This is a genomic window from Ruegeria sp. AM1, assembly GCF_056540745.1.
Genome location: NZ_JBQFXH010000005.1, coordinates 1 through 57671 on the forward strand (window position 1 = coordinate 1; position 57671 = coordinate 57671).

53 protein-coding genes, 1 tRNA gene and 1 riboswitch (1 of these 55 running past the window's edge) are annotated in these 57671 nt (G+C 59.1%); of the genes, 30 read left to right on the forward strand and 24 right to left on the reverse strand.

The window, feature by feature from the left end:
- Positions 1-523 precede the first annotated feature (523 nt).
- The 4 genes from ACR0I7_RS12545 to ACR0I7_RS12560 all read left to right on the forward strand — a co-directional run bounded on the left by ACR0I7_RS12545 (position 524) and on the right by ACR0I7_RS12560 (position 4449).
- Complete coding sequence (locus ACR0I7_RS12545; protein ID WP_480511504.1) at positions 524-1273, forward strand: 5-oxoprolinase subunit B family protein; 750 nt, start codon at positions 524-526, stop codon at positions 1271-1273.
- Positions 1270-2268 carry a 5-oxoprolinase subunit C family protein gene (locus ACR0I7_RS12550; protein ID WP_480511506.1) on the forward strand — a complete coding sequence of 333 codons (999 nt, stop codon included), beginning with the start codon at positions 1270-1272 and terminating at the stop codon, positions 2266-2268. The genes ACR0I7_RS12545 and ACR0I7_RS12550 overlap by 4 nt, the downstream gene beginning before the upstream one ends.
- Before the next feature lie 12 nt (positions 2269-2280).
- Complete coding sequence (locus ACR0I7_RS12555) at positions 2281-3042, forward strand: LamB/YcsF family protein (RefSeq protein WP_480511507.1); 762 nt, start codon at positions 2281-2283, stop codon at positions 3040-3042.
- Positions 3043-3201: 159 nt separating this feature from the next.
- A complete protein-coding gene (locus tag ACR0I7_RS12560) occupies positions 3202-4449 on the forward strand; it encodes a hypothetical protein (protein ID WP_480511509.1) in 1248 nt (415 codons plus the stop codon).
- 64 nt (positions 4450-4513) lie between these two features.
- Here ACR0I7_RS12560 and ACR0I7_RS12565 read toward each other — a convergent pair whose 3' ends face one another.
- Together ACR0I7_RS12565 and ACR0I7_RS12570 are read right to left on the reverse strand one after the other, a co-directional pair.
- Positions 4514-5914, reverse strand: coding sequence for a D-alanyl-D-alanine carboxypeptidase family protein (locus ACR0I7_RS12565; protein ID WP_480511511.1), 1401 nt, complete (start codon positions 5912-5914; stop codon positions 4514-4516).
- Positions 5915-6195: 281 nt separating this feature from the next.
- Entirely contained in the window at positions 6196-6897 is a 702-nt protein-coding gene (locus tag ACR0I7_RS12570; RefSeq protein ID WP_480511513.1) for an HAD family hydrolase, read from the reverse strand.
- Between the two features lie 92 nt (positions 6898-6989).
- Here ACR0I7_RS12570 and clpS point away from each other — a divergent pair, with 92 nt between their 5' ends.
- Genes clpS through hemF form a run of 4 tightly spaced genes read left to right on the forward strand, consistent with a single transcriptional unit; the run spans position 6990 to position 10057 of the window.
- Positions 6990-7331, forward strand: coding sequence for an ATP-dependent Clp protease adapter ClpS (gene clpS, locus ACR0I7_RS12575; RefSeq protein WP_480511515.1), 342 nt, complete (start codon positions 6990-6992; stop codon positions 7329-7331).
- Positions 7332-7363: 32 nt separating this feature from the next.
- The gene (locus tag ACR0I7_RS12580) at positions 7364-8329 is read left to right on the forward strand and encodes a class I SAM-dependent methyltransferase (protein ID WP_480511517.1); all 966 of its coding nucleotides are present in this window, start codon (positions 7364-7366) and stop codon (positions 8327-8329) included.
- 37 nt (positions 8330-8366) lie between these two features.
- Positions 8367-9167, forward strand: a complete 801-nt coding sequence (locus ACR0I7_RS12585; protein WP_480511519.1) for an SDR family NAD(P)-dependent oxidoreductase — start codon at positions 8367-8369, stop codon at positions 9165-9167.
- A gap of 5 nt (positions 9168-9172) precedes the next feature.
- Positions 9173-10057, forward strand: coding sequence for an oxygen-dependent coproporphyrinogen oxidase (gene hemF / locus ACR0I7_RS12590; protein WP_480511521.1), 885 nt, complete (start codon positions 9173-9175; stop codon positions 10055-10057).
- Here hemF and ACR0I7_RS12595 read toward each other — a convergent pair whose 3' ends face one another.
- The 4 genes from ACR0I7_RS12595 to modA all read right to left on the reverse strand — a co-directional run bounded on the left by ACR0I7_RS12595 (position 10058) and on the right by modA (position 13131).
- Positions 10058-10468, reverse strand: a complete 411-nt coding sequence (locus ACR0I7_RS12595) for a hypothetical protein (protein ID WP_480511523.1) — start codon at positions 10466-10468, stop codon at positions 10058-10060.
- 84 nt (positions 10469-10552) lie between these two features.
- Complete coding sequence (gene modC, locus ACR0I7_RS12600; protein WP_480511525.1) at positions 10553-11662, reverse strand: molybdenum ABC transporter ATP-binding protein; 1110 nt, start codon at positions 11660-11662, stop codon at positions 10553-10555.
- A complete protein-coding gene (gene modB / locus ACR0I7_RS12605) occupies positions 11659-12351 on the reverse strand; it encodes a molybdate ABC transporter permease subunit (RefSeq protein WP_480511527.1) in 693 nt (230 codons plus the stop codon). Before modB ends, modC begins: the two co-directional genes overlap by 4 nt.
- Before the next feature lie 3 nt (positions 12352-12354).
- Entirely contained in the window at positions 12355-13131 is a 777-nt protein-coding gene (modA, locus tag ACR0I7_RS12610; RefSeq protein WP_480511529.1) for a molybdate ABC transporter substrate-binding protein, read from the reverse strand.
- 210 nt (positions 13132-13341) lie between these two features.
- On the opposite strand from modA, the gene ACR0I7_RS12615 reads away from it, so the two are divergent.
- Positions 13342-14595, forward strand: coding sequence for an aminotransferase class V-fold PLP-dependent enzyme (locus ACR0I7_RS12615; protein WP_480511531.1), 1254 nt, complete (start codon positions 13342-13344; stop codon positions 14593-14595).
- A gap of 83 nt (positions 14596-14678) precedes the next feature.
- Positions 14679-14754: transfer RNA gene (locus tag ACR0I7_RS12620), tRNA-Val, on the forward strand.
- 251 nt (positions 14755-15005) lie between these two features.
- Here the strand turns inward: ACR0I7_RS12620 and ACR0I7_RS12625 are convergent.
- Positions 15006-16130 (reverse strand): zinc ABC transporter substrate-binding protein, encoded by a 1125-nt coding sequence (locus ACR0I7_RS12625; RefSeq protein ID WP_480511533.1) that lies wholly within the window; start codon positions 16128-16130, stop codon positions 15006-15008.
- Between the two features lie 56 nt (positions 16131-16186).
- Between ACR0I7_RS12625 and ACR0I7_RS12630 the strand changes: the two genes are divergently transcribed.
- The 8 genes from ACR0I7_RS12630 to ACR0I7_RS12665 all read left to right on the forward strand — a co-directional run bounded on the left by ACR0I7_RS12630 (position 16187) and on the right by ACR0I7_RS12665 (position 26591).
- Positions 16187-16705, forward strand: coding sequence for a Fur family transcriptional regulator (locus ACR0I7_RS12630; protein ID WP_480511535.1), 519 nt, complete (start codon positions 16187-16189; stop codon positions 16703-16705).
- Positions 16702-17442, forward strand: a complete 741-nt coding sequence (locus ACR0I7_RS12635) for a metal ABC transporter ATP-binding protein (protein WP_480511537.1) — start codon at positions 16702-16704, stop codon at positions 17440-17442. The genes ACR0I7_RS12630 and ACR0I7_RS12635 overlap by 4 nt, the downstream gene beginning before the upstream one ends.
- Positions 17442-18239, forward strand: a complete 798-nt coding sequence (locus ACR0I7_RS12640; RefSeq protein ID WP_480511539.1) for a metal ABC transporter permease — start codon at positions 17442-17444, stop codon at positions 18237-18239. Before ACR0I7_RS12635 ends, ACR0I7_RS12640 begins: the two co-directional genes overlap by 1 nt.
- A 117-nt stretch (positions 18240-18356) precedes the next feature.
- On the forward strand, positions 18357-19835 hold the full coding sequence (locus tag ACR0I7_RS12645; RefSeq protein ID WP_480511541.1) for a Y-family DNA polymerase: 1479 nt from the start codon (positions 18357-18359) through the stop codon (positions 19833-19835).
- Positions 19832-23209, forward strand: a complete 3378-nt coding sequence (locus ACR0I7_RS12650) for an error-prone DNA polymerase (RefSeq protein WP_480511543.1) — start codon at positions 19832-19834, stop codon at positions 23207-23209. The genes ACR0I7_RS12645 and ACR0I7_RS12650 overlap by 4 nt, the downstream gene beginning before the upstream one ends.
- Before the next feature lie 62 nt (positions 23210-23271).
- Positions 23272-23376: riboswitch (TPP riboswitch) on the forward strand.
- 32 nt (positions 23377-23408) lie between these two features.
- The gene (gene thiB / locus ACR0I7_RS12655) at positions 23409-24389 is read left to right on the forward strand and encodes a thiamine ABC transporter substrate binding subunit (protein ID WP_480511545.1); all 981 of its coding nucleotides are present in this window, start codon (positions 23409-23411) and stop codon (positions 24387-24389) included.
- Complete coding sequence (locus ACR0I7_RS12660) at positions 24365-25912, forward strand: ABC transporter permease family protein (RefSeq protein WP_480511547.1); 1548 nt, start codon at positions 24365-24367, stop codon at positions 25910-25912. Before thiB ends, ACR0I7_RS12660 begins: the two co-directional genes overlap by 25 nt.
- Positions 25899-26591, forward strand: coding sequence for a thiamine ABC transporter ATP-binding protein (locus tag ACR0I7_RS12665; protein WP_480511548.1), 693 nt, complete (start codon positions 25899-25901; stop codon positions 26589-26591). The genes ACR0I7_RS12660 and ACR0I7_RS12665 overlap by 14 nt, the downstream gene beginning before the upstream one ends.
- A 29-nt stretch (positions 26592-26620) precedes the next feature.
- On the opposite strand, the gene ACR0I7_RS12670 is transcribed toward ACR0I7_RS12665, so the two are convergent.
- The 3 genes from ACR0I7_RS12670 to ACR0I7_RS12680 are packed head-to-tail and all read right to left on the reverse strand — an operon-like array spanning position 26621 to position 29180.
- Positions 26621-27136 carry a flavin reductase family protein gene (locus ACR0I7_RS12670; RefSeq protein ID WP_480511549.1) on the reverse strand — a complete coding sequence of 172 codons (516 nt, stop codon included), beginning with the start codon at positions 27134-27136 and terminating at the stop codon, positions 26621-26623.
- Positions 27136-28026, reverse strand: coding sequence for an aldo/keto reductase (locus ACR0I7_RS12675; RefSeq protein WP_480511551.1), 891 nt, complete (start codon positions 28024-28026; stop codon positions 27136-27138). Before ACR0I7_RS12675 ends, ACR0I7_RS12670 begins: the two co-directional genes overlap by 1 nt.
- Positions 28026-29180 (reverse strand): LLM class flavin-dependent oxidoreductase, encoded by a 1155-nt coding sequence (locus ACR0I7_RS12680; RefSeq protein WP_480511553.1) that lies wholly within the window; start codon positions 29178-29180, stop codon positions 28026-28028. Before ACR0I7_RS12680 ends, ACR0I7_RS12675 begins: the two co-directional genes overlap by 1 nt.
- Before the next feature lie 103 nt (positions 29181-29283).
- On the opposite strand from ACR0I7_RS12680, the gene ACR0I7_RS12685 reads away from it, so the two are divergent.
- Both ACR0I7_RS12685 and ACR0I7_RS12690 read left to right on the forward strand, forming a co-directional pair.
- Positions 29284-29994 (forward strand): GntR family transcriptional regulator, encoded by a 711-nt coding sequence (locus ACR0I7_RS12685; protein ID WP_480511555.1) that lies wholly within the window; start codon positions 29284-29286, stop codon positions 29992-29994.
- A gap of 16 nt (positions 29995-30010) precedes the next feature.
- Positions 30011-31111, forward strand: coding sequence for a Gfo/Idh/MocA family protein (locus ACR0I7_RS12690; RefSeq protein ID WP_480511557.1), 1101 nt, complete (start codon positions 30011-30013; stop codon positions 31109-31111).
- A gap of 37 nt (positions 31112-31148) precedes the next feature.
- On the opposite strand, the gene ACR0I7_RS12695 is transcribed toward ACR0I7_RS12690, so the two are convergent.
- The gene (locus ACR0I7_RS12695) at positions 31149-31967 is read right to left on the reverse strand and encodes a helix-turn-helix domain-containing protein (protein WP_480511559.1); all 819 of its coding nucleotides are present in this window, start codon (positions 31965-31967) and stop codon (positions 31149-31151) included.
- A 114-nt stretch (positions 31968-32081) separates the two neighbouring features.
- Between ACR0I7_RS12695 and ACR0I7_RS12700 the strand changes: the two genes are divergently transcribed.
- Entirely contained in the window at positions 32082-32972 is an 891-nt protein-coding gene (locus ACR0I7_RS12700) for an SRPBCC family protein (RefSeq protein WP_480511561.1), read from the forward strand.
- A 187-nt stretch (positions 32973-33159) separates the two neighbouring features.
- On the opposite strand, the gene ACR0I7_RS12705 is transcribed toward ACR0I7_RS12700, so the two are convergent.
- The 9 genes from ACR0I7_RS12705 to ACR0I7_RS12745 all read right to left on the reverse strand — a co-directional run bounded on the left by ACR0I7_RS12705 (position 33160) and on the right by ACR0I7_RS12745 (position 42466).
- Positions 33160-34125 carry an AraC family transcriptional regulator gene (locus ACR0I7_RS12705; RefSeq protein ID WP_480511563.1) on the reverse strand — a complete coding sequence of 322 codons (966 nt, stop codon included), beginning with the start codon at positions 34123-34125 and terminating at the stop codon, positions 33160-33162.
- A gap of 57 nt (positions 34126-34182) precedes the next feature.
- The gene (locus ACR0I7_RS12710) at positions 34183-34776 is read right to left on the reverse strand and encodes a YceI family protein (RefSeq protein ID WP_480511564.1); all 594 of its coding nucleotides are present in this window, start codon (positions 34774-34776) and stop codon (positions 34183-34185) included.
- Between the two features lie 157 nt (positions 34777-34933).
- Positions 34934-36442: a mannitol dehydrogenase family protein gene (locus ACR0I7_RS12715; RefSeq protein WP_480511566.1), complete on the reverse strand. Its 1509-nt coding sequence runs from the start codon at positions 36440-36442 to the stop codon at positions 34934-34936.
- Entirely contained in the window at positions 36442-37215 is a 774-nt protein-coding gene (locus ACR0I7_RS12720; RefSeq protein WP_480511568.1) for an L-iditol 2-dehydrogenase, read from the reverse strand. Before ACR0I7_RS12720 ends, ACR0I7_RS12715 begins: the two co-directional genes overlap by 1 nt.
- On the reverse strand, positions 37212-38216 hold the full coding sequence (locus tag ACR0I7_RS12725; RefSeq protein WP_480511570.1) for an ABC transporter ATP-binding protein: 1005 nt from the start codon (positions 38214-38216) through the stop codon (positions 37212-37214). The genes ACR0I7_RS12720 and ACR0I7_RS12725 overlap by 4 nt, the downstream gene beginning before the upstream one ends.
- A 12-nt stretch (positions 38217-38228) precedes the next feature.
- Positions 38229-39059: a carbohydrate ABC transporter permease gene (locus ACR0I7_RS12730; protein WP_480511572.1), complete on the reverse strand. Its 831-nt coding sequence runs from the start codon at positions 39057-39059 to the stop codon at positions 38229-38231.
- A gap of 12 nt (positions 39060-39071) precedes the next feature.
- On the reverse strand, positions 39072-39938 hold the full coding sequence (locus tag ACR0I7_RS12735) for a carbohydrate ABC transporter permease (RefSeq protein ID WP_480511573.1): 867 nt from the start codon (positions 39936-39938) through the stop codon (positions 39072-39074).
- Between the two features lie 107 nt (positions 39939-40045).
- Positions 40046-41347, reverse strand: a complete 1302-nt coding sequence (locus ACR0I7_RS12740) for an ABC transporter substrate-binding protein (protein ID WP_480511575.1) — start codon at positions 41345-41347, stop codon at positions 40046-40048.
- A gap of 93 nt (positions 41348-41440) precedes the next feature.
- The gene (locus tag ACR0I7_RS12745) at positions 41441-42466 is read right to left on the reverse strand and encodes a LacI family DNA-binding transcriptional regulator (protein ID WP_480511577.1); all 1026 of its coding nucleotides are present in this window, start codon (positions 42464-42466) and stop codon (positions 41441-41443) included.
- Between the two features lie 285 nt (positions 42467-42751).
- Here ACR0I7_RS12745 and ACR0I7_RS12750 point away from each other — a divergent pair, with 285 nt between their 5' ends.
- Entirely contained in the window at positions 42752-42943 is a 192-nt protein-coding gene (locus tag ACR0I7_RS12750) for a hypothetical protein (protein WP_480511579.1), read from the forward strand.
- Positions 42944-43169: 226 nt separating this feature from the next.
- Here the strand turns inward: ACR0I7_RS12750 and ACR0I7_RS12755 are convergent, their stop codons facing one another.
- From ACR0I7_RS12755 to ACR0I7_RS12765, 3 genes are all read right to left on the reverse strand, one after another.
- Positions 43170-43331 carry a hypothetical protein gene (locus tag ACR0I7_RS12755; RefSeq protein ID WP_480511580.1) on the reverse strand — a complete coding sequence of 54 codons (162 nt, stop codon included), beginning with the start codon at positions 43329-43331 and terminating at the stop codon, positions 43170-43172.
- A 267-nt stretch (positions 43332-43598) separates the two neighbouring features.
- A complete protein-coding gene (locus tag ACR0I7_RS12760; RefSeq protein ID WP_480511582.1) occupies positions 43599-43772 on the reverse strand; it encodes a hypothetical protein in 174 nt (57 codons plus the stop codon).
- A gap of 461 nt (positions 43773-44233) precedes the next feature.
- Positions 44234-44539: a hypothetical protein gene (locus ACR0I7_RS12765; RefSeq protein ID WP_480511584.1), complete on the reverse strand. Its 306-nt coding sequence runs from the start codon at positions 44537-44539 to the stop codon at positions 44234-44236.
- Between the two features lie 1027 nt (positions 44540-45566).
- Between ACR0I7_RS12765 and ACR0I7_RS12770 the strand changes: the two genes are divergently transcribed.
- The 7 genes from ACR0I7_RS12770 to ACR0I7_RS12800 all read left to right on the forward strand — a co-directional run bounded on the left by ACR0I7_RS12770 (position 45567) and on the right by ACR0I7_RS12800 (position 56351).
- Positions 45567-47099 (forward strand): ABC-F family ATP-binding cassette domain-containing protein, encoded by a 1533-nt coding sequence (locus tag ACR0I7_RS12770; RefSeq protein WP_480511586.1) that lies wholly within the window; start codon positions 45567-45569, stop codon positions 47097-47099.
- A gap of 201 nt (positions 47100-47300) precedes the next feature.
- Positions 47301-48818: an ABC transporter substrate-binding protein gene (locus tag ACR0I7_RS12775; RefSeq protein WP_480511588.1), complete on the forward strand. Its 1518-nt coding sequence runs from the start codon at positions 47301-47303 to the stop codon at positions 48816-48818.
- A gap of 4 nt (positions 48819-48822) precedes the next feature.
- Positions 48823-49779, forward strand: coding sequence for an ABC transporter permease (locus ACR0I7_RS12780; protein ID WP_480511590.1), 957 nt, complete (start codon positions 48823-48825; stop codon positions 49777-49779).
- A complete protein-coding gene (locus ACR0I7_RS12785; RefSeq protein WP_480511592.1) occupies positions 49776-50615 on the forward strand; it encodes an ABC transporter permease in 840 nt (279 codons plus the stop codon). The genes ACR0I7_RS12780 and ACR0I7_RS12785 overlap by 4 nt, the downstream gene beginning before the upstream one ends.
- Positions 50612-52003, forward strand: coding sequence for an ABC transporter ATP-binding protein (locus tag ACR0I7_RS12790; protein WP_480511594.1), 1392 nt, complete (start codon positions 50612-50614; stop codon positions 52001-52003). The genes ACR0I7_RS12785 and ACR0I7_RS12790 overlap by 4 nt, the downstream gene beginning before the upstream one ends.
- A 271-nt stretch (positions 52004-52274) precedes the next feature.
- Positions 52275-53312, forward strand: a complete 1038-nt coding sequence (locus ACR0I7_RS12795; RefSeq protein ID WP_480511596.1) for a helix-turn-helix transcriptional regulator — start codon at positions 52275-52277, stop codon at positions 53310-53312.
- A gap of 123 nt (positions 53313-53435) precedes the next feature.
- The gene (locus tag ACR0I7_RS12800; RefSeq protein WP_480511598.1) at positions 53436-56351 is read left to right on the forward strand and encodes a hypothetical protein; all 2916 of its coding nucleotides are present in this window, start codon (positions 53436-53438) and stop codon (positions 56349-56351) included.
- Between the two features lie 61 nt (positions 56352-56412).
- Here the strand turns inward: ACR0I7_RS12800 and ACR0I7_RS12805 are convergent, their stop codons facing one another.
- Positions 56413-57366 carry a LysR family transcriptional regulator gene (locus tag ACR0I7_RS12805; RefSeq protein WP_480511600.1) on the reverse strand — a complete coding sequence of 318 codons (954 nt, stop codon included), beginning with the start codon at positions 57364-57366 and terminating at the stop codon, positions 56413-56415.
- A 118-nt stretch (positions 57367-57484) separates the two neighbouring features.
- On the opposite strand from ACR0I7_RS12805, the gene ACR0I7_RS12810 reads away from it, so the two are divergent.
- On the forward strand, positions 57485-57671 hold the start of the coding sequence (locus ACR0I7_RS12810) for an MBL fold metallo-hydrolase (RefSeq protein ID WP_480511602.1). Its footprint extends 785 nt past the window's final position; only the first 187 of its 972 coding nucleotides appear in the window; it begins with the start codon at positions 57485-57487; its stop codon lies off the right edge, out of view.

Genomic DNA, 57671 nt, shown 5'->3' on the forward strand with positions numbered 1-57671 from the left:
AATCCCTCAGCGCCACCGCCCAATCTCAATCCTCAGATGCCCACCGTCTCTCCAGTGCGTCTCCGCCGTCTCCAGCGTCCCAACAACAACCTCAGTAGCGCCGGTGAAGGGCGTTCTAAGTAATACTACAAATACACGCAAGTGGAAAATTGCATTCCGCCCAACTTTTTTGCTGCCTTATATTTTATATCATTATATCAAATATTTAACACACAATCACCCCACCAACCTGACCGATACCCCGCAACGGGCACCCGGCAGAAACGACCGCCTTGGCTCAGCTGCAAAAGGTTTCACGCTATATATAGCGTTCAATAGCGAGAACCACACAAGCGGCTTCGAGTCGGAGGCCGCGAGTCGCGCCCACCGGAGATGACAAACACCCCGCCCCGACAGCCCCAAGCGCTGCCAGAAACTGGAACCAGACACAGTGTTGACCTTAACCCGGTGACAGGGTCTTGCACACGGGCACATGATGCGCTCAGGTTCGACAGGCCACACTCTAACGGACACCCGGGACCATATGACATCTGCTGCTTCCTTCCCCTTCGTGCGCACCGTTGGTTTTGACGGAATGCTGGTGACCTATGCCGATAGGCTGACCGAACCTGCAAACCGCGCTGCGCTGGCGTTTCGCGCCGAGGTATCGGGGCGGGCATGGCCCGGTGTGATCGAGACCTCAGCATCTTTGGCTTCGACCTATATCCGCTTCGACCCCGACACCCTGCCTCATGCTGAACTCGAACATCGCCTCCGGGCATTGCTAAGCCAGCGCGACTGGTACAGTGCGCCGATGCCCTCCGGTCGCAAGCTTTGGCGCGTTCCGACGGTTTATGGAACCGATCTGGCCCCGCAATTGGACGAAGCTGCTGCCGCCGCTGGTCTCTCATCTGCCGAAGCCATCCGCCGACTGGGGCAAGCCCGTGTACGCGTGCTGACAATAGGCTTCGCACCCGGCCAACCTTATCTTGGCCCGCTACCGCCTGAGTTCAACATACCGCGCCTGAAAGAGCTGACGCCGATGGTTCCCGAAGGGGCGCTGGTTCTGGCGATATCTCAATTCGTCCTCTTTTCCGGCCCCACGCCAACCGGATGGCGTCATGTCGGGCAAACCGCCTTTCGCTGCTTTCAACCCGATAGCGCGCGCAGTTTTACCCTGAACCCCGGAGACGAAATGGTGTTTGGGCCGGTTTCGCGCGACGTGCTGGAACATATCAAAGCAAACAATACGGATGGCATCGGCGGTGCAACCTGTCAGGAGATCGTGGAATGAGTCTGATCGTTCACCGCATCGGCCCCGCATGCACCATTCAGGATCAGGGCCGCACCGGATATCTTGCGCAGGGCCTGTCGCGCTCAGGGGCTGCGGATATTCTGGCCCTGTATGAGGGGGCGGCCCTGCTGGACCAGAACCCGAACTGCGCGGCCCTTGAAATGGCCGGAATGGGGGGAGAGTTCGAAGCGACGCAGCCGGTGCGGATTGCCCTGACCGGGGCACCGATACAGGTCAGCCTGGATGGCAGCCCGATCGCCTGGAACGCCTCACATTCCATGGCACCGGGACAGCGCCTGATGATCGGGGCAGCGTTGCAGGGCAATTATGGATACCTGCACCTTGGCGGCGGGATTGATACTGACCTTTTTCTGGGATCACGATCCACGCATCTGACAGCCAAAGTGGGCCGCGCGGTAGCGGTTGGCGATAGCCTGCCCGCCGGTACGGCCGGAGGGGACACGGGCAAGAAACTGCAGCCGTCAGAACGGTTTTCGGGCGGAACGCTGCGCATCGTGCGCAGCTTTCAAAGCGCGCTGTTTGACGATACCACCCTGACCCGTTTTGCCAATACGGACTTCTCGCGCGGTGCGCGGGCCAACCGCATGGGCATGCAACTGGACAGCGAAGGTGCTGGCTTTGCCGCCAAGGACCAGCTCAATATTCTGTCCGAGGTGATCACCCCCGGCGACATACAGATGACCGGGACCGGGAACCCCTTCATTCTGCTGCCCGAATGCCAGACGACCGGGGGATATCCCCGAATTGCAACGGTCCTACCCTGCGATATGCCGCGCGCAGTTCAAACGCCCGCCGGCGGAACGTTGCGGTTCGAATTTGTCACACTGGCTGAGGCGGTGAAACTGCACGCGGCATTTCAGGCAGAGCTGAAACGCCTGCCCGGTCAGGTCCAAGCGCTGGTCCGCGACCCGCATGACATCCCGGACCTGTTATCCTATCAATTGATCGGCGGAGTGGTCTCTGCCACCGACTGAGGAGAGTTTCCGATGCCCCGAGTTGATCTGAACGCCGACATGGGTGAAAGCTTTGGCCCCTGGGAAATGGGGGATGATGACAATCTGCTCAAGGTCATCACATCGGCCAATATCGCCTGCGGCTTTCATGCCGGCGACCCGGATGTGATGGCGCAAACCATGCTGACAGCGGCAGAGAACGATGTGGGCATCGGGGCGCATCCCGGTTTTCCTGACCTTCAGGGCTTTGGCCGGCGCAATATGAACGTGCCGCATGACAGTCTGCGCAATCTGGTTCGCTATCAGTTGGGGGCCGCGATAGGAATGGCGGCAGCGGTCGGCACCAGGGTGCGCCACCTCAAGCTGCACGGTGCGCTGGCCAACATGTGCTCGGCCGATCTGGATATGGCGCGCGCGTGCTATCGTGGCGCGCTGGATGTGGACCCGGACATTATCATCATGGTTCTGGCGGTCACCAAACAGGAAGAAGCCGTGCGTGAGCTGGGCTGTAAATGGGTCGGCGAGATCTTTGCGGACCGCGCCTATAACGACGACGGTACGCTGGTTGATCGCAGCCTGCCCGGCGCGGTCATCCATGACCCCGACCATGCCGGCGCGCGTGTTGTCGAGATGGTGCAGGCAGGCGCCATCATCACCGCAAGCGGCAAGCGGCTGGACACCTCGATCGATACGATCTGCCTGCACGGAGACGGCATAACCGCGCTGCAAATCGCACGGTCAGTGCGCGAGAACCTGATCAACAACGGGATCGAAGTGACCAAGTTCGACAGATAGGTCCCCGGCCCGCTCGCCTTCTACGGTTGCCCAGACAGGTTTTCACCCCTAGCATGCCTGCAAGTGCATGTTCTCAATACCGTAATTACAGCAACCTGTTCTACGGCCCCGGGGTGGTGTGACCTTATCCCAGCCGATCTTGCGCAAGGAGACGAACATATGTCTTTCGATTTGATGTCCTACACCCCGCGCGGCGACAAAAAGAATTCGGATTTCTTTGCCGAGTATCTGCCGATGATCTATGAGCGGCGCACCAGTACCGGCATCGCCGATCAGGTTGGGCCGATGAAGGCCATCGTGCTGCAGGTCGAAAGCACAACGCTGTTTGATACGCTGATCGAGCTGTATGTCATGACACCCTATCGCCATGCGGCCAGTTTTCTGGGCAGAACCCATAAATTCTCGGTGCTGCATTCTCACCCGGAGTATCCGGCGCTGATCGTTATGGCTCCGCTCAGCGATACGTTCGAGGACTTTATTCCGCGCATCAACCGGATGTATCCTCTGGCCCGCAAAACTCCGCAGACCCGGTATGTCGGCGAGGTGTTCGGCGCATCAGACCTGACGATGCTGAGCAAGACACTTGAGGATCAGAACATCCGCTTTGAATACAGCGGCGACACCGAGAACCCGTTCTATACCCTCGACGGGTTCCGCTTTACCACACCATCGGATTTCACCTGCAACCGGGTCGGCTATTCCACGCATGATTTCAACGACCCCGACAGTCTGGGGCTTGGCGACCGCGTGCTGCTGAGCGACACAGAAAAACAGCGTCTGGACGCTGCGGCTGCCTTTGCTGAGGACAGCAAGATCGGCCCGCTGATGCTGGGCATCGATCACCTTGCCACGCGGGTTCTGGCGGGCGAGCGCGAGGATGCGATCCTCGAATTTCTGACCATGGTACCTTATTATTTCTGGGGGGCTTACAACATCTTCGACATGAACTCGTCGACCAATGTGAACCGCAACCCCAGCGTCGATGACGACAAGAAATCCCCTGCCAAGGTCTTTACCGCGAACAACACGCCCTCTTTCGTGAATTCCTTTGCCAAGCTGCCGATGCCAACCGAGGATTTCGTGCGCAACTTTGGTCGCCGCCTGCACCATATGGCTGTGGAGATTCTGGATGGCGATCACGCGGGCGGAGAGAAGAATGTCGATTTCGTAGTCAACACGCTCAAGGACAAAGGCGTGCCTTTCCTGGCCCATGTGGTGGGCGAGTGCAAAGACGATCCAAACCTCAAACAGATCTTCTCAAAACACTCGAAAAACACGCTGCTGATCACAGAATATATCGAGCGCTGCCACAAGTATGATGGCTTTTTTACCAAGGATAACGTGGCGGCCCTGACGGCTGCTGCCGGTCAGGACGAACAATACGAACACGGCCATGTCTTCGACTGACGTCAAAAAAATGGCTGCGGTCTCTCATCCGCAGCCAGTTGTCGTTAGGAGAGAATGTCGGGCCTTATGATGGCCCGATCATGAAACAGGTGACGTTTCGCGCGGTCAGGCGACGGCAAGCTAGATCGGCCTGTTCCCGGGTCATGCCTTGAAATGTCGCATCGAATCCGCGCGAGCTTTGGTTGACCTTGCGCAGGGTGCCTTCAAGCGTTGTCATTTCTGACAAAGCGGTTTTTAGCAAAACCTTCTCGGCCTCGTAGCGGGAGGTATAGCGGCCCACATTAACGCCCCACAGGTGCCCGCCGGACGTGGACAAGCGCGTGACAACCTCTTGCTCAGGCTCAGGTTGTGCCGCAGGTTCAGCCGATGCCAACACCAGATTTTCAGGCCGCAGGGCAGGCCGGGTATCGGCGTTTTCAACCGGCGGCGCAGTGGGTGCGATATCCGCGGCAGCGATGGCAGCAGCAATACCGTTTTGAATCCGCGCGCCGTTCTTGGCGGCGTTTTCTGCAACCGAACCGGCAACCTGAACCGCAGCACCTACGCCCGGCCGCAACACAGGCCGCAGGCTTTTTTGAGGCGCCCCAACCACGCGTACGATCTTGGTGACTTCACCCAGTCCGGTATTCCCGGCATAGGCCGGGCGCGCAGGCTTACGGATCGGCGCGCGGGACGGCGCCCGACGAAACCCCATATCCAACAGCTCGGCCACTTTGGCGTTGCGCGATGCGCCGGACTGACCGCCAAAGACGGTTGCAATAATGCGTTCATCCTTACGCTTGGCCGAGGCCACAAGGTTAAACCCCGCTGCGCGGGTGTAACCGGTCTTGATCCCATCGGCACCCTTATAGGCAGCCAGCAGGCGGCGGTTTGTGTTGGGAACTGTCTTGATACCGGCATGGGTAGATTGCCGCGAGAACAGATTATAATACTGTGGATAGTCATACAGTAGATGACGCCCCAGCGTGGTCATGTCCCGCGCAGTTGACAGGTGGCCCGATTCTGTCAGGCCATGGGCGTTCTTGAAGGTCGTCCGGCTCATCCCCATCGACTTGGCGGTGCGGGTCATACGCCGTGCAAAGGCTGCCTCGGACCCGCTGATGGCGATGCCGATAGCGGTGGCCGCGTCATTGGCCGACTTCACCGCAGCCGCGCGGATGAGGTATCGAAACGCGATGGTCTGCCCGCTGCGCAGGCCCAGTTTGGATGGCGGCTCGGACGCCGCTTTCTTGGTGATGCGCACCGGAGTGTCCAATGTGATCTCGCCGTTCCGCACCGCCTCAAACGCGATATAGAGCGTCATCATCTTGGTCAACGATGCCGGATGCAGCCGGGTGTCAGCGTTGCGTGCGTGCAAAACCTCGCCGGTTCGCGCGTCGATCACCATCGCTGCATAAGGTGCTGCCATGGCCTGCATGGGCACTGCAACAAGCAGCCACAGCATAGCCATAAGGAATAAGCCCATTCGGGCCGGAACTGTCCGCCGAATCTGCACGATCTTTGCCTCTGTCTGCCTCGAGCCGCCGGATTTTTCCGGTCGGCAAATTTTGTTTTATTGTTGCTCAGGCTAACACAGAGGGTGTTCAAAAGAAACCGAAAGGTGGATTTTTCAGATCACGAATTCTTTGAGTCGCAGCTCTATATATAGGGTCGACACCACCACCACCTACCAAACCGGCGATCTGGACAAAAACGCGGCAAGGCGGCAGGGCGATTTTTCTGTAACTGGTACCAATCCGCAACAGGTCACGCTATCCGGGCGACAAGCCCAGCCAAATCACCCAGATCAGACAGCTCGTGGTATCTTGGATTATCTGCTGGCGTCTCGGCCTGCTCGACCTCCCAGACCAGCCCGTGGGGTACGTATACGCCCCAACACCCGGCCCCAATAGGCGCCACCACATCCGACCGCATCGAATTGCCCACCATCATCGACGCACCCGGCCCGTCGCCATGCTGTTCAAAGATCGCACGGTAAGTGTCCGGGGTCTTCTCGGACACGATCTCGACCCCGTCGAAAAGATCACCCAACCCCGATTGCGCCAGCTTGCGTTCCTGATCGATTAGATCACCTTTGGTAATCAGCAACACGCGATGGGTTTCGGCAACCGCTTCGATCGCCTCTTGCGCATGAGGCAGCAGTTCGATCGGATGCGCCAGCATCTCTTGCCCGGCTTCGATCAGTTGCCGGATAACCGCCGCCGGAACCCGATCCCCGGTGACTTCGATGGCCGTTTCGATCATCGACAGGGTGAAGCCTTTGATGCCATAGCCATAGTGCCGGATATTGCGCTTTTCTGCGGCCAGCAGCCTGTCCATCAGGTGATCGCGTTCTGCGTGGTCGGCAAGCAGATCCACGAAATGCACCTGGGTGAGCTGAAAGAAGCGCTCGTTGTGCCACAGCGTGTCATCCGCGTCGAATCCGATTGTCGTCAGCCTGCCCTGCATCGCGATTACGTCCGGCCCCTCTTTCCTCTGGTCGCTCTGACGTTATATAAGCCATCAGACAAACCGAAGCCTGAATCGGAAACCTGCACGAAATGCTCGAAACCCAGTGGATGATGTCTGACAAGTCGGACGAGGACGGCGATACGTCGATCCTGGTTGAGACCAAGCCCAAGACCAAACGTCCGCCGTTGTACAAAGTACTTCTGCTGAACGACGATTACACACCGATGGAATTCGTGGTCCACGTGTTGGAACGGTTCTTTTCCATGACCCATGCCCAGGCGTTCGAGATCATGTTGACCGTGCACAAAAAAGGCGTCGCAGTTGTCGGAGTGTTCAGCCACGAGATTGCCGAAACCAAGGTGGGTCAGGTGATGGATTTTGCCCGCAGGCATCAGCACCCCCTGCAATGCACGATGGAACGCGAAGAGTAAGGCGCGCGCCGACCCTCTTGGTGGATTTGCCCATGTCCCTTCGCCTGAGCCTTGCATTGGAAAGCGGCCTGTCGCTGTCCCAACCCCTGTCGGTGATCGGCCCGACCCCGGCGCATGACCTGTCTGCACTGGCGCGAGAGACACAGGTGGTGCAGCCCTTTAAACCGTTTCATGACCAGTTTGCCGCGCAAGGATTTGCAGCGGCACCTGAAGCGGATCAGCCCTGTCAGGATGTGATCGTGTTTCTGCCACGCGCCAAGGCTTTGGCACGGGCGATGATCCATCAGGCCTGCCAGCGCGCCCAAGGCACGGTGGTTGTGGATGGCGCAAAGACCGACGGGATTGACAGCCTGCTGAAAGACATCCGCAAGCGGGTCGATATTGATGGGCCCATTGCCAAGGCCCATGGCAAGATTTTCTGGTTTCGGGCCGACGCGCCGGCATTCGCCAACTGGGCCGCGCCAGCGATGCAACAAGCCGATGGCTTCCAAACTGCACCGGGCATATTTTCCGCAGATGGGATCGACCCGGCCTCGGCCCTCCTGCTCGGGGCACTGCCGCCAAAGCTTGGCAGCCGGGTGGCTGATCTGGGCGCAGGCTGGGGATACCTGTCGGATGGGGTGCTGAAAAAGGATGGCCTGCAAACCCTGCATCTGGTCGAGGCGGATCACACAGCGCTGACATGCGCCCGCGCCAATATAACCGACCCACGCGCCCGGTTTCACTGGCAAGACGCCGTGACATGGCGGGAGTCCGATCCGCTGGCTACCGTGGTCATGAACCCACCCTTTCACACATCACGAAGCGCTGATCCCGCCTTGGGGCAGGGCTTTATCGCAGCCGCCGCGCGCAATCTGGTCAGGTCGGGCACTCTGTGGATGGTCGCCAACCGCCACCTGCCTTACGAGGCCACCCTTGATGATCATTTCGCACAGGTCAAAGAAGTAGCAGGCGACAATCGGTTCAAGGTATTTCATGCCTCTCGCCCTCGGCGATAAGGCCCGTTAACCTGCGCCACAAATCAGGAGGATTCGGATGTCCTTTTCCGTAGCTGGCAAAACAGCAATCGTGACCGGCGGCGCAAATGGCATCGGTCTGGCCATCGGGCGTCACTTTGCCGATGCTGGGGCCAATGTCATGTTCGCAGACATGGACGAAAAGCGCCTGCTCGACGAGCTGGGCGAACAGACCGATGACAGCAATATCCGCTATTTCGCAGGCGATCTGCGCGAAAAGCTGACCATCGCCAATCTGCTGTCGGCCACGCTGGATGCCTTTGATCAGGTCGATATCCTGATCAACGGCGCGCGACAGGTCATTCAATCCGACCCGCTGGATATGGATGATGACTCGGTCCGTACCCTGCTGAACCAGAACCTGATGCCAGCCCTGCGGCTCAGCCAGATCGTGTCGAAACGCATGATCAAACAGGCTGGTGACAACACGGAGAACCCGGCGGGGTCCATCATTAACCTGTCCTCTATCGCCGCACGGCGAACACATCCCGACCTGATGGCCTATTCAGTCTCAACCGCAGCGCTGGATCAGATGACCCGCTCACTTGCCGTAGCACTGGCACCCAACCGAATTCGCGTGAACTCGATTGCGCTGGGATCGGTGATGAGCGCCTCACTGCAATCAACGCTCAAGGAAAACCGGGATTTCCGCGACGATATCGAGAAGCACACGCCCCTTGCCCGCATTGCGGCCCCCAACGAGCTAGTTGAAACCGCACAGTTTCTCGCCTCGGACGCGGCAGGCTTCATGACGGGACAAATCCTGACAATCGATGGCGGCCGGACCCTGCTGGACCCCGTTGCCGCCCCTGCGCATTGAGCCCCATGTTCGATACAGAAAAATCCACCGCCTCCGCATGGTTCCGTGAGTTGCGCGACGATATCGTAGCCGCGTTCGAGGGCCTGGAAGACAGCCATGACACAGGCCCGTTCTCAGACGTCCCGCCCGGTCGGTTCGAAATCAAGGAAACCAAACGGCACTCTGATGACGGATCAGACGCCGGAGGCGGGCTGATGTCTGTCATGCGCGGCGGGCGTGTGTTTGAAAAGGTCGGCGTCAATGTCTCGACCGTTTACGGCACGCTGGGCGCGCGCGCGCAAAACGCCATGGCCGCGCGCAAGGGCATTCCCGGCATGAAAGATGACCCGCGCTTCTGGGCCTCAGGCATCAGCCTTGTGGCCCATATGCGCAATCCGCATGTGCCTGCGGTCCATATGAACACGCGCATGTTCTGGACACCACATGCCTGGTGGTTCGGCGGTGGCTCGGACCTGAACCCCTGCATCGAATATGACGACGACACTGCTCATTTTCACGCCACGCAAAAGGCGCATCTGGATCCGCATGGTCCGGGCCATTATCCGCGCCTCAAAGACTGGGCGGATGAGTATTTCTATATCCCCCACCGCAAACGCGCGCGCGGCGTGGGTGGCATCTTTATGGATGACTACTGCACTGGCGACTGGCAGGCCGATTTTGCGCTGACGCAGGATATCGGACGCGCCTTCCTGCCCGCCTTTGTTCCGCTGGTCGAACAGCGCCGGGTACAGCCGTTTGATGACGCTGACAAAGAAGCTCAGCTGGTGCATCGCGGCCTCTATGCCGAGTACAATCTGGTCTATGACCGGGGCACCAAGTTCGGTCTGGAAACCGGCCACGACCCCGACGCGGTCCTTATGAGCCTTCCGCCGCTGGCCAAATGGGTCTGATCAGAAGTCGAAGTCTATAACGTCATCATAGCATTCAGCTTGGGCCGATAATGCACTCATATTCGCGCCGACCCTATTCACCGTTATTGAATATCCGGGCGTGGTGTCAGCGCCCGGTGGAGGTGTCAGCGAAAACTGTACCGTACGTACGCCGGGTTCATAGGCGCGCCATACATAAATCCGCTGGTTCCCCTTTATCCGCAATGTGCGGATCGCAAAATCTCCGATCCCGCACCAATAGGTGATGGCTGCTGAGCTACCTTTGGCGGCGACCTCATAGATACCTCCGTCCAATGGCGTCACCGTGGTCTGAAACGTTGGTCGGATGCCAACACCAAACCCAACCGCCGAAACAGTTCCCGGTGCCAATACCGACGCAGCCAAAGCTGTTATCCTCACCAGACGGTTCATTTCAGATCCAATCTAAAATACGCTAATTGCCACCAATAATAGATAGCCCGCGGCCTGAGTAAAGCCACAGACAATGCGCGGACCTCAGCGCGTGTCGACCGGGGATGTCACCCACCCGCCAACATCCTGCGGTGCAAGGGCAACCGTCTTGACCACAGCATAGCATTTGCAACCGACTTCAAGCTGCAACCCAGCAACCGAGCGGCGTGTCACTCGCGCCAGAACGGTTCCGGCTGTGGTTCGGACGGATACGATTGCGCCCGGGCCGTCCCCTGAACGAATTGCATCAACCTCACCTTTGAGGACATTCAGCGCCGACAGACCCGCGGGTTTGCGCTTGGATAGGATCACCTCTTGCGCCGGGATGCGGATACGGAGTTTCTCATCCACGCGATGCGGGATGCGAGGAAGAAACAGGCGGCTCCCACCGGCCTCCAGCTCGGTTAAGCCGTCGGCATGGTGTGTCAACACTTTGGCTTGCAGCACCGCACCAACCGCCCGGACGCCTGCTGGCGCCACCGTTGGGTCCGCCAAAACCTCAGAGGCTGGACCGTGGCGAAATACCTTGCCATCCTGCAAGGCCACCACCGAAGTGGCCAGCCGCGCCACCTCGGCCGCCGAGTGGGTGACATAGAGGATCGGAACCGAGACCTCATCCCTGAGCCGTTCGAAATAGGGCAGGATTTCTGCCTTGCGCGCATCATCCAGCGCAGCCAGCGGCTCATCGGCCAGGATAAGGCGCGGACTGGCCAGCAGGGCGCGGCCTATGGCAACACGTTGCTTTTCTCCACCAGACAGCCGCGCCGGTCGGCGATCCAACAGATGGCCGATCCCCAACATCTCGATCACTTTGTCAGGATCTTCTCGTACAGCGTTCCGTGGCGCAAACCAGCGCCCATAGGCCAGATTCTGGCGGACGGTTAGATGCGGAAACAGCCGTCCTTCCTGAAAGATGTACCCCAGGCGTCGGCGGTGCGGCGGCAACCACAGACCCTGCTCGGTGTCGAACAGCACCCAATCATCCACCGCAACACGGCCTGCATCTGATCGCAGCAACCCGGCCACCGCATCGACAATTGTGGTCTTGCCCGAGCCCGAGCGCCCAAACAGAACCGTCACGCCAGACGGTGCGTCAAAATCAAGATCTAGGGCGATCCCCGGCAGCGTATGTCTCAGTTTGACGGAAAGGCTCATGACCCGGCCACCCGTGCCGCGACACGCCGACCGACATATTCCGACAGCAACAGCGCGCCCATGGCGATGACGATGGAAATGATCACCAGCCGCGTGGCCGCTGCCTCACCTCCGGGCACCTGTAGAAAGGCGTATACCGCCGAGGGCAATGTCTGCGTCTGGCCCGGAATGTTCGAGACAAATGTGATGGTCGCCCCGAACTCTCCCATCGCTTTGGCAAAGGCCAGTATCGCTCCGGCGATGATACCCGGCAGGATCATCGGCAAAGTGACGGTTGCAAACACAAAGGGCTGCGAGGCACCCAGCGTTGCCCCGGCCTGCTCCAGTTTGGGATCAACGGCCTCGATCGACAGGCGGATCGCACGGACCATCAGCGGAAAGGCCATGATGCCGGCGGCCAGCGCCGCGCCGGTCCAGCGAAAGGCCACCACGATGCCAAGCTCGGCCAGCAGCTTGCCCAGAGGGGCCTGTAGACCAAAGGTCAGCAGCAGCAAATAGCCCGTCACAACCGGCGGCAGGATCAGCGGCAAATGCACCAGACCGTTCAGCACCTGCCGCCCCGGAAACCGCCAGCGCGCCAGCGCATAAGCCACAAAAATGCCCAAAGGAAGCGTCATCAGCGTCGCCCAAAAAGACACGCGCAGTGATAGCTTCAGCGCTTCGATCTCAGCGGGACCGAGCCAACCCATGCGTCACCCACCCGGCAGGGAAAACCCCTGCCCCTCAAAAATCAACTGCGCGCTGGGGGTCTGTAAATGGGTCAGGAACGCGCCAGCGCCCGATGTCGCATCGGGCATCAATGCGGCAGGATAGATAATCTTGGGATGCGTCTGCGCCGGAATGGCACCCACCACGCGCACCCTGTCTTCGGCCACCGCGTCCGAGCGGTACACGATCCCCAATGGCGCCGCCCCAGCCGCCACCAGCGCCAGCGCGGCGCGCACATTGTCCATCTGCGCAACCTGGCCCTGCACCGCGTCCCACAAGCCCAATTCCTGCAACGCCGCTTTGCCATAGATACCGGCCGGAACCGCATCAACCAGCGCCATCGCCAGATAGCCATCGTTCAGCGCTGTGTTCAGGTCGTAGTCGCGCCCGATCTCTCCGATCGCAGCCTGATCTGGCCCACCAATCAGAACCAGCCCATTGCCCAGCAGATCAACGCGCGAGGCCGGATCGGTCCGCCCCTGCGCCTCAAGATGATCCATCCAATCCACATTGGCCGAAATGAACAAATCCGCCGGGGCCCCCAACTGTATCTGACGCGCCAGAACCGAAGAGGCCGCGTATGAGATCGTTACGTCATGACCGCTCTGCGCCTCAAACTGCGGGGCAATCTCATCCAGCGCGGTTTTCAGGCTGGCAGCAGCAAAGACCAGAACGCCCTCGGCCGCAGTCCGAACCGGGATCAGAGCCAGGGCACAAATGGCCAATACGACAAACAGTTGGCGGCGGGCGCCGGGCTGCATCCTGTGCTCTCCTGTCCGGGCGGTTGTAGTCCACTCGGGAATATCGGAGGCGGCAGGGCACAGGCAAGGTCAATCCAACACCACATCGAGGTACAATACAAAAAAGATGAGGCCAGCCAGCTCCGTCAAACGCTGCTGTGGCGCGTAAACGCCATTGATCTGACCCATCTGCGTGGTGATGGTACAGACAAGCCACATAGGACAAACCAGATGCTGCACAACACACCCGGCCTGATTGACGCCATACGCTCACGATTTGCCAATGTGGACAGTTGCCCGTTTCAGGGGCCGCGCATCTTCTTTGAAAACGCAGGCGGTGCGCTGACCCTGAATTCGGTGGTAGAGACTTCAGCCAAATTCGCCGCGATCCCTGACAATCAGGGGCGCGACAATCCCGCCAGCCATGCACTGGTCGATATCATCAACACAGCCAAAGCCGACCTGTCGTTGTTCATGAATGCCCCCTCGGGTCAGTTCTTTATTGGCGAGAGTGGCACCGAACTGCTATTCCGCATGATCCGGACCGCCTGTGTGAATGCCCCAAAGGGCGGCAAAGTGATTGGCAGCTCCATCGAACACCCCGCCAGCCGCAGCGCCGCCCGGAGCTGGGCGGGTATCGCTGGGCTGGATTATGTGAATGTCCCGCATGACAACGGTACGGGTCTGGTCACGGCGGATGCCTATCGCGCACAGATGACGCCGGATGTCGCGGTAGCCACGATTCTGCACGCCTCTCCCGTGACCGGCATGGGTATGGATGTGGCTGCCATCGCCCAAGCGATCCGTGCGGTTTCGCCGGAGTGCTTTATTGTCGTCGACGGCGTCCAGCACGCAGCCCACGGGCAGTTGGATATCAACAGTTATGATGTCGATGGCTATGCGATTTCGCCTTACAAAGTGTTCTCGCGGCATGGGTATGGCATCGCCTGGATATCCGACCGGTTGACCGCCCTGCCCCATGACCAGTTGATCAACGCGCCCTCGACGGGATGGGAATTCGGCACGCGCGACACGGGCGCCTATGCCACGATGACAGATGTGGTTGGCTATTTCGACTGGCTGGGCGCGCAGGTGAGCGCCTCAGAGGACCGCCGGGAACGGATCATCGCCGCAGGCCGCGCCATCCACGCCTATGAAACCCATCTGACCAACGCCATGATCAACGGAACCGGCAACCTGCCCGGCCTGCGCGATATGGAGCATGTCACGATTCTGGCCGGCCCCGATAACCCCGCACGCGAGGGTCTGGTTTCGATCGTGGTGCAGGATATCCCGTCACCAGAGGTTGTCACCCGGCTGAATGCACAAGGCATTCGCACCCATACCCGCAAGGCCGATCACTACAGCGGCAATGTCCTCGACCCTCTTGGCCTCAGCGATTGCATCCGCATCTCTCTGTGCCACTACAATTCGGAACATGAGGTGGCCCAGTTGTTGGCGGCCCTGAAGGACATGAAATCCTGATCCCGGCCTTTTGCAAAAAACTTGTGAAAGAATCTGGCAAACCCTCTTGCACCCGCCCGCAGGCTTAGCTAAATCCCCGTCACGGGTGATTAGCTCAGTTGGTAGAGCGCTTCGTTTACACCGAAGATGTCGGGAGTTCGAGTCTCTCATCACCCACCATTCCTTCAGCTCTCATTTTGTTGGCGTCCCTAGAATATAGAGATACATCGACCCCGCGCCGGATGTGTCACGGTAGAACCACAAGGCACATTGTCGTATCGAGTCCACTGTGGATCAAAGCTTAGTCGTACTTCCAACTTCTTCGGCGCGGGACACTTTGATCACTAAATAAAGCAATCTCGCTTTGCGCGAGGCCTTACGACACAGAAACCTGCCGGCAATCGACGCCGGCAGGACTAATCACGCCAGAATTACAGACACCCGGCCAGTGCCTTAGCCATGTTCCGGATAAGCTCGGGGTAGAGTGTTGCACCGGGCTCCAGGTCCGATCCCAAGGGATCGATCACGCTGGTATTTGCTTCGGTCCCGCCCATTACCGTCTCAACAATCCCTGGGTTGAATTGGGGCTCGGTGAGAACGCAATCGATGCCTTCATCATGGATGCGGTGCTGGATTTCGGCAATGCGGGCCGGGCTGGGGTCAGAAGCGTCACTGAGTGAAATCGCCCCCGATGCGGGGAAGCCAAAAGCGCTTTCGAAATACTGATAGGCGTCGTGGAACACGATAAAGCTGCCGCCCCGGACCGGTTCAAGCGTTTCGGCCACCTCGGCAGACAAGGCCTCGATCTCGGCGCGTGCAGCGTTGGCATTCGCGAAATAGGCGCTTGCATTGTCGGGATCGGAGGCAGAAAGCTGAGCGGCAATCACATTCAGCCATGTGCTTGCGTTTGCGGGCGACAGCCAGGCGTGGGGATCATGTTCGCCATGACCATGCGCATGATGGTCATGATCATCGTGACCCGCGTGATCTTCGTGGTCGTGATCGTCGCTTTCTGCATGCTTATCGTAATCATGGCCATCATGATCGTCATGATCGTGATCCCCACCCTCTGCATGCTCATCGTGATCATGGTCATCGTGGTCGGCATGATCGTCATGGTCATGATCATCACTGTCCGCGTGGTCATCGTGATCGTGATCGTCATGATCGTCTTCGTCCCCATGATCATGCGCTTCGAAAAGTGCATCTTCGCGGAACTCGAACAGGACGGTGCCATCCGCCTCCAACAGAGAGGTAACGGATGCGCCATCGGCTAGGGTCTCAATTGCACCTTCCATCCACGGCGTCAGATCCTCACCGATCCAGAACACCAGATCGGCCTCTTGCAGCGCTGCTGCCTCGGAGGGGCGCAGGTTATATTCGTGAGGAGAGGCTCCGGGCTGCACGATAAGGTCAGGCGTACCGACCCCCTCCATTACGCGTGCCACCAATGAGTGAACCGGCGCAATATCGACCGCAACATTAGGAACATCCGCAATGGCAGTGCCACCCATCAGCGCAGCTGCAATCGATACCGGGAGAAGCTTTCTGGACATCATACCCTCTATGTGATTTTATAACATTGCCAGCGATATAAATGATATGAAATAACATGACAAGCGAAACGCAGCCAGCACAAACAGACGACACCGATCTCGTGGGGTTTCATAAGCATGACCACGACGTTTGCGTGGAAACCGGACTGACCGCAGCCGAGGCGCGATGCAAAGCTGAAGGGCTCCGCCTGACGCCGGTGCGCCGCAAGGTGCTGGAAATGCTGCTGCAGGAGCACCGGGCCCTTGGGGCATATGCTATCCTTGACCGCCTGCGCGACGAGGGCTTCGGCTCACAGCCACCAGTGGCCTATCGTGCGCTTGATTTTCTGGTGGAACATGGGTTTGCCCATAAAATCGAACGTTTGAACGCCTTTGTCGCCTGTACGCATCCGGGTGCATCGCATTCTCCGGCCTTTATGATTTGCAGGAAATGCGATGCGGTGGCCGAAACGCAATCAACACCGGCCAAGGGGGCCCTTGGCGCTGCCGCCCGCGCAGTGGGATTCGAGATTGAGCGCACAGTTGTAGAGGCCGAAGGTATCTGCCCCGACTGCACCCAAAAGGCGCAGAAATGAGCCTGATCACTGTTGAAGACCTGAGTGTGCGCTATGGTGCGAATACCATTCTGCGTCATGTCGGTATGTCCATCGAGGCCGGTGAAATCGTCACGATTGTCGGCCCGAACGGGTCTGGCAAAACCAGCCTGTTGCGGGCCATCATTGGTGCGGCCCCGCTTTCTGCCGGGCGGGTTTCGCACAAACCCGGCCTCAAAATCGGCTATGTGCCGCAAAAGCTGCATATTGATCCGACATTGCCGATCACCGTCGAGCGTTTCATGCGGCTGACCGGGCACGTGTCACGTCAGGATTGCGCCGATGCGCTTGAGGCGGCTGGCGTGCCGGATTTATTGAAACGGCAAATGTCGCAGCTGTCCGGCGGGCAGTTTCAGCGTGTCTTGCTGGCACGGGCATTGATCAACCGGCCGGATATTCTGTTGCTGGATGAGGCCACGCAGGGTCTTGATCAACGTGGTTCGGCCGCGTTCTACCAGCAAATCGAAGCCGTGCGCCATGAAACCGGATGTGCGGTGTTGATGATCAGTCACGAACTTCATGTGGTCATGAGCGCCTCGGACCGGGTCATCTGCCTGAACGGTCATGTCTGCTGCGAAGGCTCGCCCGCTGTCGTCGCCTCGGCCCCGGAATATCGGGCCCTGTTCGGAACGGGCACGGGCGGTGCGCTTGCCCTCTACCGTCACGAGCATGACCACCATCATGACCACACTGAAAAACCGCAGGAAGCTGCTGAATAATGCTTGACGATTTCATGACCCGAGCCACGCTCGCCGGCGTGGGCGTCGCCTTTGCGGCGGCCCCTCTTGGTTGCTTTGTAGTGTGGCGCCGGATGGCCTATTTCGGGGACGCAACAGCCCATGCCGCCATCCTTGGCGTTGCGCTGTCGCTGACATTTCAGATGTCTGTCTTTACGGGAGCCTTGGTTGTAGCGCTGATCATGGCGATGACCGTAACTCTGTTGGCTGGACGCGGCTATGCCATGGACACGCTGCTGGGGGTTCTGGCCCATTCCGCTCTGGCGTTTGGGCTTGTTGCTGTCTCTTTTCTGTCTGGTGTCCGAATTGATCTGATGGCCTATCTGTTTGGCGACATCCTGGCGGTGTCGCGCGCTGATCTGGCCGTCATCTGGGGCGGCGCAGCATTGGTTGTGGCCCTGATCGGCTGGCGATGGTCCCAACTTTTGACAGCGACATTGAACGAAGAACTGGCCTATGCCAGCGGTTTTGATCCCAAGCGCGAGCAGTTGATTCTGACACTGTCTCTGGCTGTGACGGTCGCGGTCGCCATCAAGGTCGTCGGGGTACTGCTGATTGCGGCCATGCTGATCATACCGGCCGCCGCCGCGCGCAGCCTTGCGCGTTCGCCCGAAGCGATGGCCCTGATCGCCGCAGCAATCGGCGCAATATCCGCCGTTGCAGGATTGCGGGCGGCCTATGTTTTAGACACACCTGCGGGCCCTTCGATCGTGTGCGTGGCCGCCATTTTGTTCGCGTGCTTCAGCCTTGTTGGCTGGCAGACCCAACATAAGAACTAAACAGATCAGTTGCTGAAAAGGGCCTGAGGGCGCCCCCTTCCAAGGATGCGCTCAAAGACTCGACTCTGCAAAGCGAAAGAACTAAATAGAACATATAGTGAACATTTGGTGTTTGGCATGTTCGATAAAGCCGATCGGCGCGTCATTTCATTGTGGTTTCCCCGACTTGCAACAGACCGGGTTCTGCGGCGGCGGCCCATTTACGGGCCTTTTGCGCTGACGCTTCGGGAGAACAATACCAACAGGGTTTATTGCCTGAATGATGCGGCCGAGCAGCAGGGGTTGTATCGCGGCATGGTCTTTTCCGATGCCCGCGCATTTTGCCCTGACTTGCTGAGCAGCCCGGCAGATCAGATCGCTGACCGGCGCTTTTTGACCGGCCTGCGACGATGGGCGACACGGTACTGCCCCTGGGTCGGGCTCGAAGGAGAAGACGGGCTGGTCATGGATATTACCGGTTCGGCCCATCTGCTAGGTGGCGAGGCGGGACTGCTCAGCGATTTACGTCAGCGGTTCTGCCGAGCCGGACTTTCCGTGCGAATTGGACTGGGCGATACGCGCGGGGCTGCCTGGGCCTTGGCCCATCACGGAGAAGGTGTAGCGACCCCCAACATGGCATTGGACGCCCTTGCCCCCCTACCGGTGGCGGCATTGCGGCTGGATGTCGACACCGTCACCACATTGCAGCGGCTTGGGTTACGCACCATTGCACAACTGCATCAGGCCGCCCGTTCCCCGCTTGCGCGTCGCTTCGGTCCGGGGCTGCTGATGCGGCTGGATCAGGCCTTGGGCGCACAGCCCGAAGACATCTCACCGCAATCCGACCCACCGCACTATGGCGTTCGGATGAGCATGCCTGACCCTATCGGGCTAGAAGCGGATGTGATGGCCAGCACCGCGCGCTTGCTGGACCGGTTATGTCAAAAACTGACCGATCAAGGCAGCGCGGCCCGCGTGTTCGACCTGACCCTGCACCGGGTCGACCAACAGGCTCAGCATGTCGAGCTGCGGCTGGCCCGCCCCATGCGCGATCCCATGCGCATCCTGCCGCTGTTCACCCGTGGGATCAGCGAGGTGGATGCAGGGTACGGGATCGACCAGTTGCGGCTTGAGGCCCGGCAGGTCGAGCGACAGCAGATGCAGCAGGTCAGCCATGCCCGCGCCGACACATCAGATCAGGTGGATGATCTGATCACCCGCATCGGCACCCAGATCGGGTTAGAGAATGTTCTGCGGTTTCTGCCTGCCGACAGCCACATTCCCGAACGCAGCTCGATCATCGCCCCGGCGGCGTATTCCAGCCCGCAACCCTTTCAGATCGCTCCCAATACCCGCCCGCTGACCCTGTTCCCGCCCGAAGCTATTGCCGCCACCGGCGCACAACCACCACAGCATTTCCGCTGGCGGCGCATGCGACTGGCCACGCTGCGCGCCACCGGACCGGAACGCCTGACCCCCGAGTGGTGGTTCGATGATCCAAACTGGCGCAATGGCGTGCGCGATTACTGGCGCGTTGAAACCCGGCAGGGCCGCCGCCTCTGGCTGTTCCATACACCGCAAAATCCTGGCTGGTTCGTTCAGGGAGAGTTCGCATGATCGAAATCAACCGCGAACACCGCCCCGTCACAGCGCAACGCCGCGACTGGTTGCACCGACCTGTCGATGCCTATGCCGAACTCTGCGTGACCACGAATTTCACCTTTCTCACCGGCGCATCGCACCCCGAGGAATTCGTCACCCGCGCCGCCGAGCTTGGCCTTTCCGCCATTGCCATCACCGACCGTAATTCGCTGGCCGGGGTGGTGCGGGCCTATTCCGCCTTGAAGGAGCTGCAACGCGAGGCGGATGAGGCCGTACGCATCCGCTCGCAACATCGCGTCGACAGCTGTTCGCGGCAGGAAATCGGCAGGCCCGAGGATATCGCCCGCCCGGCAGGGCCGCACGTGCCCCGGCTGATCACAGGGTGCCGCCTTGTCCTGCGCGACAGCACGGTGGAATGGCTGGCATTTCCCTCTGATCTGGCCGCATACCAGCGGCTGACCCGGCTGTTGACCTTGGGCAAAAGACGCGCCGAAAAGGGGCAATGCCATCTTGACTTGCGGGACATGCAGGAGGGGTGCAGCGGTATGATCCTGATCGCCCTGCCCCAAGGAGGGCTGCAAACCGCGATCCCGGACATCCAGCGCATGCAACGACGCTTTCCCGGTTTTGTCTTTCTGGGGGCCGCGCCGCGCTATGACGGCTCGGACCAGACCTATCTGGACCAGTGTGCGCAGCTGGCCCTGCGATGCTCTGCCCCGATGGTTGCGGTGGGCGATGTGCTGATGCACCGCAGCAACCGCCGCCCGCTGGCCGATGTGCTGACCTGCATGCGCGAAGGTTGCACCATCGACGAAATCGGCGCCCGCGCCCTGCCCAATGCCGAGCGGCGTCTGAAAGGCCATGCCGATATGGCGCGGGTGTTCCGCAATCATCCTGCCGCCTTGCGCCGAACGCTTGAGATCACCGCGCGCTGCCGGTTCAGTTTGAAAGAACTGAGCTATCAATATCCCGATGAAATCGCCCAAGGGGGTGAAACCCCGATGGAGCGCCTGCGGCGACTTGCCGAAGAAGGTCTGGCGCGGCGATATCCCGAAGGCCCCCCGGAACGGGCAGTAAGTCTGATGCAGAAAGAGCTGGCCGTGGTGGCCGAGCTGAATTTCCCCGCCTATTTCCTGACCGTCCATGACATCGTGCAATATGCCCGCAGCCAGAACATCCTGTGTCAGGGGCGAGGGTCGGCGGCCAATTCGATCCTATGTTATCTGCTGGGCATCACCGACGTATCCCCGGATGTCATCGGCATGGTGTTCGAGCGCTTTGTCTCACGCCATCGCGGTGAACCGCCCGATATCGACGTCGATTTCGAACATGAGCGGCGTGAAGAGGTGATCCAGTGGATTTACGAAAAATATGGCCGCCACCGCGCAGGTCTGTGCGCCACAGTCATCCATTTCCGATCCCGCGCTGCAATCCGCGAGGTCGGTAAGGCCATGGGGCTAAGCCAAGATGTCACGGCGGGGATGTCCGGCTCGATCTGGGGCCATTCCGGCAGCGGCCCGGATATGGACCGCGTGCGCGAACTGGGCCTTGATCCGGATGATCGCCGCCTTGCGCAGACCCTGACGCTGATCGGAGAGATCATCGGCTTCCCCCGCCACTTGTCGCAGCATGTGGGCGGCTTTGTCATCACCAAGGGGCGGCTGGACGAGCTTTGTCCGATCGAAAATGCCGCGATGGAGGACCGCACGGTCATCGAATGGGACAAGGACGATATCGATGCGCTGGGGATTTTAAAGGTCGATGTGCTGGGCCTTGGGATGCTCAGCTGTATCCGCAAGGCGTTTGACCTGCTGGACATGCACGAAGGGGAACGCCTGACCCTTGCCACCGTCCCGCCAGAAGACCCGGAAACCTATCAGATGCTGCAAGTGGCAGATGCAATCGGGGTGTTTCAGGTCGAAAGCCGCGCGCAGATGAACTTTCTGCCCCGCATGAAGCCGCGCGAATTCTACGATCTGGTGATCGAGGTCGCCATCGTCCGGCCCGGCCCGATTCAGGGCGGCATGGTTCAACCCTATATTCGGCGGCGTCAGGGACTGGAGAAACCCGAACCTTTTGGGCGTGAGCTTGAAGAGGTCACCCGCCGCACCCTTGGCGTACCGCTGTTTCAGGAACAGGCCCTGCAAATCGCCGTTGTTGGTGCAGGCTATACCGCGGAAGAGGCTGACCACCTGCGCCGCGCGCTGGCCTCATTCCGCCGGATGGGCACGATTGGCGAACATCGCGACAAGTTCATCAACGGGATGCTGGACCGGGGGTATTCCCCCGAAATCGCCACGCGCTGCTTTTCGCAGATCGAAGGATTTGCCGATTACGGCTTTCCCGAAAGCCATGCGGCGGCCTTTGCGCTGCTTGTCTATGTTTCGGCCTGGCTCAAACGCCATCACCCGGCGATCTTTGCCTGTGCGCTGCTGAACTCTCAGCCCATGGGGTTCTATGCCCCGGCCCAGATCGTGCGCGATGCGCGCGAACATCATGTCGAGGTTTGCCCCGTCTGCGTCAATACCAGCACATGGGACAATACGCTGGAACGCCGGATGGACGGCTCGCTGGCCCTGCGGCTTGGTTTTCGTCAGATCAAAGGGTTCAAGGAAGATGACGCCGACTGGATCACCGCCGCGCGCGGCAATGGGTATACCGATCCCGAGGCCGTGTGGCTGCGCGCCGGTGTTGCCCCGGCGGTTTTGGAGCGTCTTGCCGAGGCGGACGCCTTTTCCGGCATAAGCCTGACCCGCCGTGATGCGCTGTGGCAGGTGCGGGCCATTCGCGGGACAAAACCGCTGCCCCTGTTCAACGATCCCATTGACGGAGAGGCCATCTATGAGCCCCAAGTCACCCTGCCCGCCATGCATCTGGGTGAAGAGGTGGTTGAGGATTACGTCTCAACCCGCCTGACATTGCGCGCCCATCCGATGGAGATGCTGCGCCCTTCGATGCCCGGCCTGACACCGCATGACAAACTGGTTGACGCACCGCTGCAACGCACCAGCGTCTGCGGCCTTGTCATCACCCGCCAGCGCCCCGGTACCGCCTCGGGCGTTATTTTCCTGACGCTCGAGGATGAAACCGGGGTCAGCAATGTCGTGGTCTGGCGCAAGGTCTTTGAACAGTTTCGCCGCGCCGTGATGGGCGCACGATTGCTGCGCGTGACCGGCAGACTGCAACGTGAAGGGATCGTGGTGCATCTGATCGCGGAACGGATTGAGGACGTCTCTCACAAGCTCAGCGAGCTGGGCCATCCGCTGGAAGAGGCCGTGGGGCAGACAATGCCCCAGACAGACGATGCACCGCGCCCACCCCCGGCCCCACGCGCCATGCACCCGCGCGAGCAGGCAAAACGTCTGTTCCCAAGCCGGGACTTTCATTAGCCCAAACACCCCAACGATACGGCCGAATTGGCTTGTATTTATGCCCGCATCCGCCTAAGCACGGCCTCACCTCGGGGTGCGTGGCCTGCCGCGCTGAGATGCCTTTGGCGAACCCGTTGAACCTGAACCGGCTAGAACCGGCGGAGGGAAAGGTGACGGTTTCATCCATCCTTACCCTCTCGCCGCAATGGAGGATGATATGAAACATCTGCTAATTGCTGCGGGATTGCTGAGCGCAACATCGGCCATCGCAGCCGACAAACCACAGCTGACCGTTTACACCTATGACAGCTTTGTCTCGGACTGGGGCCCGGGCCCAAAGGTCAAAGAGGCGTTCGAGGCGGTCTGTGACTGCGAACTGAACCTTGTGGGCATCGAGGATGGTGCAGCCCTGTTGTCGCGTATCCGGCTTGAAGGCGAAAACTCGGACGCGGATGTCGTGTTGGGTCTGGACACCAACCTGATCACCGCCGCCAAGGAAACCGGCCTGTTTGCACCGCACGCGGTCAGTGCCGATTATGCGCTGCCAGTCGAATGGAACGATGACGTCTTTACCCCCTATGACTGGGGATACTTCGCGTTTGTTCACAACGCGGATGAAGCGGCACCCGCCAACTTCCGTGAACTGGCCGACAGCGAAACCAAGATCATCATTCAGGACCCACGTTCATCTACTCCGGGTCTGGGACTGCTGTTATGGGTCAAAGCGGCTTATGGCGACGAAGCTCCCGAAATCTGGGAAGGGCTTGCCGACAACGTCGTGACCGTGACCAAGGGCTGGTCCGAGGCTTACGGTCTGTTCCTTGAGGGCGAAGCGGACATGGTACTCAGCTATACCACCTCACCCGCCTATCACCTGATCGCCGAAGAAGATGACAGCAAAGCAGCCGCGGCCTTCGACGAAGGCCACTATATGCAGGTTGAAGTTGCCGCCAAAATGGCCGGAAGTGATCAGCCCGAACTGGCCGACCAGTTTCTGGAATTCATGGTCACAGACGCGTTCCAAGAGATCATTCCGACAACCAACTGGATGTATCCGGCCGTGACCCCTGCTTCGGGACTGCCCGAAGGGTTTGACACGCTGACCGTACCGGCGAAATCCCTGCTGCTTGCGGCAGATGAGGCCGCCGCCCTGCGGGATCAGGCACTTGCCGAATGGCTGGGCGCGCTCAGCCAGTAAGCGCATGGCCAGGCATCAGCGCGGCGGCTCTGGTCGCCGCGCTGATACTGGGCACGCTGGCCGCTGTTGCCCTGCGTGCCGAAACTGCCGGCGGGTTTGGTCCTGCCGACTGGGCCGCGCTGCGTTTCACCCTTATTCAGGCGGTTCTGTCCGCCCTGTTCAGCGCGGGCCTTGCCGTACCGGTGGCGCGCGCGCTGGCGCGTCGGCGGTTTCGCGGGCGCAGCGTTCTGATCACGCTGCTGGGCGCGCCGTTCATCCTGCCAATCATCGTCGCAATCATCGGCCTGTTGCAGGTCTTTGGCCGCGCCGGATGGGTTTCAGATATTCTGGGCCTCTTCGGCCTGCCGCCCATCCGGATTTACGGGCTGCACGGGGTCGTGCTGGCGCATGTTTTCTTCAACCTGCCTTTGGCAACGCGCCTGCTGTTGCAGGGGTGGCAGGAAATCCCGGCCGAACGGTTTCGTCTAGCCGCACAACTGGGCTGCCAGGGATGGGCGATGTTCCGTCTGATCGAGATGCCGATGCTGCGGCGCACCCTGCCCGGTGTGCTGGCGGTGATCTTTGCAATATGTCTGACCAGCTTTGCTGTCGCCCTGACATTGGGCGGAGGTCCGCGCGCGACGACAATTGAGCTCGCGATTTATCAGGCGTTTACCTACGACTTTAACCTCGGTCGCGCCGCACTTTTGTCGGCCTTGCAACTGGCATTGACTGCCGCCGCAGCTGCGGCAGCTCTTAAGTTCTCGCGCCGGGACGGGTTCGGCGCGGGACTGGATCGTGCCATCCGGCGCTGGGATGGCGGAACGCCGGTGATCGACGCGCTCTGGATTGCCCTCGCTGCGGCCTTCCTGCTCTTGCCGCTGGCATCGGTTGTGATCTCTGGACTGTCGGGCATGTTCGACATGCCCATATCGATCTTGCGCGCAGCGTTAACCTCGATCGGTGTTGCAGCCGCGAGTACCGTGATCCTGCTGCTGCTTGCCCTGCCGATGGCCGCCGCAGTTGCAACTGGGCGGCATAGTCTTGTCGAAATCAGTGGCATTCTGGGGCTGGCTGCGTCGCCATTGGTTATCGGGACCGGCCTGTTCATCCTGATCCGGCCCGTCGCCAATCCGACGATGCTGGCACTGCCGGTCACCGCGCTGGTGAATGCCGCCATGGCGCTGCCATTTGCGTTGCGCATTCTCGTCCCTGCGGCGCGGGATACTGTAGCGCGGAATGGGCGGCTGGCCCTGTCACTGGATATGAATAAGACAACATTTTTCACCCTGATCCTGCTACCGCGCATGCGCCCGCAAATTGGTTTTGCAGCCGGGCTGACGGCGGCCTTATCCATGGGGGATCTGGGTGTGATCGCCCTGTTCGCAGATGCGCAAATCGCCACCCTGCCCCTGCAAATCTATCGCCTGATGGGCGCCTATCAGATGCAGGCCGCAGCCGGAGGGGCACTGTTGCTGTTGATGTTATCACTTGGGGCATTCTGGATATTGGATCGCGGAGGACGTTGGCATGCTGAAGCTTGAAAGCTGCACCATCGCAAATGGGGACTTTGCCTTGCGGGCCAGCCTCTCGATTGGCACCGGCGCTCGCATCGCGATCATCGGCCCGTCAGGAGCCGGGAAATCAACCCTCCTGGAGGCCATCGCAGGGTTTCGCGATCTAACGCAGGGGAAGATATTCTGGAACGATGCCGAGATCGGCAATCTGCCACCCGGCAAACGCCCGTTAGCCATGCTGTTTCAGGATGGCAACCTGTTCCCCCACCTGAGCGCCGAACAGAATATCGCGCTGGGTATACGCCCGAACGGGCGACTATCGGCGGGTGAGGCGGCAGACGTGCAAACCGCGCTGCAGCGTGTTGGTCTGGCCGGGATGGGGGGCCGTAAACCCGCTGAACTGTCGGGCGGGCAGCAAAGCCGCGTGGCCTTGGCGCGGGTTTTGGTTCAAAGGCGGCAGGTGCTGTTGCTGGATGAACCTTTTGCCGCGCTTGGCCCCGCGTTAAAAGCCGAAATGCTGGATCTGGTCGCCGACCTTGTGGCTGAGACCGGAACAACGTTGCTGATGATCAGCCATGACCCTCTGGACGCGCGGCGGATTGCGGATCAAACCGTATTGGTCGCCGATGGCTCGGCACACCCGCCGATGCCCACGCATGAGCTGCTCGACAATCCTCCGCCCAGTTTACGCGACTATCTGGGATAGAGGCGCGCGCTGCCGCAAAGGCGCCGCAGCTATTCCCCTGAAAACGGGCCGAGCTTTCCTGCGTAAAATGTCAGGGCATCCCCCTCGCTCATACTGGCGCGCAAGACCCGACCAACCACGATGACATGATCCCCCGCATCATGATAGGCGTGCTGCGCGCATTCGAACCGCGCCAGACAATCGGGCAACAGCGGCGTGCCGTTTGAACAGCGATCATGGTCGAGATCACGCAGGGCAAAGGCGTCTTTCGAGCATCCGAAACACAGCTCGGCCTGTTCCGAAGACAACACATGAACGCTGAAATGCCGCGCCTTGTGGAAATAGGGAAACCGGCGCGAATTGCGATCACCGGCCCACATGATCAGAGGCGGATCAAGCGACAAAGACGAAAAGCTATTGGCCGTGATACAGACCGGGCCATCCTCGCTGTCGCAGGTGACGATGGTCACGCCCGTGGCAAAGCGGCCAAAGGCATCGCGCAGGGTGCGGGTGTCATCCTTGTGAGGGACAAATGTATGGGTCATGTCCTTTGAGATTGCATTCATCATGGTACCTCATGCCCCAGCGCCGCCTCATAGAGACGGAACCAGCTTTCACGATCCAACCGGACTTTCAGCGCATCAGAGGCGCGCTTGATCCGGTCCAGATTGTTGGTGCCCAGCACAGGCAGAATGTTAGCCGGGTGGGCCAGCAGGAACGCCACGGCGACGGCGGCGCGATCCACACCGTACTCTGCTGCGATCTCATCCGCGACAACGCCCACAGGCGGGTTTCCAGCCATCAGCATACCGCCACCCAGCGGCGACCATGCCATCAGCGGGTGGCCGTGCTGCTGGTGAAAGGCCAGGCTGCCATTGGTGAAGGGGCCGATCTCACCCAGCGAAATCTCGATCTGGTTGGTGACAAGTTGCGTCTTCATTCCCGATTGGAGCAGGCTCCAATCCCAGGGGCGGAAGTTCGAAACCCCAACCGCGCGCACCTTGCCGCTGGCGACAACCTCATCCAGAGCAGCGCCGGTTTCTTGGTGATCCATCATTGGATCGGGACGGTGGATCAACAGCAGATCGATATGGTTAATCGCCATCTCTGACAGCGACGTATCGACCGATTTCAGGATATGCGCGCGCGAGGTGTCGTAGTATTTGACCTTGGCGTCCGCATAACGTCCGCAGGGCGCGACGATATCGCATTTGGTGACGATCTCCATATTCTGGCGCAGGCTCGGATTGGCCCGCAAAGCATTGCCTAGAATCGCCTCCGCCCCGTAATCGCCGTAGATATCCGCCTGATCGAAAGTGGTGATGCCCTGATCCAGACAGGCTTGGATCTTGGCTTCGACATGAGACGCAGACGTATCGTCGTCATCGCCCAGCCGCCACATGCCATAGACAAGGCGGCTCAGTTCCAGCGTTTCATTCAGTTTTACACGTTGCATCAGCGGCGAACTCCGTTGCCCAGCGGCGTCGCCGGGGTCGTTTTGGGCACCCTTCCGTATTCTTCCGGAAGCGAGCAGGTTTTCAGATTGGGCAGTACGCGGGCGCCAAAGTGCTTGGCCTCGTCCATGTGCGGGTAGCCCGAGAAGATGAAGGCGCGGATGCCCATCTTTTGATATTCTTCGATCTTGGTCATAACCTGATCGGTCGACCCGACCAGCGCCGCCCCGCAGCCCGACCGCGCACGGCCCACACCGGTCCACAAGCCGGGCTCGACATAGCCATACTCATCGGCCAAATCACGGTTCTTGGCCTGATGTGCGACGCCCAGCGAGGTCGAATCCAAAGCACGTTCCCGGATGGCACGGCCGTATTCGTCGTCCAGCTTAGACACGATGTAATCCGCGTATTCCTGTGCCTCAGCCTCGGTGTCGCGGACGATCATGTGGACACGCAGGCCGTAGTCCAGCGTACGCCCGCATTCATCAGCGACGGTATGAACCGCTTTCATGCGCTCGGCCAGTTGGTTCTTGGTTTCCGGCCACATCAGATAGACATCGCAATGCTCGCCACACAGCCGCAGTGCGTCTGGCGAATACCCCCCGAAATACAGCAGCGGCCCGCCATCCTGATAGGGTTTCACCGGATCGGTCGTCAGGCCCGAGAAATTATAGACCTGCCCCGCGTGATTGATCTCATCCTGCGTCCAGGCCTGCTTTAGAATCTCAACCACTTCGCGCGAGCGCTGATAGCGATACGCGCTTTCGGCTTTCTCTCCGGGGAAATCGGATGAGATGATGTTCACCGTCAACCGCCCCTGCAGCATGTGATCCAGCGTGGCGATGGTGCGCGCCAGCATGATGGGCTGCATCTCGCCGCAGCGCACGGCGGCCAGCATGTTGATCTTGTCCGTGATCGGCGCGCAGCCTGCCACAAAGCTCAGAGTGTCCTGCCCGACCTGATAAGAGGACGGGCACAGGATGTTGCGAAAGCCTTGCGCCTCGGCCTCTTTCACGATGCTCGAACAATGATCCCAGCTGGATCGCAAATCCCCATCCGGCACCCCCAGAAACTGATAATCATCCGAGCACAACGCGGCAAACCACGATACTTCGGCAGCGGCCAGATCGGGTGATGTGATGGGGACAACCGTCATGTGATTCTTTCTCCGGGCTGGTCTGCTTTTTCACTTGCGTAGCAATCGCATTGATGTAGATCAATAGTGTATCAATTTTTCCTGCCATCAAGTGAACCGCCCCGTGTCTGCGACCAGCCGCAACCCCAATGCCCTGCCGATCTATATTCAGATTGCCGAACTTCTGATCCGCGATATCGCAGCCGGGCGCCTGATTGATGGTGAGCGGCTCCCCCCTGAGCGCGAGATGGCGGCTGAACTTGATGTGTCGGTCGGGACCCTGCGGAAATCACTTGCCGAGCTTGAGAAGAAGGGAATGCTGGAGCGCATTCAGGGCTCGGGCAACTACATTCGGGGAACAGGCACGCAAAACAGTGTCTACGCGATGTTCCGGCTTGAGCTGCCCGAAGGCGGCGGCCTGCCCCGCGCCGATATTCTTTCGGTTCACCATTTGGAGAAATCCAAGGATCTGCCGCAATTCGGAACCACCCGCAGCGGATCACGCGTGCGCCGCATACGCTATCTGAATGACACAATCATCGCGATCGAAGAAATCTGGCTGGACGAATCGGCCGGGCTGATCGATCAGCGGCAGCTGTCAGACTCGCTCTATCGCTATTATCAGAACCAATTGCGGTTCTGGATCACACGGGCAGAAGACAGGGTATCCGTTGGGGCGGTCCCGGACTGGTCACCTCCGGCATTCACGCGAAAAGAGGGGGAAACGGTGGGGTATATCGAACGGTTTAGCTGGTCCGAAGCACCGGAACCTGTCGAATTCTCAAAAACATGGTTCGATCCCGATCGGGCCACCTATGTTCAACGCCTAAAATAAGAAAAAGGAAATGCGCATGACCCGGACCATCAATTACGGGCTGATCGGATGCGGAATGATGGGGCAAGAGCACCTGCACAACATTGCCCTGCTCGACCGGACGCGGGTCACCGCGATCTTTGAGCCGGACCCGGACATGGCCCGTCAGGCGCAAGACATTGTTCCCGATGCCATTCTGGTGCCATCTGTGCAGGACCTGCTGGCAATCGATGATCTGGATTGTATCGTCATCACCAGCCCCAATCATTTGCATGCCGACCAGATCGCCGAGATCGCGCGCACGCGTCCGCTGCCACTGTTGGTCGAAAAGCCTCTGTTCACCGACCCCGCAGATATGGATCGGCTGCGCAATATCGAAGAGACCTATCCGCATCCGATCTGGGTGGCGATGGAATACCGCTATATGCCCCCGATCGCGGCGCTGATCGCCGAGGCCGAGGCAACAAGCGGCGGCATCAAGATGCTAACCATTCGCGAGCATCGTTTTCCGTTTCTGGAAAAGGTCGGCAACTGGAATCGGTTCAACCGGAACACCGGCGGCACCTTTGTCGAAAAATGCTGCCACTTCTTCGATCTGATGCGGCTGATCCTGCAATCCGATCCGGTGCGGGTTTCAGCAAGTGGCGGACAAGCCGTAAATCACTTCGATGAGACATATGATGGCGAAACCCCGGACATTCTGGACCACGGCTATGTCATCGTCGATTTTGCCTCGGGCGCGCGTGCCATGCTCGAGCTGTGCATGTTCGCCGAAGGCGCCGAATATCAGGAGGAGATCTCGGCCATAGGCCCTGACGCAAAGGTCGAAGCACTGGTGCCCGGCCCCGGCCGGTTTTGGCCCAAACATCTGGGCGCACCGCCGGTTCCGCAGTTAATCGTAAGCCCCAGACACCCGCGAGGCCCGGTTTCGAAGGAAATCCCGGTAGACCCCCGCCTGCTGGCTGCCGGCGACCACAACGGCTCGACCTATTTTCAGCATGAACGGTTTCTGGAACTGCTGCGAGGAGAGCGCAGATCGCCCGAGGTGTCACTGAATGACGGGATTTGGGCCGTCAGAACCGGCCTTGCGGCACAAGAGGCCCTCGCCCATGGCCGGACCGTGACTTTGCAGGGATAAATCCTGACTTGCAGTGAGGCAGGGCAGCGGCTCGGCCTCACTGTATGTGCCGGTCCGCGTGCCCGAACTTGTTGTGAAACCAGCGGCGGGTGACTTCGTCGGCGGGCAACAGGGTTTCGATGCGCAGATCATCCAGCGCGGCATCCGCGCTCATCCCGATGGTTGCGATCAGCGAAAACATCTGCAGCTGCACATCATCAATCTGAAACCGAAGCGCCAAAACGGGCGCGTTGTGGTGCGGGCCGGGGCTGTTCAGCAATGCGTCAACGCCCGGCAACCCCTTGAGTTCGGTCAGCAAATCCTGCGCCTCAGCATCAGTGGGACGCCTTGCAACTTCAAATTCGAGCAGCCGCAGCAAGGCGCGGGCGGCTTCCTGCCAGTTGCCAATGCTATTCCGCACCCGCCCCGGCGACAGGATTTCGCGCAGCAAATTCGGGTCATTGCGCGCCCCTAGATATGGGAAAAACGCCTGCGCTGGCGCATTTGCCTTCACAAGGTTCCAGATCCGGTCAACCGACACGGCCGGAAACGGCGCATGCCCCGACAGCACATGATCGATCGAGGCATCAATGGCCGACTGGGTATCGCCGTCCCATCCCTGCCTCGCCGACCTTGCGGCAAACCCCGCAGACAGCAGCATGGCATCAACCTCAGCGGCGGGCATCTCAAGCGCCTCTGCAAGCTGCGCGATCGCAAAACGGCTTGGGTTTGAGCGCCCAGTTTCAAGAAAACTGATGTGACGCTGAGACATTCCGGCTTGCAGCGACAATTCCAGCTGGCTCAGCCGCCGCCTCTGCCGCCAGTTCTTCAGAAAGCCCGGAAACGCAAGTTCGGGCGTGTTCAGATTATAGCTCATCTCCGAAATCTGCACTTTTGTGACGCGCAGGTCCATTACGTCGGACGTAATTGAGATGAATGCCCGCCAGTTGCAGGATTCCCCCGGTTATCAATCGACAGAATGGACATGATCATGGAAAACTCACAACGCGCCCGTTTCTGGCTGGGCCTGAACGCCGGTTTCTCACTGTTTTTGGGGGCTGTTTTTCTGATTGCGACAGGCACAGCTGCACAAATGATCTTTGCCGGGGCCGCAGACTGGCACGTCATCTCGCTGCGGCTGCTTGGCGCCGGCCTGATTATTTTCGGCATCGACCTGGCCTTTCTGGCCCGGGATCGCTTTGTCACCCGAAAGATGGTGCTGGCGATCACCATGATGGATGTGGGCTGGATCGTTGGCAGTGCCCTGGTGCTGGCGATGGCGGGCCATCTGTTCTCGGACGCCGGAAAAGCCGCCATTGTTGTCGTTGCCCTCTTTGTCGGTCTCTTTGCGCTGGGGCAATACAGCGGATCTCGCCAAATGGTTCCCGCGCTCAGCAAAGCGTCGGTCACCTCCGCAGGGGCAAAGCTGGTGGCACAGGTCACCCGGCCGGTGAATGCGCCTCCTGAAGTGGTCTGGCGTGTTATGAACGATCATCCCGGCTACGCAGATGTGGCCGACAACCTCTCGAAAGTTGAGGTTATCTCTGGTGGGGGCATAGGGATGCAGCGTCGATGCTATGGCCCGAAAGGCGAGAACTGGCTGGAAACCTGCGATCTGTTTGAGGACGGGCGCGCCTATGGCTTTCGCATACATACCGAAGCGCAAGACTACCCCTACCCGATTTCCAATCTGCATGGAGAGTGGAGCGTGCGCAAACTCGCCCAAGGCTCAGAGTTCGCGATCCACATCGAAGCCGCGCCCAAGGGCAATCTTCTGGTTCAGAACCTGTTCAAACTGGCGGCCAAACGGCAGTTCAGGGCCGTCCTGGCGGATCTGGCGGACCGGTGGGCAGCTCAGATGGAGCGCGAAGCACGTACCTAGCGGGCCGAGCCGCCATCCTATCCGGGGCGCACGAGGTTATGACCCTCTTGCGCCCCTTCACATCAGACGATCAACGCGGATTTGATATGCTGGATACCGATCAAGGGATGGAACCGGCAGGCGCGGTTGTGACAACTGCATCGACTGCAGGACAAACGCAGGTTTTGATCGCCCGAGATGTCGTTCCTCACCCCACCTGAACACCGCCTCTTGTCAGCGTCAGGACCTGCGGATCATCAACTACCGGCATGCAGAGCGTCATCCCATTCTCGGGACAAATCGGATGCGCACCATCGACCTGATACATCTCAAACGGCGTATGGAGACCGGCGCACAGCCCAGTCCGGGGCAGCCAGTATGATCCCAGCCACCGCCATGCACGCATCAGCGCGCCCGAGTCGCCGGTAACCTCGACAGCCGCGAAACGTGTGGCAGGCATGTGCTGTATGCTGACGATATCGTCTTCTGTGACCGTCTCATCCACCTCGATGCAGACATCATATTGGCAATATTGCGGAGGCGTAATGCTTGGGTTGTTGGGGCAAATCCCAAAGACTGTCGTATTATCGTGCCAAATACCTTGCCTTTTCGCCCAAGCCAAAAGACGATCAATTGTGTCGGCGATGCCGCCGGTCGGCGCGCCAGCAGAGGGCATATTGAAGTAAGGTCCGATATGCCGAATATACGCCACGCGCGTTTCCGGCATCCGGCGCAGAGCAGCTGACAGCGATGGCATCGGGCTCGCGCTGGGTGATGTTGCCGCAAGCATCGGGTATTGCCACCACTGATTTTTGGGAAAATCAATAACACACCCACGGTTGGCGTCACGAAACCGTCTTGGCCCCACACCATACCGTCGCCGAAATGCATGAGAGAAGGCTTGCGAGCCCGAAAACCCAACCTCAAGCGCGATGCTTGTGATGGGCAGGTCTGGCTTTGCAACCAAAGCCGAAACCGATTTCTCAAGACGAGATCGGGTCAGAAATTCGATGGGGGTCTCGCCGCAGTGTTCCGTAAAAACACGCGCAAAGTGATAACGCGACAGGCACGCGACATCGGCCATTTCGTCCAGAGTCATCGGTTCGGCCCCGGATTTTCGGACAACGTCGATTACCCGGTTCACACGATGACGCTGTAGCGCGTTCTTATTCATCTTCTGGTCCGCACACCCACATGCCTGACTATACAGGCACGTGGGGTAGCCTAGCAGCTACTGGCCTTTGAGTTCAGTATTTATTTCGATCGAGATCGGTCCGGTTGAATAAGATCCGACACCAAAGGCCTGATGATCAATATCCCCCGTCGCATGGAACGCGACCCATGGCCCTTTGTAGTAGTCAATATATTGCCCAACCGGATGATCGCCCTGATGCGTAAGCTTGGTGTCGAAGGTGACGGGTTTGGTCACCCCGTTTAGCGTCAGATCTCCGGTCACCTTGGCCGTATCATCGCCTGTCAGTTCGATTGACGTGCTTTTGAACAGAATCTCGGAATGGGTTTCGACGTTCAGCCAGTTTGCCCCCATCAACTCGGCATCAAGAGGCGGGAACCCGGTGGACAGGCTGCTGGCATCGATGCTGATTTCGATACTGGCCTGATCGGGTTGCTGGGGATCAAGCACCAAAGCCCCGGAAAGTCTGGTAAATTCCCCATGCTGCCGCGAAACACCGGCGTGGCTCCAGCCAAAGAAAACCTCCGTGTGGCCCTGATCGATAACATAGGTGTCAGCGGCGTATACCGGCTGCGTCGCAAGTGTCAGGGCAAGCGCAAAACCCGCCAGTGCCCCACATGCCATTTTATTCATCGTGATAGATCCCTGCTGGCTGAGACGCCCGGAAAGATCTGAGGACAGATTGCACCGGACACCGTTGTTTCAGCCATTGGTAATCAGGTTCCGCACAAGAAACTTGATCCAGATTGCTCTTTTGAACTGCGTATGGACAAAATGAACAGACCGGTGGTCAGCTTCGGTCAGCGTGATCCAGATAGCGGGCCATCGCCGCACGACTTCCCTGCTGCCAGATGAGCGTCAGCCAATGGGAAAACTCATCCGAAAACACTGCTGCCTCCGCAAGGCCGCCGTACAGGTTTGCCTGATCTATCCAAGCTTGGGGGTTTGTCCGGGCGGCATGGGCAGCGGATTGCAACTGGTCCCATACCGGATCATTGGGCGCAATCTCGGTGCCGTCCTCTCGGGTCCCTGCGCACATCCGGCACCAGAAGGCCTCGGCAAGGGCAAGCCCCGTTGCGGCCGTGCCAGACGACAATGCATCGCGTAGCGAAGGGAATAGAAATCCCGCATGTCGGGCCGACCCATCGAAGGCCACCCGGCGTGTTGTGTCGTAGATGGCGGTATTCGCAAATCTGCGCCTGATCAGATCGAGGTATTCGGCGGGCGTTGTGCCGGGCACCGCATCGACATGCGGCAGAATCTCTTCGACCTGAACCTTTTGAAAAAACGCCTGAATATCAGCGTCCTGCATGCAGTCGGAAATTGTCGGAACGTTCAGAATCTCGCCGACATTTGCCAACAGCTGATGACCACCATTCAGGATGCGCAGCTTCATCGCCTCATATATGTGTACGCTGTCGGTTATCGTCACGCCAACGTCTTCCAACGGCGGACGACCGGCGCAAAAATTGTCTTCGATCACCCATTGGCGGAAATTCTCATGCGAAACCGGCACGTGATCTTCGATACCCAGCGCCTTGCAGTGTGACCGGGTCTGGTCCGTTGTGGCCGGCACGATGCAATCCACCATTGAATTCGGGAATGCACCGGTGCGATCTATCCAATCCGCCAACTCGGGATCGGTCAGTCGGGCCAGACCCAGAATGCACTGACGCAAAATCGCCCCGTTTCCCTGCAGATTATCGCAGCTCAGCGCTGTGAAGGGGGCTGCGCCCGCCGCACGGCGCGCCCTAAGCGCAGCCAGCATGGCACCAAAGGCTGTCTTTGGATGATCCGGATTTTGCGCATCATGGCGAATATCTTCATGGTCTGCGTCAAAGTCACCCGAATTCGGGTCCAAATAATATCCACCTTCGGTCACAGTGAGTGAGACAATCCGAATGGCGGGATCAGACATCATCCGGATCAAGGACGCATTGTCGCTTTCGATGGGCAGGTAATCCAGCATAGGGGCGATGACTTCTGCCGAGGTCTGCGACGGATCGAGTTCAATCAACGTGGTGAGACAATCCTGCGCCAACAGTCTTTCGCGCATATCGGCATCATATGGGCGTATCCCGGCGCCAATGATTGCCCAGTCATGGGCCCTTCCCTGCTGCATAAGCCGATGGATGTACCAGGCCTGATGCGCGCGATGAAAATTGCCGAGCCCGATATGTACGATACCCGGGCTCAGCTCTTCACGCCGATATACTGGCCGCGCGATCTCCGAGGGCAGATCACCCAAAGAAGTCAGGCCGAGTTTTGTCGGGATATGGGTGCTGGTCACAGGGGTCATCAGCTCATCCAATTTCCACCATCGACGTTATAGGTCTGCGCAACGATGTATTGGGCGTCATCCGAAGCGAGGAACACTGCCATCCCGGTCAGATCTTCGGCTCGGCCCATGCGGCCAAAGGGGACGGCTGCAGCCACCTCGCGTTTTTTCTGACCCGGCGCTTTGCCTTCATGTTTGGCAAAAAACGCATCCACGCCATCCCAATGCTCACCATCCACAACACCGGGCGCGATCGCGTTGACGTTGATCCCATGAGAGATGAGGTTCAGACCGGCAGACTGTGTCAGCGAGATAATGGCCGCCTTGCTCGCGCAATAGACAGCCACCAGAGGTTCCCCCCTGCGCCCGGCCTGCGACGCCATGTTGATGATACGGCCTTTGACCTTGCGCTCGATCATGTGGCGCGCGACAGCTTGCATCGTGAACAGAGTACCCGCCACGTTGATATCGAACACGTTGGTGTAGTCAGCGCGTTTGATCTCGGTGATCGGCGCGGCGGTGAAAATGGCCGCGTTATTGATTAGAATATCGATATCGCCAAGTTGTGCAGTCGTCTGCGCAACCGCATCGTCGATGCTGTCCTGACTGGTGACGTCCATCTCGACCGCGATTGCATCCTCGCCCAGTTCGGCTGCTGCCGTTTGAGCGCGCGCGATGTCGATATCGGCGATGGCAACACGTGCGCCTTCGGCGACATAGGCTTGAGCAAAGGCCAGCCCGATGCCCCGGGCAGCCCCCGTAATAAGGGCGGTTTTGCCGCTCAGCCGTTTCATGCGATCCGAAGCCCCTGTGTGTCGAACCGATGGATGACATCCGCGCGTGGTGTCAGGTGAATGCGATCTCCGTGTCGGAAGCCCACCTCGCCATCCGCACGTACGGTGATCGTTTCGGCGATACCCGTTTCATGCACGTGAAAGAACGTGTCCGACCCAAGATGCTCGGAGACACTGACAACGCCCGACCAGGTGCCTTCGCTGTCGGACACCGCGATATGCTCTGGTCGGATGCCGATTGTGCGCGCGTCATGCTTGGCAGCCTCTTCCCCTTCGATAAAGTTCATCTTGGGCGAACCGATGAAGCCCGCCACAAACAGGTTGCGGGGCGTGCGGTACAGTTCCAGCGGCGTTCCGACCTGTTCGATCACCCCGGCCTGCAGCACCACGATCTTGTCGGCCATGGTCATGGCTTCGACCTGATCATGGGTTACGTAGATCATCGTGGTGGCCAGACGTTCATGCAGTTCGCTGATCTCAAGCCGCATACCGACCCGCAGCGCCGCATCAAGGTTAGACAGCGGTTCGTCGAACAGAAACGCCGCCGGTTCGCGCACAATCGCGCGGCCAATGGCGACCCGCTGACGCTGCCCGCCGGACAATTGACCGGGGCGGCGGTCCAGATAATCCGTCAGGTTCAGAACACTCGCCGCGCCTTCGACGCGTTTGTCGATATCGGCCTGATCCAGTTTCGCCATCCGCAACGGGAAGGCGATGTTCTTGCGCACTGTCATATGCGGATAAAGCGCATAGGACTGGAACACCATCGCCAACCCACGTTTGGCAGGGGGAACATCGGTGGCGTCTGCACCATCAATGTCGATGGATCCGCTGGTAATATCCTCCAGCCCGGCAATCAAGCGCAACAGGGTGGATTTGCCACAGCCCGAGGGTCCGACAAAAACCGTGAATTCGCCATCTTGAATAGTCAGATCCAGCGGCGGAATAACCTGCACGTCGCCAAAGCTTTTGGTCACAGACTTGAGTTGGATACGTCCCATAAGTCGTCTTCCTTATTTCACAGCGCCGAAGGTCAGGCCGCGGACAAGTTGTTTCTGGCTGAACCAGCCAAGGATCAGGATGGGTGCAATCGCCATGGTCGAGGCCGCGCTGAGCTTGGCGAAGAACAAGCCCTCGGGGCTGGAATAGCTGGCGATAAAGGCCGTCAGCGGGGCGGCGTCTACAGCGGTCAGGTTGAGGGTCCAGAACGCCTCGTTCCAGGCCAGGATGAAGTTCAGCAATACGGTCGACGCGATGCCGGGCACGGCCATGGGGGTCAGGACATAGAGGATTTCCTCTTTCAAACTCGCCCCGTCCATCCGTGCGGCTTCCAAAATTTCGCCGGGGATTTCGCGGAAATAAGTATACAGCATCCAAACGATGATCGGCAGGTTGATCAGCATCAGCACGACGACCAGACCACCACGCGTGTCCAGAAGACCCAACCGGATGAACAGCAGGTAGATCGGATAAAGCACGCCCACCGCAGGCAGCATTTTGGTGGACAGCATCCATAGCAGAATGTCCTTGGTGCGCTTGGACGGAACGAATGCCATCGCCCAGGCAGCAGGCACCGCGATGATCACGCCCAGAATGGTTGAACCACCCGCGATGATGACCGAGTTCCACAGGAACCGCATATAGTCCGAACGTTCCTGCACGACGGCATAGTTCTCAAGCGTCCAGTTGAAGTTCAGGAACAGCGGCGGGCTGGCAATGGCCTCTGCCTCGGTCTTGAAACTGGTCAGGATGGTCCAGAGAATCGGGAAAAAGATTAGCAATCCGACGGCCCAGGCAAGGGCGGTGTTCAGCGATTTACGGCGGGGTGTGACAGCGCGGGCCATGGCTTTACCTCCTCACGCGTCCAGGTTCTTGCCGACGATGCGCATCAGGAAGATCGCAACGATATTGGCAAGGATGATGGCATAGACACCTCCGGCTGATCCAAGGCCGACATTCTGGCTTTCCAGCACACGCTGGAAGATCAGATAGGTGAGTGTACGGGTGCCGAATGCGCCGCCGGTGGTCACGAAAATCTCGGCGAAGATCGACAGAAGGAAGATCGTCTGGATCAGGATCACAATGGTTATGGCGCGGCTCAGATGCGGCAGGATGATGTGATAGAACCGTTTCAGCGGCGGCGCGCCATCCATCTCGGCAGCTTCCAATTGTTCACTGTCCAGCGATTGGATCGCAGTCAGCAGGATCAGCGTCGCAAAGGGCAACCATTGCCACGAGACAATCATGATGATCGAGGTCATCGACGCCTCGGACAGCCACGAGATCGGCTCGGCCCCGAAAAAGCGCCACAGATGCGCCAGCAACCCGTTCACCGGGTCCATGAACATGTTCTTCCAGACCAGTGCCGAAACCGTCGGCATGACGAAGAACGGCGCGATGACAAGGATGCGAACAACGCCCTGCCCCCACATCGGTTGATCCAGCAGCATCGCCAGCAGGATGCCCAAGATGACCGTGATGACCAGCACGCCGCCAACAATGACAAGCGTAGCCTGAACGGCAGGCCAGAAAGAACTTGACGAGACAAACCGAACGTAGTTGTCGAAGCCGACCCAGCCCAAATCACCGCCACGCAGGGGTAGGTATTTTTTGAAGGAAAAATACAGGGTCATGGTCAGCGGCACGAGCATCCAGCCAAGCAACAGGACCACAGCGGGGGCCATCATAAGGCGGGCAACGGATCTGGAGTGTTGGGTAGCCATTTCGCAAAACCTCTCTGTTCAGGCGCAACGCAAGCCTGCGAGAAAAACGCGGATTGTGGAAGTAGGGAGCGGAGGGCAGCGACCTGCCCTCCATTGGAAGGGAGGCCTCAGTACCCTGCGGCTTCCATCTCTTCTGCGGCAAACGCCTGCGCCTTGGCCAGCGCGTCCTCTACCGATTGCTGCCCGGCATAGACGGCCGAGAACTCCTGGCTGACTTGCGTGGCAATGCCCGCAAATTCAGGGATCGCAGCAAACTGAATTCCAACATATGGCACCGGCTTCACCGTTGGATTGTTCGGGTCAGCCGACAGGATCGAATCCAGCGTCATCTGCGCAAACGGAACCTTTTGATACTCGGGGTTCTCATACAGCGATGTACGCGCACCCGGTGGCACATTGGCCCAGCCCTCATTCTCAGCCACCAGCTCGATATAGTCTTTCGAGGTGGCCCATTCGATGAACTGCTTGGCGGCGTCCTCTTGCTGAGTGCCCGCCGGAATGGCCAGCGCCCAGGCCCACAGCCAGTTCGACCGCTTGCCAAGGCCCGTGTCGGGGGCAAGCGCAAAGCCAACACTGTCAGCAACGGTCGAGTCGGTGGGGTTGGTCACAAAGGACGCGGCCACCGTGGCGTCGATCCACATGCCGCATTTGCCCTGCTGGAACAGCGACAGGTTTTCGTTGAAACCGTTGGTCGCATAGCCTGCCGGCCCGGATTCTGTCATCATTTCTACATAGAAATTCAGCGTATCCGCCCATTCCGGCTTATCGAACTGCGGCTTCCAGTCTTCATCAAACCAGCGCGCGCCGAAAGAGTTGGACATTGCGGTGATAAAGGCACCGCCTTCGCCCCACCCTGCCTTCCCGCGCAGACAGATGCCGTTGATGTCATTCTCACGGTCCGTCATGGCGGCGGCGGCTTCTTTGATGAATTGCCAGCTTGGCGCGTCGGGCATGTCCATTCCGGCCTTTTCCATCAGGTCGGTGCGATACATGATCATTGAGCTTTCACCATAAAACGGCGCGGCATAGAGCGTGCCGTCATGGCTAAGGCCACCTGCCATCGCGGGCAGAATGTCGTCGACATCATATTCCGCCGACATGCCATCCAGCGGCACAAGCCAGCCGTTGGCGCCCCAGATCGGGGTCTCGTACATGCCGATCGTCATGATGTCGAACTGACCGCCCTTGGTGGTGATGTCAGTGGTGACCCGCTGGCGCAGCACGTTTTCTTCCAGCGTCACCCATTCGACGTCAACACCGGTCGCCTCGGTGAATTTGTCGGTATAGCCCTGCATCCGGATCATGTCGCCGTTGTTGACCGTGGCAATCGTTATGGATTGTGCATGGGCCGCTGCCGTAGCGACGAAAGTCAGTGCAGTCGCCGCACGAAGTGCGTTCTTGAGATACATCCCTGTCCTCCCTGAGCTTGGATGTCATGGAGGAAGGGTAGAGCACATTTTGTCGCGACGTCAATAAAAACTTTACGCGCGTTAAATTTTAGCTCACGCAGATTCTCTGAGCACAAGGCGCGCTGGGAACAGAGTTTCGAGCCGCTCGTCAAATTCCCCACCACTTTCAATAAGTTCAAAGAGGGTCTCTACGGCGCGGCCCGCAACGGCGTCATAGTCATGCGCTGCGGTCGTCAGGGACGGGCAGGTGAATTTCGAGAACGGGTGATCGTCATTCGACGCCACGCGCAAGGCACAATCTTCTTGGCGGCCGACCCGAATCCCCTGCTCGTAACACGCTGCAAGAAATCCAATCGCAAGCCGGTCGTTACTGCACAAAACTGAGTTTGACTTAAGCGCGCCTTGTTCCAGAACCTTCAGCGCCCCCTCGCGACCGATCTCTTCAAACGCCCAACCTTCGCCATCGACCTTGATGATATGCGGGTCGAACCCAAGCCGTTCCATCACCTCGATATAGGCGTTGCGGCGCTTGTTTGCGTTCGGGTTCGCGGGCGTGCGCATCTCAAAGAAAGACGGCGGCTCACCGGTTCGGGTCATGTATTCCACAGTCTGCGATACAAAGCTGAAATTGTCAGATCCGATAAACGCGGCCCCCAGACCTTCGAGGTTGCTGTCAAACAGAACGGTTGGCACCTGTTCACAGAACTTCTCAATCTGCGACCGGTCCGAGGCCCGGCCAAGCGGCGCCAGCAAAACACCCGCGGGCTTGAGCGAACGGAGACTGTCCAGAATCTCATTCTCCAGCTTTTGCTCACCATGTGAACTGAACAGCGACGGGCGATACCCGGCAGCGATACAGCTTTGTTCCAGATACCGGGCAATTTCAGCAAAGAACGGATCGGCGAGATAGGGAACAACGATCCCGATATTCTTGGTCAGCTTACGATTCTGGTTCACCGCATAGATGTTGGGCCGATAATCAAACCGCTCAAGCGCCTCTTCGATACGTGCCCGTGTTGTTGCCCGAACGCTATCGGGATCATGAAAATATTTGGAAACCGTCGGTCGTGATATTCCGCTCACGGCCGCAAATTCTTCCATGTTTCTGATCTTTGTCATTGGTGTTGGCTCATATACGGCACTGGCTGCGATCTTATCATAACTTTACATATTCTTTGCGCGCGGCAACACTCAATAGCCCAGCGCCGTTTCTGAAATGACGCACGCACGGCTGATCGGCGCAGTTTCCCCGGCAAACGGGCACGCCCCTGATCGCCCCCCCAAAGAATACATGAACTGAAAATGAACAGGACATTCGCGGCACGTTCAAGCGACTTAGCGCATAGTTGTTCCCTCAAGGCCGGGTCACACGTCATGCATCCAGCCGCATGATGGGAGAATCGCATGATCAAGACTGCAACTCAGATCGCGCCAAACTACGTTTCTACAGCAACGCAATCGTCGGGTGCCGCCATGCACGACAAACCGTCAGATACCACGAGTTCGAGCAGTGACCGCTTCCCCCCCCCAATCGAAAATGCTCTGAAAGCTATTGTCAGCAACAGGCGACTGATCCAGGCCCAGCGGGACGACTGATTTCGCGGCCCTGCTGTTCCGACATCTGCACCGGTCACGGAACCTGGCCAAATCCAAAGGGCCGCTCTTGCCCGAAGCGGCCATTTTCGCTTGGTTTCTTATTAGTATATGCTTCACTTCCTCGTGCTGCCGGGCCAGCCATGCAATTGTCCTTACGCTTAAATAGGGGGATGCGTAAAAGGCTGGCCCGGTTGTTTTGCCTCCGTGAGTGGCAGGGCAATGAGTATTAGCTTTCCAGGCCCAGCAACGCCTTCACCGCGGCCTCAACTTCGGCGGTTATGGGGTTGTTGGCCGTGTTCTCAAGCGCTTCACGCTCGGTCTGCGACTGGGTTTCAACCGCATCTGACAAGTCATCGACTGCGGCGACGGCGGGATCGGGCTCCGGCACCGTCTGGTTAGCCGATCTCGATTGACAGCTCCAGATTTGCGATATCCTCGGCCAACATGAAAGACCGCTCGAGCCGTTTCAACGTCAGGGGCGCAACGCCCGTCAGGGCGAGAATATCCGTTCCAGAGCCGCAAAGGTTCTGGCATCGACACCCTCTATATCGACCTGCTGTGGATATCCCTCATCGACAACGATTGTTTGACCATCCGATGCAACCCAAGCCTTTGCCAGAAAATACCCGTGCTCCCGGTAAATCCGTTTAACCGCCTAGGCAATCCCGGCAGCCATGATCTGACCCGATTGATTATGGGCAAACTGCCCGGCGAAGGTGAGCAGCACGTCGCCTTCATAGGCAGTAACGCCCTGAATTGTATGCTTTGCGGCGCTGTCCCAGCCTTGGGCGTACACGCTTGCGGACACCAGCCAAAGCGCAAAAAACACCCTGTGAAAATGCGACAAGTATGGGCTTAACAAAACCAGTCAATCGACAACCTCATGCTGATTTCCAGAACTGTGTTGGAACGCTAATAAGTTGCTCGGTTTGATCAGCCCCCTGCCCCGCTACTCCCCTTGGAAACTGCGCTCTAATTTCATCAGACCCACGCCCCAGCTGTTCCCGTGGGCCGAGGGTCCGGTCGGGGTCATTCAACAAATCTGCGGCAATTGCTTTCCGACAAAGGTATAGACAAGGCGTTGACCGCCAAACAGGGTTTTCAGCGTTACGCGACCCGCCGGACCTGGCGATCAGGGCGGCTGCGCGCCCGGCTTCGGTGGACCGCATTGCGGCAAGGGCAGCCTCGACCTCGGGGACGGACAAAACCAGCGTGCCATCATTTGCCAGGTAAAGCGGGTCGAGCCCCAATACTTCGCATATGCCTTTCACGTCAGGCCGCAGGGGTAGATCAGCTTCTGCAACTTCGATGCTGACCCGCTCTCTCGAGCCTTCGGCACTGAGCCGCCGAAAGTCTTCGACCGATATTGCGCACGCGTTCGGCCCCGTCCTTAGCCACGTCAATGGTCGCTCGCAGGCTTTGTACTGTCCTCTCCAGCTTCAGCTCATCCCGCAGCGCGGCCAGTTCCGGGCGGCTTGTACCGCTTTGCACCACGTGAAAATAGGACTCAAGCCGATCAGAATACTTCACAAGCGCATGGGTATTGGCATAGACAAAGCTGATCTGGTTGCTGAGCTCCTGCGCCACCCCGGCCACCAGCCACCCCAGCGAGGCGAGCTTTTCGTTGCGCCCAGTTGCGTTTGCGCCTGTTGCAGAGTGGCAAAGCTGGTCTCAAGCTCGGCATATGCGTTTCGCAACTCTCCCCGAGGCCATCCGACCAGAACAACGCCCTGACTGCGCCCCGCGGATCAAGTCGAGGGCTCGCGCTGATCTCCAACGGCGTTGAGCCGGTGTGGGGGCGAATGCCACTTCGACCAAGGCAGGTTCCCGCGTCAGCATAACCCTGTCGATGGCGTCCAGAAAAGGGCGTGCGTCGGCATTTTCCAACAACCCCGCAAGTGGGCCCCCGACCTCCGCAGCCACATCCGCACCCAGCATGTCGTGGATGGCGCCTCCGGTCCTTTCGATGGCTCGAGCCTTGTCGACCACGATCAATAAATCTGAAACCGACGACAGCACAGACGTCATGAACTGGCGCATCTCATCGGCTCTCGGTTCTGTTTTCTAGCAATTCCTGATAGTGACCAGTTCCAGATACGTGCGGTCCATCGCTGCTATGACATCCCTCCAGGCATCATCGCTCATGCTGTGTAGTGGGGTATCTGTGACGCTGGGCACTCTGTGGTCTGCCTTGTCGCAAGCCAATCGCGTCGCCCAGACAACCCAAGAATTTGGATGTGACACGTCAGATTTCCAGGCAAGCATCGGCCTGTAAAAATCAGAAAATGAATTAAATCTCAACATGCTACGCTGATCAAATCGCCACGCTGTTGGCCCATTCTCCTCCGGGCGCACGACAAAACGCTGCAGCGGCGCTGACATTCTGGTGCCGCGCAACCAAAACTCGCTGTCTTTCAGAGAACCTCTTGCCGAGACCGGATTAGTTTCTTAACCTCACCCCAAACGGTCACGATCTACAACGGGAGGGCACAAGCTGAACATGCGTATCATCCGCCGACTTCAGCATGGTCCCCGCTTCGCCCTGTAAATTCGTTTGCAGGGCGGGTCCGAAGCACTACAGCATTCTCGGTCTGCCTAAAGCCGCCTGGCGGCATCCTTTTCTATGACCCGAGATCCAATGACTGTTATGAACCTCAACGCTCTGGGCGTGATCCTTGGCGACCCTCTTTTCAGCGATCTGAACCTGACAATTTCCAAAGGCGACCGGATCGGACTTGTCGCCGCGAACGGGCGGGGAAAAACCACCCTTCTGGAATGCATGGCAGGTGTCGCAGAACCAACGCATGGCGAGATCACCCGCGCCCACGGTTTACGGGTTGGTTATGTCACACAATACGTCCCCGACAGGGCACAAACGCAAACCCTGTATGACTGGGTCTTGAACGCCTTGCCTGCCGAGCAGGCGGAATTCGAAAGCTGGCGCGTGGACGTGGTGCTTGCAGACCTGAGCGTTCCGTATGAGCTGCAACACCTGCCGCTGCGCGAACTCAGCGGCGGATGGCAAAGGACCGCGCTTCTGGCGGCTGTGTGGATCAGGGAACCCGATCTGCTGCTGCTGGACGAGCCGACCAACCATCTGGACCTGCAGCGCATCGGCTTGCTGCAAGACTGGTTGTCCCGTCTGCCCCGCGTTGTACCGGTTGTGATTACGTCGCATGACCGTGCCTTTCTGGATGCCACCACCAACAGGACGTTTTTCCTGCGCGCAGAGCGGTCTCGTGTATTTTCGCTCTCTTTCACGGCGGCGCGCATGGCACTTGATGAGTCAGACGCCGCTGACCAACGACGCTTTGCGAATGATCTGAACAAGGCCCAGCAATTGCGCCGGCAGGCTGCGAAGTTGAAGAATATAGGCATCAACTCGGGCTCTGACCTGCTGGTGAACAAGACCAAGCAACTCAACGCCCGCGCGGCGCAGATCGAGGCGGCCGCCAAACCGGCCCATCACGAACGCGGTGCCGGGGACATCAAACTGGCCAACAGTGGCACCCATGCCAAAGCTCTGGTCACATTGGATAATGTCCCGGTTGAAACGCCCGATGGCCGATTGCTTTATAACACCGGGCAAAAATGGATACTGCCCGGAGACCGAATTGTGCTGTTAGGCACCAACGGCACAGGCAAAACACAAATGATCAAAATGATACGGCGCGCCCTGGCTGGTGAGGATGAGGCCGTGAGATGTGCCCCGTCAGTGGTGCCGGCCTATTCCGATCAGCATCTGAGCCAATTGTCAGACTATGAAACCCCGATGGCGGCTCTGACCGAGCAATTTGATATTGGCGATCAAAGAGCGCGCGGCGTTCTGGCAAATGCAGGCGTGAACATACAAATGCAGGACACCAGTATCCACGCCTTGTCAGGAGGGCAAAAGGCACGCCTGGCCATGTTGATCCTGCGGCTAAAGGGGCCAAATTTCTATCTGCTTGATGAGCCGACAAACCACCTCGATATCGATGGGCAGGAGGCGCTCGAAGATGAGCTGATCACGCATAACGCATCGTGCCTGCTGGTAAGCCACGATCGTCGGTTTCTGCGCAATGTCGGCACCCGGTATTGGTTGATCAGCGGTAAAACCCTGGAAGAGGTGGACAGCCCCGACCCCTTTCTCATGGGCGAGATGGCAGTGCCCTGAGCGCAACAGCCCGGCATGTTTTGCCGGACTGCACCCGCCTGCAACGGCCCGGCCTCACATCGAAGAAGAACCGGGAAACTTCAACGAATAAACACGCGCGATTTGTGGGATTCTATATTCTTAGTATTTTACTATGGTATAAGATTTCGTCTCCTGCTAGACGGCTCCCAAACGTTTGAGATTCCAACGCGGAGACCTTTCATGCTGAAATATTTGAGCACAGCAATTTGCCTTACTCTTGCGGGCGGTCCGGTTCTGGCCGATCCCAGAACTGACGTAACGATCGCATCCCCTTGGGAAATCGCCAGTTACGATCCGACTGTTTCAGGGTCGATCGTACAAAGTCTGCAAATCATGGAAACGCTTGTCGACGCGGATGCAAACGGTGTGCTTCGTCCCGCGCTTGCGACGGAATGGTCGACATCCGAAGACGGTCTGACCTGGACCTTTGCCCTGCGCGACGATGTCATTTTTCACGATGGCTCAGAATTCAATGCAGCGACTGCTGTCTCTGCCCTGAACCGCGCACTGGAACAGCCCGGCATCCTGCAAAAGGCCCCGATCACCGGGATTTCCGAACAGGACGGCAAAGTCGTCATCACGGTGGAAACACCCTTTACGGCGCTGCCGTCGATCCTGACCCATTCGACCACCATCATCCCGGCCCCGGCGGCGTTTGACGCCGCGCGCAATCCAATCGCGCTGATCGGAACCGGTCCGTTCTCGGTGACGGAATTCACCCCTCCGCAAAGCGTGTCTCTGGCGCGGTTCGATGGCTATTGGGGTGATGCACCCAAACTGGAAAGCGCGACCTATCTGGCTGCAAGCCGGGCAGAAACCCGAGCGCTGCTGGCCGAAAGCGGTGATGCCGACCTTGTCTTTACACTGGACGCATCAGGTTACAGCCACCTGCAGCACGTCGATACGATTGAGACCCAGGCCGTGCCAATTCCGCGCGCCGTGCTGCTGAAGGTCAACGCCGAAAACCCGCTGTTTTCCGATGCGCGCGCGCGTCAGGCGCTCAGCCTTGCAACGCCGCGCGCCGGGATCGCCAAAGCCATAACACGCTTTCCAGAATCTGCTGCTGGCCAGCTGTTCCCGCCCGCATTGAGCAACTGGCATTCGGACGATCTGGCACCGCTTGAAACTGATCTCGATGCCGCGCGCGCACTTTTGGCCGAATTGGGCTGGACGCCGGGCGAAGATGGTATTCTGACCCGTGACGGAGAGCGGTTCGCTATTACGCTGCGGACCTTCCCAGACCGCCCCGAGCTACCGCTGATCGCAACCGCCCTGCAGGACACCTGGCGCGAGATCGGCATTGAGCTTGAGGTCAGCGTTGCCAGCTATTCCGAGATTCCCAAGGGGCATCAGGACGGATCGCTGCATGTGGCCCTGTTTGCCCGGAACTACGGTCTGACACCGGACCCAATTGGCACCGTCATGCAGGATTTCGGCAACGGCGGTGGCGATTGGGGCGCAATGCGGTGGGATAACTCGGAAGTCACCGAAGCCATTCAGGTTATCGCCTCGACGGCCGATCCCGAGATGCGCGCAACAAATATCGCTAAAGTGGCCGCCATATTGCATCAGGAACTGCCAGTCATTCCCGTGCTCTGGTACCAGCACACCGTGTCCATGGACAAAAACCTGGATGGCGTGGTCATCGACCCGCTCCAGCGGAGCTATGGTCTGAGCGAGATGTTCTGGACCGAGTGATCCGATGCATTCCTTTGTCAGAACACTACCTGCAACCCTTGCGACGCGAGGGGTGCAGGCCATCATCGTCGCGGTGATCGTCGGTATCGTGAGCTTCGCCATGATGCAGGCGCTGCCGGGGGATGCCGCCTATCGGATCGCTGCCGGGCGATATGGATATGACATGATGGATGCCGCCTCTGCAGATGCGGTAAGGGCCGAACTGGGGCTGGATCAACCCGTGCTGGTACAGCTTTGGGCGTGGCTCAAAACTCTGGCGCAGTTCGATCTGGGCACGTCGGCAGTTTACGGAACCTCGGTCGCAGATGAGATCGCCACACAGCTGGGCTATTCCCTTCTGCTGGCGGGGGCGGCGGTGGTTGTTTCGCTGATGATTGCGCTGCCGCTTGGCATCGCCTCGGGCCTGCGCCCCAACGGCCTGCTGGATCGGATGACGCTGGGGATATCGATCTTCGTGCGCGCCATTCCCGCGTTTGCACTGGGCATCGTTCTGGTACTGGTTTTTGCGGTGCAACTGAAACTGTTTCCGGTCGCCGGGTTCCGACAGTTTTCCAACCTCGTGCTGCCATCGCTGACCCTGGGCCTTGGGCTGGCGGCGGTATCGAACCGGGTGATCCGGGATGCGGTCGCCGAAGCCATGAGCGGCGACTGGCGGCTCTTTGCGCGCACCAAAGGTCTGTCGGCGCGTCTGACCCTGACCCGCCATGTGCTGCGCAATGCCGCCTTGCCGGTCGTGACCTATATCGGCGTGCAACTGGCCTATCTGATCGAGGGGGTCGTGATTGTTGAATCCGTTTTCGCCTGGCCCGGCATTGGCCACGCGTTGGTCCACGCAATCTTTGGCCGCGATATCGCAATGGTACAGGGCACCGCGCTCGTGCTTGGCCTGACCTATGTGGCGCTGAACCTTTGCGTAGACCTCGCCTGCCGGGGCATTGACCCACGGGGGCGGACCACATGAGCGACCAGACAAACCCTATGGTTGGCATCGCACCTGCTGACATCAGGCCGCGCCTGCCGGTGACACGGATGATCGGGTTCGGGCTGTTGACCCTTCTGGTCATTGCGGCAATTGGCGGACCGGGCCTGATCGGCGGCGACCCTGCCAAACAATCGCTGCTGCACACGCTTGAACGTCCCAGCGCAGCGCATCCGCTGGGCACCGATAACCTTGGCCGTGACATGGCAGCCCGCCTGCTGTCCGGCGCGCAATTGTCATTGTCGCTGGCTTTTCTGTCGGTGATCACGGCTGGCCTGCCCGGAACCTTGCTGGGCGTTGCCGCCGCGTGGTTCGGCGGCTGGACCGATCGACTGTTGGGGGCCTTCGCTGATGCGGTTCTGGCGCTGCCGGGGCTGTTGTTGGTGTTGATGCTTGCCGCCATTTCCCCGGGTTCATGGTGGGCGCTTTACGCGGGGATATCACTGACGCTTTGGGTCGAGTATTTTCGCTATACGCGCCAGCGCGCGCGCATTGTGCTGGCAGAGCCCTCGGTCGAAGCCTCAAAACTGCTAGGCCTTGGCCCGTTACTGCTGATCCGCCGCCATCTGATCCCCGAGATCGCACCGGGTCTGCTGACGATTGCCGCTTTTGGTGCAGCGACTGCAGTGACCGCTGTGGCCGCGCTTGGCTTTGTCAGCGTTGGCATCCGACCGCCCACCGCCGAATGGGGCGTCATGATGACAGAACTGCTGCCCTATTGGCGTGAGGCACCATTCTTGATCCTGCAACCCGTGGCCTGTCTGGTCCTGACTGTTCTGGCGTTGCATCTGTCGGCCGGAGGACTGCGCCGCCCATGACCCATTCCATCATCGTAGAAACCCTTTCGGTCTTTGCAGGGTCCAAGCGCTTGCTGGGGCCGGTCAGCTTCTCGGTTGCTCCGAGCGGCACGCTTGTCATCATGGGTGAAACCGGCGCTGGCAAAAGCCTGATCGCGCAGGCCATTTTGGGCACGCTTCCGGGAAGCTTGCGCGCCGAAGGCCGGATTACCATAAACGAGCGTCGCGTCGACAACTTGTCCTCCGCCGACCGGGCGGCCATGTGGGGCCACGAACTGGCGACGCTCCCACAGGAACCATGGCGCGCGCTGGACCCGCTGATGCGGGCGTTTCGTCAGGTGGCCGAATCCTACCGCTTTGTTGCGGGCCGGTCGCCCGCGCTGGCCCGGAAAGAAACAACTGACGCTTTTGAAACCCTTGATCTGACTGGTGCTGGCGACCGTTTGCCCGGCACCCTTTCGGGCGGCATGGCGCAACGGGTGGCTTTCGCAGCAGCAACGGCAGGTAAAGCACCGATACTATTGGCCGACGAACCGACCAAGGGGCTGGACGCCGCGCGCCACGCCAAAGTTGTCGACCTTCTGGCCGAGGTCCCGGCATCCGGCGGAACGCTGCTGGCCATAACGCACGAAGTTTCCGTCGCCCGACGCCTTGGCGGGCATGTGATTGTGCTGCGCGATGGGCAATTGGTGGAACAGGGACCGGTTGATGCGGTGCTGACAGCCCCGTCCCACAGCTATACCCGCGCCCTTTTGGATGCGGATCCACAAAGCTGGATGCAGTCTGACCCGCATCCGATCGGAGACGTTGTCCTGACAGCACAGGGTCTCGCCATCGCGCGCGATGACAAGCGCCTCATCGACGGGTTCACCCTGACCCTCAGGCAAGGCGAGCGTGTCGCGTTGACCGGGCCCAGCGGCATCGGCAAGACCACCCTTCTGGACGCCCTCGCCGGACTGTTGCCGCCTGCCGCCGGACAGGTACTGCGCGCCAGCACGCTTTCAAATCATGCTGTGCAAAAGTTCTATCAGGACCCGCCAGCAGCCTTCCCGGCGCGCATCCCGCTTGAAAAGTCCCTGCGCGATGTGGCCCGGCTGCATAAGACGGATTGGGACTTCGTTCTCAGCACGCTGGAACATTTGGGGGTTCATCCATCGTTGTTGTCCCGGCGACCCGATGAGGTTTCGGGCGGAGAGTTACAGAGGATTTCCATCGCGCGCGCACTGTCTGTGCGACCCAAGGTGCTTTTGGCGGATGAGCCGACGTCGCGACTTGACCCGATTACCCAGAAAGACACGCTGGCGCTACTGGAGCGGGTGGCGGCAGACGAGAACATTGCGGTAGTATTAGTGACCCATGACAGACACATCGCCGAAAAATGGGCTGACCGGGTGATTGAACTGGCCTGAGGCGCAGGCAGCACAGACGCTGCCTGCGCCCCAACGGCTAACGTGTTCAGGGTGCCTCATTCCTCAGTTTCGAACAGGTCGATCAGGGCGTTTGGCTGGATAAGCAGGGGCTGAACTAGCCAGCTAACCCCTTTCCGAGCCATAATTGTTTTCTAATCATCGCGTCCGGTATATCTGTTGGCAGTACGTAAACCTGGTGAATTGTTGACACGATGACCAAACAAAGCCTGCGACCGGTCGGCCCGCGTTTTGCCAAAAGGCGTGTCTGTTCATGACCCCTTTGCATCCAAAGGACGAGGTTCCCAATCATTGGCTGCGGTCGGTTTTTGCGCTGTCTCACCTGTTGCCGCATAAATCCGCCGTTCTGGCTGCCGCAGGACTAAAGCCGGAGGCGCTGCAAGACGCCGGAACACCAGTTCACCGAGGGGCCGAAAGCCTCGTACTCAAGGCTTTGGCGGATCGCCTGAACGCCCCCTATGCGGGAGCAGAGATCGGTGTTGCGCTGGACCCGCGCAACAGCTCGCTACTGACTTACATCCTATTCAACTCAGACACCCTGCAGGATGCATTGTATCACGTTCAGCGGTTCACCCCGATACACCGCCCCCGCGCCCGGATCGATATTCGTCTGGCCTCGGATCATGTGGATTTCGTCATAGACGGGATCGGGTCGGATATCCTGCTGAACAACCATATGGTCGAGTTTTCCCTCGGCGCCATCCTGGGCGCGCTGAGAATGGCAACCGGTGTGTCACAGGTTGCGGCTCGGATCGGGCTTGCAAATGTGCGCAAACACGGTCAGCGCACCCTGTCGACGATCTATGGCTGTCCGGTGGATCTGGATGCGGGTGCAAACTATCTGCGGTTCTCCAAAACCGCGCTGGACACGCCCATTCGAAATGCGGACACCACGTTACTGCGACATCTCACGCAATACGGAGAGGTTCTGCTGGAGACCGCTCAGCCGGTCCCGGCAACCCTTTCGGAGGCCATCGAACGCCACCTGCTGCGGGGCATGGCGGATGGCCGCCCCCGGTTGTCGGATGTCGCCCGACACTTCAGGATGTCAGAACGCACCCTCAGCCGCCGCCTGCAGGACGAAGACCACAGCTTTCAGACACTCGTTATGCGGGCACAGCTTAAGCTGGCCCATACCTTCCTCGGCGACCCGCAACTGTCGCTGGCAGAGACCGCCCATCTGTGCGGCTTTGCCGACCAGAGCAGTTTCTCGCAGGCCTATCGCCGCTGGACCGGGCGCACCCCCAAGGCCGACAGACGTCGGTTGTTAAAGGGAGAAAAGCTCTCATAACCCGCGAATGGCGGAGTTCCTAAAAGAAATGACAGCGTCGAAACATGAAACGTTCATGTGCGTTGTTAACTGTGCTGAGACCAAGGGTCGAATTTTCAACTCAAACGAGAAAGCACAATTGACATGTCTAACGGCACATTCAACGATTTCCTTTCGTCGCTGCTGGCCTTTGAATCCGGCTGGGATCGCGACAGATATGAATCAGGCGTCATTCAGGACTGGCAGCTGAACGCATGGGCGGGCGGCGAAGTCACCGAGTTTTTCCCCGATTACACAAGCTGGGGCGACCTGACTGACGACGAATGGCAATCAATGGCCTACCGCTCGATGAATTCGCTTGGGTTTGTCGGGTTCCAGTTCGGCGAAGCGCTGCTGATCGACCTCGGATATTATGACGACGATCAGTTCTACGGCAATGGCGCCTCGACCAATACCTGGGATGGCACCTGGACCGGCAAGAATGGCGTGACCTCTCTGGAAGAGTTCATGACCGAAGAGGCCCAGACCGTCGCCATTCAGGAAGCTTTTGGCCTGAACCTGCAGATCATCGAAAACGGTTTGCAGAACGCCGGGCAAAGCCTGAGTGACTTTATCGGTCAGACGACCACCTATACCGACGGGTCCGGCGCGACGGTCACGGTCGAATTGACGCTGACCGGCATCCTGGCCGCTGCCCATCTGCGCGGTCCCTATGGCACGTTGAACCTGCTGCTGGGCGGCGCGGTGTCGACCGACGAATACGGGACGTCGATCCTGCAATACATCGACCAGTTCGGCGGGTTCGACAGCCCCTCGGTCAGCGAGATGATCGCCTTTTTTGAGGATCGCAAAACCGGGGACGAAGGGCTGGGCACACCGGGCGGCGGCACAGGCGGTGCGCCCGAGAGCGGCACCGGCGGCGATGCTGGCGTCGATGCCACTGTCGCCGATGTGGTGCTGACATGGTCCTATGGCGCAGACACGGTGGTGACCGATTTTGATCCGGCCACGGACACGATCTTTGTCGACTGGATTTCGGCAGCCGATCTTGAGATCACGGAGCAGAACGGCTCGGTCGTTTTTGCGGTGCCGTCCAACCTGCAGTCTCTGACGCTGCAAGGCGTGACGCTTGCGCAGTTGAGCGCAGACAACTTCACAATTCTGGACAGCACAGCCGCGGCCGAAATCCTGGCGCTTGTGGGCGACGGCTCGGCCACATCCAAGCCTGATCCGGACCCGATCCCTGATCCCGACCCGACGCCGGACCCTGATCCGGACCCAACGCCAGCCCCCGACCCGGCGCCGCATGATGCATCGGACGCTTTCGACAACGCGACGATCACCAAAGAAAACGCCGACGTGGTCGTAACCTGGACCTGGGGCGCCAATACGGTTGTGACAGATTTCGACCCGGCAACAGATACGATTTTCATCGACTGGATCGGCGCCGATGCGCTTGAGATTGCGCAAGAGGGCGGATCGGTCGTGATCTCGGTCCCGTCGAACAACCAAAGCGTAACGCTGCAGGGTGTGTCTCTGGATGCGCTCAACGGGGCCAACATCAATGCGCTGGATGCCACCGCGCGGGCCGAGCTGGCGACGCTGATCGCGCCCGGCGAGGGGCATGACAACACCGGCGGCCACACACATATGCACGTGACACTTGGCTATGACAGCCCGGCGCAGGTGATTGATGGGTTCATGCCCCAGATGGGCGACGTGATCGAGATCGCAAGCGATGTCGCGGCCAGCGATTTCGAAATTTTCGAGGAATCCGGCGACGCGCTGGGTACCACCGTCCGCATCAGCATCACCGCAGACGGGGTCACCACGCAAACCGTGTTCACCGGCATCGCACTGGACGATTTGGACATCGCCAATTTCTCGGCCGACAATCAGGGCGTGCTGAACGAAATCGCCAGCGTGATCGGGCAAGAGGTTTCGACCCCCGAAAGCGGTGGGTACGAGCTGAGCTACGACTCGGAGGGATCAAACCCGCCCGAGGTGATCGGCACCACCGAGGCCGGGGGCCGCATTTTCCGCGCAGACAGCAACGCGGATGACATCACCGATTTCGACCCGGCGGTCGATCAGCTAGATTTCGGCGGCACCTCGGTCCACGGCATGATCGTGACCAAATCGCCATCGGGCGAGATTGTGATCGACAGCCCGTGGTCGGATGCGGCCCAGATCGTTCAGGGCGTCGGATTTCAGGATGTGACCATCGACAGCTTTGGCATCGTCAGGAATGAACATTTCCGTCAGGACATGGGCGGCGTAGTGTCCTGGGAACAGGGCGTGGGCCCGCGTGAGGCCGATACGGTCTATATCCGTAGCCACGAATATGGTCAGTCCGAGGTGATCGACAATTTCGATCCAGCGGCTATGAAGATCAGCTTTCTCTACTTTGGCACGCGCGAACGGCTGAACGTCGAAGACACAGAGGCCGGTCTGGTGATTTCGTCCCTGCCCAGCGGGCAGAGCTTTACCTTCACCGATGTCACCAAGGCGGATTTGATCCCCGGTCTGGTCGAGTTTCATTTCGATCAGGTGATCGAGGACAATCTGGAAACGCCGTTCGGGTTTGATCAGGATGCCGTCACACTGGTCGACCGGACCGAGCTGCTGACGCCCGAGGCACCGGCAGGCGCCACCACCGACGGGTTCCAGACCCAGACAGGCGATCTGACCGGCAGCATCTATGACACCGGAGGCGGGTCAGAGAACCCCGAGGACACGCCCGAAACCGGCCCTCAGGACGGCACGGTCGAGATCAACTGGAACTGGGGGGCGCAGACCCTGATCGAAGGGTTCGACCCGGCGACGGATGTGTTCGACTTCAACGCGCTCAGCGCCGATCAGATCGACATCCGCGAAGTCGATGGCAACCTTGAGGTTGAGGTGCTGGGCAACGGTGGCAACGTCACGACCATCGCCGGTATTCAGGCCGAAGATCTGAGCCTGACCAATCTGCAGGCTGATGACAACAACCCGATCCTGGAAGATGACAGCCTGTTGTTTGTGCAACTGACGGATATCGGCTTCGATCCCCTCGCGTAGCGGTATTAGCAGGGGCGGCCCGCGGCCCCTGCACCCCTGGCAGTTTTCAAACACGGCCATGTCATTCTGCGATGCGACACAGACCACGCGTTGGCAGCAAATCCTGATGCCGAACGATATGCGTACCGCCGTAATTGGTCAGCCCGCGATAAATCGCATCAACGACAACACGGGTACTTTCCGTAATGGCGTGCCGATGCGGGTACACGATAAAGATGTCTTTTGGTTCAATGGTGTATTCTGCAAGCATGATTTCCAGTGATCCGTTCTGAATGCACTCCTCCGCCAGAACACGCGGCAGTCGGGCATATCCAAGACCATCCAGCAGCGCGTTCATCAAATGCGACGGGGTATCCACGGTCAGCTTCGTGGCCAGTTCGATCTCAGCCTCTTGATCATCTTTGCGCACGGTGTGAAAGCCGTAAACACGATGATCAGCATATTGGATAAAAGCATGTTGACCCATGTCCGAATGGTGCTTGGGGCGGCCAAAGCGATCCAAATACGACGGAGCCGCGACCAGCACAGTTTCAAACTGACCAATCTTGCGCACAATCGCATCAGAGGACCCGATGTCACCCGTCCTCAACGCCAAATCATACCCTTCTTTTGCGACGTCAACCAAGCGATCTTCGACTTTGACCGTCAGCTTCAAATCCGGATAGGCGGCATGTAGCGCCTGCAGTGCATGCCCCACCGGATTCTCCCCCATAACTTTGCTGATGCTGATGCGCAGTTCGCCACCCGCAGTTGTTGCCAAGGCAGAGATGTCTGCGCGCATCCTCTGGTGCATCGCAACCATGGCAGAGGCATGTCGGGCAACAATACTGCCGGCGCGCGTTGCCATGGTTCCGGATTGCGTGCGCTGCAACAATTGCGTGCCGAAATCAGCCTCCAACGCGGCCATCTGCTGGCTTATCGCCGGCTGGCTGACATTACGAGCCCTTGCCGCAGCACTCAAAGAGCCTTGATCCAAGACTTCAAGGAAGCTTTCCAGATATCCCAACCGATCCACTTAGACCCCCAAGTATTGCTTATACCTACCATAAGAACCTCCGGCCTATCCGCTCGGACTATGGCTCTTTATATCAAAATTTAGATTTTGATCTCAACACAGACCATAGGAAACCCTTATGAAATTTACACGGAGAAACCTTCTCACACTGGCCGGTGCAACCACATTGGCAGCGCCTTTTTTGGCAAAACCGACGGTGCTGCATGCTGCCGACGGTCACCTAAGTGCTGGCAGCCTGCCGTCTTATTCAAAACGACGCATCGGAACTGTTGAGGTCTTTGTCCTCCTGGATGGAACGATCGATG

Bases quoted from the DNA above. Each gene is read 5' to 3' on its own strand.
- ACR0I7_RS12750 (WP_480511579.1), top strand. From the start codon at position 42,752: ATGATCAAGACTGCAACTCAGATCGCGCCAAACTACGTTTCTACAGCA.
- ACR0I7_RS12650 (WP_480511543.1), top strand. From the start codon at position 19,832: ATGATCGAAATCAACCGCGAACACCGCCCCGTCACAGCGCAACGCCGC.
- ACR0I7_RS12715 (WP_480511566.1), bottom strand. From the start codon at position 36,442: ATGACCCCTGTGACCAGCACCCATATCCCGACAAAACTCGGCCTGACT.
- ACR0I7_RS12565 (WP_480511511.1), bottom strand. From the start codon at position 5,914: ATGGGCTTATTCCTTATGGCTATGCTGTGGCTGCTTGTTGCAGTGCCC.
- ACR0I7_RS12800 (WP_480511598.1), top strand. From the start codon at position 53,436: ATGTCTAACGGCACATTCAACGATTTCCTTTCGTCGCTGCTGGCCTTT.
- ACR0I7_RS12785 (WP_480511592.1), top strand. From the start codon at position 49,776: ATGAGCGACCAGACAAACCCTATGGTTGGCATCGCACCTGCTGACATC.
- modB (WP_480511527.1), bottom strand. From the start codon at position 12,351: ATGGGTTGGCTCGGTCCCGCTGAGATCGAAGCGCTGAAGCTATCACTG.
- ACR0I7_RS12710 (WP_480511564.1), bottom strand. From the start codon at position 34,776: ATGAATAAAATGGCATGTGGGGCACTGGCGGGTTTTGCGCTTGCCCTG.
- ACR0I7_RS12640 (WP_480511539.1), top strand. From the start codon at position 17,442: ATGCTTGACGATTTCATGACCCGAGCCACGCTCGCCGGCGTGGGCGTC.
- ACR0I7_RS12780 (WP_480511590.1), top strand. From the start codon at position 48,823: ATGCATTCCTTTGTCAGAACACTACCTGCAACCCTTGCGACGCGAGGG.
- ACR0I7_RS12790 (WP_480511594.1), top strand. From the start codon at position 50,612: ATGACCCATTCCATCATCGTAGAAACCCTTTCGGTCTTTGCAGGGTCC.
- ACR0I7_RS12740 (WP_480511575.1), bottom strand. From the start codon at position 41,347: ATGTATCTCAAGAACGCACTTCGTGCGGCGACTGCACTGACTTTCGTC.
- ACR0I7_RS12645 (WP_480511541.1), top strand. From the start codon at position 18,357: ATGTTCGATAAAGCCGATCGGCGCGTCATTTCATTGTGGTTTCCCCGA.
- ACR0I7_RS12585 (WP_480511519.1), top strand. From the start codon at position 8,367: ATGTCCTTTTCCGTAGCTGGCAAAACAGCAATCGTGACCGGCGGCGCA.
- ACR0I7_RS12690 (WP_480511557.1), top strand. From the start codon at position 30,011: ATGACCCGGACCATCAATTACGGGCTGATCGGATGCGGAATGATGGGG.
- ACR0I7_RS12630 (WP_480511535.1), top strand. From the start codon at position 16,187: ATGACAAGCGAAACGCAGCCAGCACAAACAGACGACACCGATCTCGTG.
- ACR0I7_RS12725 (WP_480511570.1), bottom strand. From the start codon at position 38,216: ATGGGACGTATCCAACTCAAGTCTGTGACCAAAAGCTTTGGCGACGTG.
- thiB (WP_480511545.1), top strand. From the start codon at position 23,409: ATGAAACATCTGCTAATTGCTGCGGGATTGCTGAGCGCAACATCGGCC.
- ACR0I7_RS12735 (WP_480511573.1), bottom strand. From the start codon at position 39,938: ATGGCTACCCAACACTCCAGATCCGTTGCCCGCCTTATGATGGCCCCC.
- hemF (WP_480511521.1), top strand. From the start codon at position 9,173: ATGTTCGATACAGAAAAATCCACCGCCTCCGCATGGTTCCGTGAGTTG.
- ACR0I7_RS12560 (WP_480511509.1), top strand. From the start codon at position 3,202: ATGTCTTTCGATTTGATGTCCTACACCCCGCGCGGCGACAAAAAGAAT.
- ACR0I7_RS12795 (WP_480511596.1), top strand. From the start codon at position 52,275: ATGACCCCTTTGCATCCAAAGGACGAGGTTCCCAATCATTGGCTGCGG.
- ACR0I7_RS12615 (WP_480511531.1), top strand. From the start codon at position 13,342: ATGCTGCACAACACACCCGGCCTGATTGACGCCATACGCTCACGATTT.
- ACR0I7_RS12680 (WP_480511553.1), bottom strand. From the start codon at position 29,180: ATGACGGTTGTCCCCATCACATCACCCGATCTGGCCGCTGCCGAAGTA.
- ACR0I7_RS12700 (WP_480511561.1), top strand. From the start codon at position 32,082: ATGGAAAACTCACAACGCGCCCGTTTCTGGCTGGGCCTGAACGCCGGT.
- ACR0I7_RS12770 (WP_480511586.1), top strand. From the start codon at position 45,567: ATGACCCGAGATCCAATGACTGTTATGAACCTCAACGCTCTGGGCGTG.
- ACR0I7_RS12745 (WP_480511577.1), bottom strand. From the start codon at position 42,466: ATGACAAAGATCAGAAACATGGAAGAATTTGCGGCCGTGAGCGGAATA.
- modA (WP_480511529.1), bottom strand. From the start codon at position 13,131: ATGCAGCCCGGCGCCCGCCGCCAACTGTTTGTCGTATTGGCCATTTGT.
- ACR0I7_RS12635 (WP_480511537.1), top strand. From the start codon at position 16,702: ATGAGCCTGATCACTGTTGAAGACCTGAGTGTGCGCTATGGTGCGAAT.
- ACR0I7_RS12550 (WP_480511506.1), top strand. From the start codon at position 1,270: ATGAGTCTGATCGTTCACCGCATCGGCCCCGCATGCACCATTCAGGAT.
- ACR0I7_RS12570 (WP_480511513.1), bottom strand. From the start codon at position 6,897: ATGCAGGGCAGGCTGACGACAATCGGATTCGACGCGGATGACACGCTG.
- ACR0I7_RS12670 (WP_480511549.1), bottom strand. From the start codon at position 27,136: ATGAATGCAATCTCAAAGGACATGACCCATACATTTGTCCCTCACAAG.
- ACR0I7_RS12720 (WP_480511568.1), bottom strand. From the start codon at position 37,215: ATGAAACGGCTGAGCGGCAAAACCGCCCTTATTACGGGGGCTGCCCGG.
- ACR0I7_RS12665 (WP_480511548.1), top strand. From the start codon at position 25,899: ATGCTGAAGCTTGAAAGCTGCACCATCGCAAATGGGGACTTTGCCTTG.
- ACR0I7_RS12555 (WP_480511507.1), top strand. From the start codon at position 2,281: ATGCCCCGAGTTGATCTGAACGCCGACATGGGTGAAAGCTTTGGCCCC.
- ACR0I7_RS12625 (WP_480511533.1), bottom strand. From the start codon at position 16,130: ATGTCCAGAAAGCTTCTCCCGGTATCGATTGCAGCTGCGCTGATGGGT.
- ACR0I7_RS12545 (WP_480511504.1), top strand. From the start codon at position 524: ATGACATCTGCTGCTTCCTTCCCCTTCGTGCGCACCGTTGGTTTTGAC.
- ACR0I7_RS12660 (WP_480511547.1), top strand. From the start codon at position 24,365: ATGGCTGGGCGCGCTCAGCCAGTAAGCGCATGGCCAGGCATCAGCGCG.
- modC (WP_480511525.1), bottom strand. From the start codon at position 11,662: ATGAGCCTTTCCGTCAAACTGAGACATACGCTGCCGGGGATCGCCCTA.
- ACR0I7_RS12705 (WP_480511563.1), bottom strand. From the start codon at position 34,125: ATGAATAAGAACGCGCTACAGCGTCATCGTGTGAACCGGGTAATCGAC.
- clpS (WP_480511515.1), top strand. From the start codon at position 6,990: ATGCTCGAAACCCAGTGGATGATGTCTGACAAGTCGGACGAGGACGGC.
- ACR0I7_RS12730 (WP_480511572.1), bottom strand. From the start codon at position 39,059: ATGGCCCGCGCTGTCACACCCCGCCGTAAATCGCTGAACACCGCCCTT.
- ACR0I7_RS12775 (WP_480511588.1), top strand. From the start codon at position 47,301: ATGCTGAAATATTTGAGCACAGCAATTTGCCTTACTCTTGCGGGCGGT.
- ACR0I7_RS12675 (WP_480511551.1), bottom strand. From the start codon at position 28,026: ATGCAACGTGTAAAACTGAATGAAACGCTGGAACTGAGCCGCCTTGTC.
- ACR0I7_RS12580 (WP_480511517.1), top strand. From the start codon at position 7,364: ATGTCCCTTCGCCTGAGCCTTGCATTGGAAAGCGGCCTGTCGCTGTCC.
- ACR0I7_RS12595 (WP_480511523.1), bottom strand. From the start codon at position 10,468: ATGAACCGTCTGGTGAGGATAACAGCTTTGGCTGCGTCGGTATTGGCA.
- ACR0I7_RS12695 (WP_480511559.1), bottom strand. From the start codon at position 31,967: ATGAGCTATAATCTGAACACGCCCGAACTTGCGTTTCCGGGCTTTCTG.